We start from the raw sequence: 57,671 nt of genomic DNA on the forward strand, positions 1-57,671 counted from the left end.
CCGCTCCGGGTCTATGAACGGATTCTGCGGATCCGTGTAGACGTTCGGATACATGGACCGGTAATCCACCTCGGCGTCCACGTAGCGCAGGCCCTGGCGGAACGTCCACACATCGCTCAGCTCCTTGTCGAACAGGACCTCGATGCTGGCACTTTCAGTCTTGTACTGATCCCAGTCCGGGTCGCTGACAAAGGTGCTCCAGGGCAGATAGCCGTTGGGTCCAGGATAGACCGTTCCCTCCCAAGGGAGGAAGTTCGCGCTCGAGCCTGTATCGTCCTTCTGGAAGTTGGCGATCACTGTCAGCTCGGTCTTGTCGTCGGGGCGCCAGGTGATGGACGGGTTGAACACGTAGCGGTCGTATTCGACGTAATCGACCTGGGTATTGGAATTCCGCGCGACACCCACCAGGCGATAGAGCCACTTGCCGTCTTGGGTGATCTTGCCGGTCGAATCGCCCTGGACCTGGCCGAAGTCGTGGGTGCCGTACAGCACGCCGATCTCGGTGTGGCTCTCTTCCTGAGGCCGCTTGGAGATCAGGTTGATGATGCCGGCCGTCGAGCCCGCGCCGTAGAGCACCGACGCCGGTCCCTTCAGCACCTCGATCCTCTCCAGCGTATAGGGGTCGACCCGGGTGTTGTTGTAGTAGCCGTAGATGCGGCGCATGCCGTCCAGATACTGGACAGGATCCTGACCGCGGGTGCGGGCCCAGTCGCCACGGATATCGAAGCCGTAAGGACCGGCAACGACGCCCGGCACATAGTTCAGCGCCTGTTGAACGCTCGTTGCGCCCTGATCCTGGATCTGCTGCTCGGTCACGACCGTGATGGATTGCGGAATCTCGTTTAGCGGCGTGTCGGTCTTGATGCCGGTGCCGGTCCGCTCGGCGACATAGCCGTCGACGGGACCCCAGGCCGATTCCGCATCGACTGTGACACCATCCTCAATATCCGTTTCGACGGGAGCCGGGGCCGGCGTCCGGGCCGGAGCCGATGCAGTTTGCGTGGGCTGGGGCGGCGCAGGCGGGGCCTCATAAGGCGCCTGGACGGTGATCTCAGGCAACTCTGTCGAGGGGCCCTCGCCCGTCTCTGACGCCGGCGTGGCTTCCTCTTCCTGCACCTCCGGCGATGAGGCCTCCGTTGCGGAGGACTCGGTCGACGGCGCATCTCCGGCCGTGGTTTCGGCCGGCGCGGCCGTCTCTTCCGAAGCGTTCTCTTCCTGCGCCAACGTCCCTGTTGAGACGAGGCAGACAATCGCGACAGACGCGGCGAGCCGGCTGGCACGCCCAACAAAGTGAAGTCTCACAGACAAGTCCCCCAGTAACCGCGAACCTTGCGGTTCGCCCCTGCACAGCTGGTCTCCGTTCCGGATCCAATTCCGGCCGGAGGCTTCTCACTAGCTCTGGCAATCAATCGTTCAAATGGTTGGCCGCAGATGCGGCGGAGTATGAGTTCCGTTCGTTGTTTCAGATGGTTATGCGGCTGGCCTCCTCACCAACGCCGCTTGATGCTGCCGATGACCGTCCGGCCGGGGCCGTAGTAGCAGGTGTCGTCGCAGGACAGCGTGTCCTCATCCTCGATGTTCTGGACGTTCAGGGCGAAGCGCCATTTCTCAGTTTCGTAGTCCACCATGGCGTCGAACAGCGTGTAGGACGGCACGGTCATCAGCGCACTGTTGGCGATGTCGCCATAGGTCTCGCCGATATAGCGGACGCCGCCGCCGAAGCCGAAGCCTTCGAATTGGCCCTTCTGAATTTGATAATGGGCCCAGAGCGAGGCCGCGTGCTCAGGGATGAGCGGCCGGCGCTTGCCGATCTCGGCCGGGTTCGAACTCTCTTCGATGGTGAATTCGGGCAGCCATGTATAGGCCGCGATCACATCCAGCCCTTCGACCACCTCAGCTGTTGTCTCGAACTCCAGGCCACGGGACAGGATCTCGCCCACCTGGCTCTGGATGAAGTTGTTATCGGTGGTGATGTAGTTCTGACGGCGGATGTCGAAGGCAGAGAACGTCATCAGCAGATCGTCGTTGGGCTGGTATTTCAGACCGCCTTCGTATTGCTGACCGGTCTCCGGCTCGAAGAACTGTCCGGTCAGCGGGTCGAGGCCCGACACCGGCAGGAACGAGGTCGAGTAGCTAAAATACGGCGCCCAGCCGCCATCCATCTCGTAGATCGCGCCGACGCGCCAGCTCAGTTCGCCGTCATGCTGGGTGGAATCGGCGCCGAAGAGATCGTCCTCGATATCGATCTTGGCCCAGTCGTAGCGCAGACCACCCACCAAGATCAGCCGGTTGAATTTGGCCTGGTCCTGAATGTAGAGGCCGGTCTGCTCGATGGTGGTCTCGGAGACGTTGAAGGGTGCGGGATCGACGCCGTTGAAGCTGCCGTAATCCGGCCGGTACATGTCGATGGGCGTGGTCGCGGCGAAGCCGGAGCGCTGGTCGAATTTGTTGTTCTGGTAGTCCACGCCCATGAGCAGGGTGTGGTCGATCCGGCCTGTGGCGAAGTCGGCCTGCGCCTGATTGTCGATCACGAACTGGTTCACGTTCTCATAGGAGTAGAACGCGGCCCGGTTCATGGTCCGCATGGTGGGATCGGTCAGGTTCAGCCCCGTGCCGTAGACCTGGTTCAGGCCAGTATCGAGGGAGCCGTAACGGGCGTTCTGGCGCAGAGTCCAGGTCTCGTTGACGTCGTGCTCCAGGAAGTAGCTGACCGCCCACTGCTCCCGGTCGTAATTGTCGTAATTGGGCTCGCCGCCGAAGAAGCTGCGCCGAACCTTGCCATTCGGATTGGGCAGAAGCGTTCCTTGCGCCGGCAGGAACTGGGTTGTCAGCCCCGTGTCGTTCTTCAGGTAGTGGGCAAGCACCGTGATCTCGGTCGCATCGCTCGGCCGGTATGTCACGGCGGGCGCGATATAAAAGTCGTCACCATCGACGAAGTCGACCTGGCTGCCGTGGCTGCGCGCCAGACCGGTCAAGCGGTAGAGGACCTTACCGTCCTCGGAGACCCGACCGCCCATGTCGAAATTGCCTTGCAGCCACTGATTGTTACCGGCCTGGATCTCGGCCTCGCCGAACTCCTCGTCGATCGGCCGTTTGGTCACATAGTTGATCGTGCCGCCCGGGTTCATCTGGCCGTATAGGACCGAGGACGGCCCTTTCAGCACCTCGATACGCTCGGCACCGTAGGGCTCGGCCTTCCAGGCCGACCAGGTGTTGTTGTTCCGGGCGAACAGCCCGTCGAAATAGAAGCCGGGATAGAAGGCATCGAAGCCGCGGATGGCGAGCCAGTCATAGCGGGAATCGACGCCGAAGAGGTTGGATTGCACGCCGGCGGTATAGTTCACCGCTTCGTTCAGGGTGTTCGCGCCGAGCTGTTCGATCCGATCGGCGCTGATCACGGAGACCGATTGCGGGATCTCGATGATGGGCGCGTCGGTCTTCATGCCTGTGGCGCTGCGGGTTGCCACGATGCCGTCCACCGGTCCCCAGGCGGATTCGACGCCTGCCGGGGTCGAGGTCTCGATCTCGGCTTCGGGCTGGGCACGCGCCGGAGTCGCGGGCTGAGGTGCGGCTGTCGGTGTCGGGCTCGGGGCCGCGGCCGGCGTCTCATACGGGGCCTGAACGGTGATCTCCGGCAGCTCTCTGCCTTCGGTGCCGGACTCCTGTTCCTGCACAGTCGAGTCCTGAACTGCCGGCTCTTCGGGCTGCTCGTCCTGGGCATCAGGATTCTCAACGTCGCTGGCAGTGTCTTCCTGCTCGACGATGTTTTCGTCCTGAGACTCCGCGGCGTCCTGCGCAAATGCGGCGCCTGCGAATAGAAGCGTTCCGGCCATGATCAGCACGAGCGGGCCGCGCAGTCCAAAGCTGCTGCCTGTCACAGAAAGTCCCCCGATAGTCCCAGGACCGGTGGACCGGTCCCCACGTAAGTCCTTCAAAATCCCCCGATTTCGAAGGCCGCCCCGCGATGCAAAAAGCGGATGCGTTAACGAGTGTTAAGATTGTTGAGAAAGGGAGTCAACATTTTGAGCGCCGGTTGTCCCAAGCCCGATCCGTGCTTCCCGACTCAAGGTCTGCAACGCCGATCACGCCCTGCAGACCGCTCCGCTACCAGCGGTAGCGAAGGCTGGTCAGCACAGTGCGGCCCTCCCCGAAGGTGCAATAAGCCTCCGTGTAGCAATAGGTGAGGAAATACTCGTCGGCGATATTGGTGACGTTCAGCTGCAGCTGCATTCCATCGAAATGACGGCTGAGCTCCACCAGGTCGTAGGTCGCGGCCGCGTCGTACAGCGTACGGCTGGGCAACTCTTGCGGGTTGATTGTGATGGCGTCGACGTAATAGCTGCCCGTGTAGCGCACGCCGCCGCCGATCTTGAGCCCCGCAAAGAGTCCCTTATGGAAGGTGTAGTCGAGCCAGGCTGAGGCCTGATTGTCGGCGGCATAGTTAAGGGGTCGACCGATCTGGAGCGGATTGACGCTCTCGGTGTATTCCGAATTCAGATGCGCATAGCCGGCAATGACATCGATATTGTCGGTGAGGCTCATTCTGGCCTCCAGCTCGATGCCTTTCACCCGCGCCTCGCCGGATTGGTAGGCGATGAACGTCGCCGGCTCGTTGGTGATGACGTTCTCCTGGGTGATGTCGAACGCCGCGAAGGTGAAAAGCGCATCCATGCCCGGCGGCTGATATTTGATGCCCGCCTCGTACTGCTCGCCGGTGGTGGGATCGAAGGGGTCGCCGTACACATCGACGCCGACCTGGGGCTGGAACGAGGTGGAGTAGCTGGCGTAGGGGGCCAGCCCATTGTCGAACAGGTAGCTCAAGCCCGCCCGCCAGGAGAACGCCTCGTCGTCGAGCTTGGTCACGCTGTTCGTGACACGACTATCGAAACGCGTCTTGGCCCAGTCATGGCGCATGCCCAGAGTGAGACGCCAATTGTTGAGGGTGATCTGGTCCTGCGCGTAGGCGCCTGCCTGCTCCAGGTTGAGGTCGTTGTCGTAGAGCGAGAAGAAGGTGAAGTCGGGCACGCCGCCATACTTCGGCGCGTAAATGTCGATGGTCATCGCGCTGGGCTGCGCGCCGACATACTGGCTACCCGAGGTGTTGCTGTAGTCCACCCCCAACAACACGGTGTGCTCCAGGACGGAGGTGTTGAAGTCGAACTGCGCCTGATTGTCGATGGCGAAGTTCTGGGCGTCGGATTCAAGCTGGAAGGCTGTGCGATTGAGGGTACGAAGATCGGGCTGGAGTCCCTCAGCGCGTAAGGCTTTGAGGTTCATGTCGACTTCGGTGTAGCGAAGGTTCTGCCGTAGCTGGATGGACTCGTTCACCCGGTGCTCGGCGACATAGCCCACCCACCATTGCTCCCGCTCGAACCCATCGTATTCGGGATCGCCGAAATAGCGGCTGCGTGGGAGGCGGCCGCCGTTGGGGTTGGGGAGCAAGGTGCCTTGCCCCGGGACGAATTGATACGGAAAGCTCGCTTCGTCCTTGCCGTAGGAGGTGAGCAACGTGATGCTCGTGTCGTCGGACGGCCGCCATTCGAAGGACGGTGCGAGATAGACCTCGTTATCCTCGCTGAAGTCGACGACGGTATCGGCGTCCCGGCCAAGCGCGGTCATCCGATAGCGGAACTTGCCCTGCTTATCGACCGGTCCGCCGATATCGAATGCGCCTTGCAGGCGCTCATAGCTCCCGGTCTGCAGGACGACCTCGCCAAACGGCTCGGCCGTCGGGCGCTTGCTCACCATGTTGATGATGCCGCCCGGTGAGTTCTGGCCATAGAGGACCGATGACGGTCCCTTTAACACCTCTATGCGCTCCATGCCGTAAGGCTCAATGCGCGGTGTCGCCCAGCGCTGATTTAACGGCACAGCGAGCCCGTCGAGATAGTTGAGCGGCTCGAAGCCCCGGATGCGGGCCTCGTCATACACGAACCCCCCGCCCCAAAGCTCCGCCTCGACGCCCGGCGTATACCGCAGAGCCTGAGCAATGGTCTGCGACCCCTGCTCCTCGATCTGCTCGGCGGTGATGACGGAGATCGACTGCGGGATCTCAACGATCGGCGTGTCGGTCTTTATGCCGGTGGCGCTTCGAGTCGCCACCATGCCATCCACGGGACCCCAGGCGGATTCGGCGCCGTCCGACGCCGATGTCTGGAGATCAGCCTCACTCTCCGCAACGGCCGGCTCAGAGATCTGAGGCACGGCTGTCGGTTGCGGCCTCGTCGGAGCGGGCGGCGCCTCGTAAGGCGCCTGAACGGTGATCTCCGGAAGCTCGGTGCCGCCCGTCCCGAACGCTTCTTCCGACTCGACGGGCTCGGCAGAGAGATTTCCTTCGTCCTCGGAGGCCTCCGCGCCATCAGAGACAGCTTCTTCGGAGACAGCCGTACGATCGGGCGCTTCGGCAGCCTCTTGCGCAAAACCAAATGTATCGAAGAGGAGAAATGACGCCAGCAGAATGCCGACGAACCAAGCTAAAGGATGCCTGTCGATAATCTTCACTTATGCCCCCGAACGGACAGGTGCGCCCTGTCACTCTTTGCCCCCTCCGCAAATCCCCCGATTTGTCAGAGAGTTAGCCTCGCCTGCTGCGAGGTCGTTTGCGGGGGTGTTAGTTTTCCTGACAAAATGAGTCAACATTTGCGTCCGGGAATATCCCGATCCGGATGGGCGCGGCTGGAAGAAACGGCGGATTCCCGGTAAGACTCGCACCCAGGTACATTTTGTCGCGCGGAAACGAGGCGGCTTTCCAATGGCAGCAAAAATCATAGCCGTGGCGAATATGAAGGGCGGTGTTGGCAAGACCTCCACCGTGGCCATGCTGGCCGAAGCCCTGGCCGCCACGGAGAACGCCCGCGTGCTCGTGGTGGACGTGGACGCCCAGGCCAATGCCTCCCTGGTTTTGGCCGGCGACACGCTCCTCACGGAGCTGATCGAAAACAAGCAAACGATTGACGGCTTCCTCGACGATTACTATCTCGGGGACAAGAAGCTGCAGCTCGCCGACTGCATCCGGCGTAACGTCTCCGATGTGAGCCAGGGCTCCGAGCAGCTCAACGTCTCGCTGCTCGCCTCCAGCCCCGAACTGCGGCTCCTGGAGCGTGAGATCATGGTGGCGCTGACGGGCAAGGGGCTTGGGCTGAACGCCGTCATCTCACGGCTCGCACGGGTTCTGGAGAATCAGCTCGACAAGCTCAGCCGACGCTTCGACTACATCATCATCGATTGCGCGCCCGGCATCTCGGCCATCACCGAGGCGAGCCTGCGGGTCGCCGATCTGGTGATCGTACCGACGATCCCGGACTTTCTTTCGACCGCGGGGCTGCAAGCCTTCTGCAACAGCGTCTGGAAGGGGTCGCGCTTCGGCAAGGCAATCGCCAAGGAAGGCGTGATGCCCCACGTGCTGATCACCCGGAAGCGGGAGACCCGCGAGCATCACCGCTACACTAACGAGATGTATAACGAGCGGTACAAGTCAGAACCGTCGTTCAAGATGTTCAAGACCCAGATTCCGGAGCGGACCCGCATCACCGAGGCGCTGGGGCGGACGGGGACCGAGCCGACCTTCACCAACAAGTGGGGTCCGGAGGTGCTGCCCGTGCTCGAGGGCCTGGCAAAGGAAACCAAGGAGGCTGTCCATGGCGGTTAGCTTGAACGGGCTGAATGTGCTCGGAAAGATCTCGGGGAACGCAAAGGTCTTCTCCGACATCAAGCCGGATGCCGATAAGCAGGCACGGTCGCTGGTGGTGAAACAGATCAAGGCGAAGCCCGACGTGGACTCGGTGCGCGCGGTGAAGAAGGCGATCGGCCCCTCTCCCTTCGAATCCATCATCGACGGGATGAGCGATGCGGAGATCCGCACGCTGCTCAACAAGATGGATCCTCACAACAAGGAGCTGCGCCAGGCGCGGCCCGCAGCGCGGCGCGATCACCTGCGGGCGCTCACGGCGGGACGGGCGAAGGTCGTCGCCCCGCCCGATACGGGCACAACAAAACGTCCGGCGAAGCGGAAGCCGCGCCGGACGCTCGATCTCGAATCCATGAAGGCGAAAGCGAAGGGCAAGCGCTAAGCGGCTTCCCCTTCCCCTCGTCGATTACGCGCTTTCGGAGATCTCTTCCTCCGGCGGCATCGTCTTGCTCAGGGTCTTGGTGAAACGGTCCAGGATCTTGTTGATCTCGTAATGGCCGCCCGGCGCCCACTCACTGAACAGCTCTGCCAGAGACTCCGTGCGGGCCCGTTCGATCTTTACGAGAACCGCCCGGCCCTCTTCCGTCACCCGCAAGCTGTCGTCACCGTCGGAGACCAGGCCCTGGCGTTGCAGCGCGGCCAAGGGCGTCGCGATCCGCTCGGCCGGATGACGCAGCGCTTCGGGCAGATGCTCCGAACGGGCGCCGACGATCACGCTCAACCGATTCAGCAGCCAGAGCTCCTGGGGCCGCAGCTCGACGCCGGCACGCTGGATAAAGCGGCGGTATGTCTCGTTCTGATTGTAGGGCTTGGCCATCTGGCGGAACAGACGCTCCAGGTCGCCGATGGAATTGGCCTCCTGAAGGGTCGGCAGCTCTCGCCTGGGCTTCAGGTTCGGCATCTCCGGATCGGAGGAGAAATTGCTCTGTCCGACGCTGCCCGGCCCGGCCTTGTCCCGCACGAAGGCACGGGTCCAGCTACGGCCCGTCGCATGGGCCATGAGCAGCACGGCGAGACCGCCGCCGGCCACCATGGTCATGGTCGTGGCATCGAGAACGAAGAGCGACAAATCTGGAAGCGAGGCGAGTGAAAACATGGCAGCAACCCATTCATATTTTGCGCAGCGGGTGGACCCCTCCACCCAAACAAAAAGAGCCGCCCTGTTATGGGACGGCTCTCTTAACAAGAAGCTCAACGTCTGATGGCTTCGAAAGAAGCACTCAGCCGCTGATGCGAGCCGTCCCGGAGCGTCCGTCATTACGGACCCAGTTTACCGTCGAACCGGATTTGGAGAGGCGGTAGCAGTAGGACTGACCCTCCATCCAGCTATTCCATTTCTGGCAGAGCTGATCGCCCTTGACCCACCAGGTGCCGGCATCGGTCGGGCTCTCGCCGCCAGCGAAGCTGGCTGCGACGGAGCCCATGCGGCCGCGCATGGAACCATTGGCGGAATACTGGATCGGAAGCTCGAAGCCGGAGATGCGAAGATAAACGGTCTTGCCGCTGACGGCGGAGCGGAGCTCGTCGCCGGAGAGGCTGGCGCCGCCCGCGACGGCTGCAGCCGGGGCCAGCGCAACGCATCCGGCCAGAAGGAGTGACTTGAGTTTCATTCGTTGCGTCCTGAGTCTCGAAAATTTGTGGCGCTTTTTGCTAAGCGCTATAGGACCCAGGAAAATTGGTCGATTTGGGGCTCAGGGGTGGTAGTTGCGTGGCCAAGTTGGGGCACGGTTACCGGGAGGTAAAACCCTTAAGCCGTCTTGTCAGGACTCCGACTTATCGCGCGCCCGACGCCGGTTCGTGGCGATCACGTTGATGACCTCCACCATGGCGGCGAAGGCCATGGACGAATAGATGTAGCCGCGCGGAATGTGGAATTGGAAGCCGTCGGCGATCAGCGCCACGCCGATCAGCATCAGGAACGAAAGCGCGAGCATCTTTGTGGTCGGGTGACGCTCGATGAACTCGGCCACGGGCTCGGATGCGAAATACATCACCGCGATGGCCACCATGACGGCAGCGATCATGACCTCGACATGGTCGGCCATGCCGACGGCCGTGATGATGGAATCCACCGAGAAGACGATGTCGATCACGCCGATCTGGACAATCGCGGAGGTCAGGGAGTCCGTGACCGGCTTCGCCTCCGGCGTCTCTGCCGCATCCTCGATGTCGTGATGGATCTCCCGGGTCGCCTTCACCAGCAGGAACAGGCCGCCGGCGATGAGAATAAGGTCGCGCCAGGAGAAGGTGTAACCGAGAAGGCTGAAGGCCGGCTTGGTGAAGTGGATCAGCCAGGCGATGCCCGCCAGCATGATGACCCGGAAGACCAGAGCGAGCAGCAAGCCGACGCGGCGCGCCATGAGCCGCCTGCTCTCCTCCATCCGCGAAACCATGAGCGAGATGAAGACGACATTGTCGATGCCGAGAACGATCTCCATGGCGCTGAGCGCAATGAAGCTCGCCCAGATATGCGGGTCGGTCAGCCAGTCGAACATTCGCGGTGCGGGAGGTCAGTCCTTAGAGTGATTGCCGCACCGCTAATAATGCACCGGCACCGCGAGGTCTACGGCCAAGGTTGAAGCTGCGACACTCGCCTCCGCGCCATGACTTCTCGGCCACAGGCGTTTTTGCCCTAGTCGTTCGCCGCCCGGGCGGTGAAAAACCCGGCGATCGCGAAGTAGAGACCCGTGCCGAGAAGCAGGATCTTGATCCAGAGCGGCGACGGAAAGTCATGCAGCAGGCTTGCGGCTGCGGCCACAAGCCAGAGCAGCGTGACCGCGATGCTGATCAGGCGCAGCCGCTCGCTACGGACGGGATGGACGTAAGGGGTCGGCACGAAGGTGAGCACCGCCAGGATCAGCACGATGGTGAGATTGGCCCAAGGCGGCAGGCCGAAGGCGAAGAGGAACAGGGCGACCACGTTCCAGACGGCCGGGAAACCGACGAACTCATTGCTCTTCGTCTTGCTCTTGCTATCGGAGAAATGGAACAGGCTGCTGAGCAGGATGGCGAAGCCTGCAATGAGCGCGGTGCCGCCGGGCAGCAGGTCCGACATGGCCAGCGCAAAAGCCGGCACGAAGGCGTAGGTGAGATAGTCGACGATGTTGTCGAGGTCGTCACCACTCCAGCGGGCCAGATGTTCCTTGGTGCCGTAGCGGCGCGCGAGCGGACCGTCGATCCCGTCCACGAAGAGCGCCAGGCCGAGCCATGCGAACATGAGCTGCCAGTTGCCGTCAGCGGCGGCGAGTATGGCGAGCAAGGCCAGGCACGCGCCCGTGGCGGTCAGAACATGGACGGCGGCGGCCCGCAATATAGGAGGCTTCGTGACCCGCGGTTTCATGGGAAAGGTAACGGATGGGGCGCGGCTTCGTTGCCGAGTCCCTAGAATCGGCGCTTCACCGTACCGACGACGCCGATATCGTTCACCTCGTCATCGGGCTTGCCGGCAGGATCCAGGGCCGGATCGTCGGAATGGCCGTACATCACGTCGAGGCCGAAATCCAAGCTCGGCAGAACGCCGAAGCTGAAGATCTGAACGTCTGTGGAATGGGTGGCGTCTGCGGCCATGGGCGTGCCGAGCTCAGAGGCGTGCGGCGCAGGCGCAACGCTCAGGCCGGGCGCCTTTGAGGCTTCCTGGCGAAGATCGGTCGGCTGCTTCGGCGCAGGCGCGGTCTCGACCTCGTTGAAGGCGAAAGCCGGGGTGGCGCCCGCGATCAGGAGCGCCATAGATGCCGCAATTGTGTGAGAGCCCTTTCTCATGGTCCTTCCCCGTTCTTGCCTAATGATAGCACGGCTTGCGGCAAAAGCCTCGTTCAACCGCGTTGTGTAGGCCTTAATGGACGGGGATCGCTGCAATTTCCGGAATCTTCGTTGCAAATCCGCAACGTAGCCCTCAGAGGCCCGGAATTAGCGGACGTTCCCGCAGAACAACAAAAAAGCCGCCCTAGATGGGGCGGCTCTTTCGTCTTGTAGCTTCGCCTTGCAGCAGCTCCGAGAGCTTGCCGTCGCCTTCTCCCGATCCTTCGAAAAATAACCGCCGCCCCGTTTCAGGGCGGCGGAGGGTCAGGGACTGTCAGTCTTTTGGTTCTGCTGTCTTTCTACGATCGGTTGGCGGCCTCGAGGCTACCAGTCGACCTGGGCACGGAGGCCGACACCGGTGATGTCGGCGCCGTCATTGATGCCGCCATCGATCTCGGACTGGTTCACGTTCAGCATCAGACGGGTGTAGTCGTTGAGATGCCAGTTCACACCGATAAGCCAGGTGTTCTGCTCACCGCATTCCTCGCAGCCGCCCTCGGAGAGGTCGATCGTGTCGTAACGACCGGCGATCTGCCAGGCACCCCAACCGCCTTCGTTGACCGGATGGTTGACGTGGACGCGATCGAACTCGCCTTCGTCGTAGTTCCGCATCTCACCGGTGAGGAAGTAGCTCGCGCTGAGATACCAACCATCATAGGTCGGGCTGTGCGTGCTGAAGTCGATGTCGGCGGGAACCTCGGAGGTCAGCTGCATGTATTCACCCTGCAGCGAGAAGGACCCAAGCACCACGGCGCTTTCCAGGCCCCAGAGGTCGTCGCTCTCACCAATCTGGCCGGTATTGACGAAGCGATCGGTCAGGTGGAAGTCAGCGGCGCGCTGACGGTAGCGATACAGGCCCAGATCCTCGTAGTCGCCGTTGTCGCGGCTACGATAGCTGGCGCCCAAATGAACGACGCGGCGATCGGTCAGGATCGGGGCGGCGGTGACACGAGCGGCGAAGGTCGTGCCTTCCTCGTTAGCCTCATCCGCGATGTTCCGGCCGAAGATACCGGCAGCTGCCGTCCACTGCTCCTTCTTATAGGAGAGGCCGGCACCAAGCTGACGCTCCAAATCGAAGGCGTCGGTGATGGCGGCACGCTCCATGAAGGTGATGAAGCGGGAGCTGGTCTGCTCTTCAAGAGAGTTCGGGGTCTTGAACTGACCCAGGGTGATGTCAACCGGCAGACCCTTGTACTGCAGGTAGGCATCGGTCACCTCGCCGTCGCCGGCAAAGTCGTATTCGAACTTATATTTGACGTCGTGATAGACAACGCCCTCGACGCCGAGACGGCCGCGGCGAAGCTCAGTGGCATCGACATCCGGCTCGCCGGTGATGGCGAAATCCTGGTCGGCATTGGTGTAATCCACCATGATCCGGCCACGGACCTTGAATTTGAAGGCGCCGTCCTTGCTCGAAAACTCGGGCGCGCCCTTCCACTTGACCTTGAGGTCAAGATCCTCGTCGTCGCCGGCTTTGGCTGCGGTGACGCCGGTGGCGAGAAGCGCCACGGCGCACACGCCTGCAAGCAGCATGCGGTTCATCTTACCCAGTCCCCCAATCATAATTGACTCCTCTTCAATCGCGCTTCTTTTCCTATTGTCCTTCAAGGACTTAGAAGCTTCCCTGCCAGTTCGTGCGATGCGTGCCTGTTTTTTAGGCCGCGAGACGCACGCAGCGAATGGGTCGTTTCTATTTCCCGAGCCATGACAGGCTCGTGACACTCAGACGTCGGTTCCAGATTCAGCCCGGAACTGTTGCAGACGAGCCACGCGCGTGATGGCGCCCCAACGCGAGTCCTCCCGCGGGGATACACAAACAAACGAAACACACGTGTGAACGGACGCTTTTAACGCACTGACTGGGCGATACTTTTCTTCCGCATGCCTCAATCGGCCGCCAGGACACCAAATCCCTGGTCGCGGAAGATGGACGCGGCGGTTTTTCCGCGGAGAAAGTCGAGAAATTCCGTTGTGGTTGAGGCGGTTGCTCCCGAGAGTTGCGCTACGGGGTAAATGATCGGCGGATGGCTGTCTTCGGGGAAGGTTCCCACGATTCGGACGCGCGGCTCTGCGTACGCGTCTGTGCGGTAGACGATCCCCAGCGGCGCCTCTCCGCGGGCCACGAGAGCCAAAGCGGCGCGCACGTTCTGGGCTTGGGCGACGCTGCCTTCGACCGCGCTCCAGACGTCCAGAGATTGGAGCGCCGCCTTGCCGTATTTTCCGGCAGGCACCGCATCCACGTTCGCCATAGCGAGGCGCCCGCCTTCCAGCGCCTCCTTAAGCGGAAAGCCCGAAGCGATCTCCAGCGCGGTGTCGGTGTCCTTTGGCGCGATCAGCACGATGCGGTTGGCCAACAGGTCCTCGCGCGTTCCCGCTTTCACCTGTCCGGACGCTTCCACGAAGTCCATCCAGTCCCGATCGGCGGAGAAGAAGATATCCGCCGGCGCGCCTTCTGCGATCTGCTTGGCCAGAGCTGAGCTTGCTGCATAGGAGATCCGCGCAGCATGCCCCGTCACTTCCTCCCAGGCCGCGTTTACGCCGTCGAGGGCGTCCTTGAGGCTTGCGGCGGCGAACACGGTCGGGATCGTCTCTTGGTCCGTCTCTTGCGCCGCTGCCGGCCGCACCCCCTGTCCACTGGCGCCGAGCGCAAGCACGAACGCCAAAACAATCGCAAATCCAAGCCTCATCGTTATTCCCTCCCGTATATTACGGGTGAGTCATACGATTTTCCGCAAGGGTTCGAAACCGATCAATGGTGGAAAGCCGTTCGCCCAATAGTATCAACCGATTAATCCGCTAATTCGGCGGTTCGCGGCAAAACAGGCGCTTTCAAACCGTGAAACGGGGTGCGAAACTCCCCCCATGAACGATGCCTCTTCTGCCGATTTCGATTCCTTTTCCGGCGCGCCGTTCGATGCGGTCGTGGTCGGCGCCGGTCCGTCCGGTCTGGTGACGGCCCTGGCGCTCACCCATGTGGCGCGCGGGACGGAGGCAAGGATCTGCCTCGTCGGACCGGCGCCCGAGGCGCCGAGCGTCTCGCGCGATACCCGCACCGCCGCGCTGATGGACAGCTCCATCGCGCTCCTCAAGCAGCTCGGCGTCTGGGATGGGCTCGCGCCGGAGTCCGCGCCGCTCGAAGGGATCCGTATCGTGGATTCCGCAAGCCCCATCTTACCGGCGCCGGACGTGATCTTCCGGGCCTCGGAGCTTGGCTTGCCCGCCTTTGGCTACAACATCCCCAATCCGGTTCTCGTCCAGGCGCTTTACGACCGGGCTGTGCAGGAGATGCCGGTGGTGTCGAGCCCGGTTTCCGAGATCGCCATCGAAGACGAATGTGCCCGGCTGACCTGCGCCGATGGCCGCCAGATCGTGACGAAGCTCGTTGTGGGCGCCGACGGGCGGAATTCCGTCTGCCGGAAGGCGGCGCATATCGCGACCCAGGAGTGGCACTATCCCCAGAAGGCCATCGCGACCCGCTTCCGGCACACCCTGCCCCACGAGCAGATCTCTACGGAGTTTCATCGACCGTCGGGGCCGCTGACGACCGTGCCCCTGCCCGATCCGTACGCTTCGAGCCTGATCTGGGTGGTGGACGAGACGGAGGCCGACCGGCTGACCAGCCTCTCGCGCCTCGCCTTTGCCGGCGAGCTCGAATCCCATCTGGGCGCCCTCACCGGTCCGATCAGCGATGTGGGCGAGATCGTCGCTTTTCCCGTGGCGGGGATGAGCGCCAAGACTCTGATGGGACCGCGTACGGCGCTGGTCGGCGAAGCGGCCCATATCCTGCCGCCCATCGGCGCCCAGGGGCTCAATCTCGGTTTCCGGGATGCGGGTTGGCTCGCCGAGCGGCTGCGGCCCATCTTCGAAGGCGCGCACGATGCGGGCGCCAAGCCGGTGCTTCTGGCTTATGCGGACTCGCGCCAGATGGACATCATGAGCAGGACCATCGGCGTCGATCTTTTGAATCGCTCCCTCATTACCCGCTTCCCGCCGGCCCAGGCCGCCCGCGGCGCGATCCTGCGGGGTCTGAAGTCGCTGCCCATGCTGCGCCGCTTCGCCATGCGGGCCGGGATCGCCCCGCCGACACCGCTGCCGCCCCTGATGCAGGCCTCCGCCTGAGGCCTTTCCACGCCGGTTTCAGCGTTTTGCGCCCTTTGGCAGGCTTGACGCGCACGGCCCTACCTGCCACGGAAGCGCGCCAAATGCTTGCCGCATGGAAACCCTGCGCGCGGGCCTCTCTCTAAGCTGAGATCGATAGGAGTCCTTGTGGCCGAACCGTCGCAAATTCCGCTGCCGCGCAAGATCCGCTACCTCGCCGAATACGCTGTTCTGCGAGGGCTGATCGGGTTCGTGCGGCTGTTCCCCATCGATCTTGCGGGCACCCTGTCGGGCAAGGCCTGGCGTTGGCTCGGGCCCTACAACAAGCGCCACAAGCGCGCGATGATGAATCTGGAGATCGCCTTCCCGGAGAAGACCAAGGACGAGCGGGAGGCGATCGCGCGGGACATGTGGGAAAATCTCGGCAGGGTGATGGCCGAGACCATGAATATTGACCGCATCATCCAGCAACCCGACCGGCTGCACGTCACCAACGGCCATGTGATCGAGCGCTACCGGGAGAAGATGGGCCCGGTGCTGATCGTCACCATGCATATGGGCAACTGGGAGATCGGCATGTGGCCGGTGACGCTCGCCGGCGTCCGGCCTGCCGGTGTCTACCGGCTAGTGAAGAACCCTTATGTAGACCGCTACCTGCGGTCCCAACGCCAGGCGCTCTATCCGGGCGGGCTGTTCGGACGCGGCCGCGCCGACGGCACCCAGGAGGGCCAGAAGACGGCGCGGCTCATCATGGATTATGTGCGCCAGGGTGGCCGGCTGGGTTTCATCTCCGATCTCTACGACAGGCAAGGCGTCGAGGTACCGTTCTTCGGCTACCCCGCCAAGAGCATGCCGATCGCGGCCATGATCGCCCGCCGGGTGGGCGCGCGCATCTGGATCGGGCGCTGCGTCAGAATCGGGAATCGCGCGGTGTTTGACGTGAACGTGAATGAACTTCACGTTCCGCGCACGCGTAATCAAGCGGAGGATATCCGCAATATCACGGCAGCAATTCAGCGCTGCTTTGAAGGATGGATTCGGGAGCATCCCGAACAGTTTATGTGGTCCAACAGACGTTGGTTCTGAAGTGCTTCCGCGGCACTTCCCGCAATTGACAGTTTAAACGCGATGCGATCATCATCGACTTCAAACTCCGACCGGAGAGGACCTGCCATGGCGGTCGTCGGCAACGCCAAATACCAAATCGGACAAGTGGTGCGACACCGGATCTACCCGTTCCGCGGGGTGATCTTCGACGTCGATCCGGCGTTCAACAACACCGAGGAATGGTACCAGTCGATCCCGGAGGACGTGCGTCCGTCGAAGGATCAGCCCTTCTATCACCTGCTCGCGGAGAACGCCGAGACGGAATACATCGCCTATGTCTCGGAGCAGAATCTCGAGCCGGACGAGTCCGACGAGCCCCTGCGCCATTCCCAGGTGCCGGAGCTGTTCGAGGATCTTCAGGACGGCGTGTTTCGCTTCCGCTTCCTGCAGGAGCATTAGGACTCGGGGGCACGCCTACGAGGCGCTCCCTTTTTACGACACCGGATACAAAAAGGGCCGCTGGAGCAGATGCTCAGCGGCCCTTCGTTGTTTCTGAGGTCTCGGTCTTACTCGACCGGGACGGCGGTTTTCGGCGCCACGGAGCTTGCGCCACCGTTGCCACCGCCCTCTTTCTCGGCTTCAGCCTCGGCCGCCTTATTGGCGAGCTCGGTCTGACGCTTGCGGATCATCTCCATCAGGCGGCGACGAGCCTCCTGGTACTTCGCCTTGTCAACGGGCTCGCCGTCATAGGCCTTGGAGAAGCCCTCCAGCGGAACCGGGAAACCGATGGCCTTGCGCTGTAGATTGACCGCAGCGACCACAAGCTGCGTGCCTTTGCGGAGTTCGGCGAGAAGCTCGGGCTTCAGCTCGGTCTCGGCCTGGCAGCTCGTGGCATAGCAGAGCGTGTAAGGAAGCCGCATAGGCTCACCCTCATCGACGCGGATCTGCACGCCGGCGGGAATGGCAAGCGCGATGGCGGTGGGCAGACGGACGAGAAACGTCTCCTTGTCCTCGCCTTCTACCTTGCGGATCGCCGCCGCCACCAGCACCATGCCGGTATTGCCGTCGAGTCGTTCATGGTGGGTGAGGCAGATCTGCTTGTCCTGAGTCTGCGCGTTCTTCTCGCAGAGCTTCACCCAGGCGTCCTGTGCCGGAGCAACTCCAGCCGCCTGGCCCTGCTGGGGCTGAGCGTTAGGGGCCGGAGGGGCTTCCTGGGCGACCGCAGGCGGCACGGCCAATGCAACCATACCGGCGAGCGCGACGAGAAGCGGCAACCGCCGCGCGCCCATCTGGAGCCTGTTTTGATCTTGCGACCACAGCATAGCGAACCTTTCCTTCATCTCGCAGGCTGGAAACCGCAGCAACCTAATGCTGCACGGGGCCAACTTTCGCCTGCGTTGGATTTGCTTACGGTCAATACCCGAATTGAGGCGTAGACGTGACTACTGGCGTTATTCAAGAGACTTTGCGGCGTCTCCGCCCGCGCTCTGTGCCAATTTTGCCACAGCTGCCCGTTCAGACCATCTTCGGGCGGACACCTTACGACGCGCGATCAACCGGTTGCCGTGGCCTTCGTCGCATCTATAGCCACGCAAAGCTCTTTGTTAAAGCCCTAATTATGGGCGCCGGGGTTGCGGCTGCGGCAAGCGGTTCGGCGGCCTCGGCCGAGACGGAAAGCGGCCCCCAATACGGCATCGCCATGCACGGCGAACCGTTACGGCAAAAGGGGTTCGACCATTTTCCTTACGTGAACCCTGACGCCCCGAAAGGCGGGCGACTGGTGCTGGGCGAGCGTGGCAGCTTCGACAGCCTGAACCCGCTGATCGTGATGGGCCATTCGGCGGAAGGGATTCGCGACTATGTCTACGAGTCGCTGATGACCCGCGCCTATGACGAACCGTTCACGCTCTACGGCCGGATCGCTGAAACCATCGAGACGCCGCCGGACCGGAGCTCCGTCACCTTTCAGCTGAACCCGAAGGCGAAATTCTCCGACGGACAGCCGGTAACGCCCAAGGACGTGCTGTTTTCCTATCGTGTGCTGCGGGAGCGCGGGCGGCCGAACCACCGCACCTACTATTCCAAGGTCACGCAGGCGGAGCAGGTCGGCGAGCGCGGCGTGAAGTTCACCTTCGAGGACGGCTCGGACCGTGAGATGCCCCTCATCATGGGGCTGATGCCTGTGCTGCCGAGCCATCTCATCGAGCCCGAGACCTTCGAGAAGACGAGCCTGGATGCACCCATCGGCAGCGGGCCGTATCTGGTGAAGGCGGTCGATCCCGGCAAAAGCATCACCTATGAGAGGGACCCCGAGTATTGGGGCCGCGATCTCAACGTGAACAAGGGGCGGTTCAACTTCGACGAGATCCGGATTGAGTATTACCGGGACACCGGCGCTATGTTCGAAGCGTTCAAGTCCGGGCTCATCGATTTCCGGGAGGAGGACGATCCCACCTGGTGGACCGAGAGCTACAATTTTCCGGCCGTGAAAGAGGGCCGCGTCGTGAAGGAGGCGCTGCCTATCGAGGTGCCGGCAGGCATGTCGGCGCTGGTGTTCAATACGCGCAGGGCTCAATTCGCCGATCCCCGCGTCCGCCAGGCACTGATTGCCCTATTCGATTTCGATTGGATCAACCGCACGCTCTATCACGGCCAATACGACCGGACGCAAAGCTACTTCGCCCGGTCCGATCTCTCATCCCATGGGCGCCCGGCGGATGCGCACGAAGAGAAGCTACTCGCCCCCTACCCGGATGCGGTCCTGCCGGAGATCATGGACGGCAGTTATGAACTGCCCGAGAGCGACGGGCGGGGCCAGAACCGGGCCGGACGCCGGGAGGCGCTGAAGCTTTTCAAGGAGGCGGGCTACGTCCTGAAGGGCGGACGGTTGGTCGACGAAGAAACGGGCAAGCCGTTCGCAATCGAGATCCTGGCTGCGACCCGTCCTCAGGAACGGTTGCTGCTCACTTATGCACGGGCCTTGAAACAGTTAGGAATTACCGTGCGAATCCGGCAAGTTGACTCGGCGCAATACCAGCGGCGGAAGCAGACCTTCGATTTCGACATGATCCAGTATTACTGGCCGGTCTCTCTGTCGCCGGGCAACGAGCAATTGTTTCGCTGGGGGAGCGAGGCTGCCGTGACCGACGGGTCCTTCAACTATCCGGGCATCGAGAGCAAAGCAGTGGACGCCATGATCGGCGCGCTGCTGCGCGCCAAAAGCGATAAGGATTTCGTCTCGTCGGTCCGCGCGCTCGACCGTGTGCTGCTGTCTGGCCGCTACGTGCTTCCCCTGTTCCATCTGCCGAAGCAATGGGTCGCCTATTGGCGGACGCTCCACCGGCCCGAGCAGGTGCCGATCTTCGGCTATATCCTCGATACGTGGTGGGCGGAGCCGGAAGCGGGAGGTTCGCGGTGAGCCAGGCGCCGGCAGAGACGTCCGAGCGCGAGGCGCAAAGCGCGGGCGGAGAAAGCCCCGTTCTTGCCGGAAGCACCCTGTTCCGGCAGCGGGCGGCACGGCGGCCCCAGGCGCTGGCGATCGCCGACCGGATGGACCGTTCGTCCTTCGGCATGAGCCCGGGCCGCAACTTTTCTTACGGTGAGGCCGACAAGGCGATCGACGCGCTGTGCCGGTTCTTCGCCGATCACGGGCTGGAACCGGGCGATATCATCGGCATCCAAATGCCCAACGTGGCCGAGACGGCCCTGCTCTATCTCGCCGCCTGGCGGAGCGGGCTCACCGTCGCGGCCTTCCCTTACCTCTGGCACAAGACGGAGGTGGCGGAGGCCTGCGCCACCCTCAATCCGGCGGCGCTCATCGGCGGCGGCAATAAGGACGACGGCCCGGTGACGGAGATGCTGCGGGAGACAGCCGCCATGCATTTCTGCGTGCGTCTGGTGGCCGGGTTCGGGCCTAACGTGCCCGACGGGATTGCCGATCTGGATCAGGTGCTTTCCGAACAGCGGTCCGACGAAGCCGCGGTGCACGAGCATCACTCCTTCGCTCCGGCCCTCATCACCTTCACCGCGCGGCCCGGCCATTCGCTGCTGCCGATTCCCCATAGCTGCGAGACGCTGCTGGCCCAGGGGGCCATGACCGTGCTCGCGCTGGGGCTGAACGCCGACGACCGGATCCTCAATGCGTTCCCGTTGAGTGGCGCCACCGGGCTGACCCTCGGGCTGATGCCTTGGCTCGTTTGCGGCGGGGTGCTGATCCAGCATCACGCCTTCGATTCGGTCAGCTTCGCCCGTCAGGTGAGCGAAACGGAAGCCACGGTCACTGCCCTGCCCGCGCCTGTGCTCAGCGCCTTCTCCAAGAGCCTGACCGTGAAGCAGGCCATGTCCCTGAAGCGCATCGGCCGGGTGCTGCACGCCTGCCGGGCCTCGGCGCCCACTCCCAATTTCGGGGGCTACTCGCCAGTCCTTTTCGACGTGCATCCTCTCGGCGATCTCGCCTGCGTGCTGCTCACCTATATGGACGGGGCCGATGCTAGCCTCCTGCCGCGGGGCAAGCTCACGCTGGCGCCACCGGAGAAGGACGGCGTGGTCTTCGTGGAGACGGCGCTGAGCAAGAGCGCCAATGCAGAAGTCGCAGAGCTTCTGTTGCGTGGGCCGGCCGTCGCCAAGGGGCACGGCCATGGACCCATCACACCGGACAGCCGCGGCTTCGTCGGTGCGGGCATCCCCTGCCTACCGGAGCCGGCGCCCGAGCCGCTGCTTCGGCTGAAGGCCGATCCGGAGCTCATCCATCATGGTGGGTTCCTGGTGGCCGCAAGCGAGCTCGACCGGCTCTATGAGAGCTTTCCGGCCTGCGAGGATGCGGCCTGCTTCTCGGTGCCCGACCCGCTGCTGGGCGAGAAGGTCTGCGCCGCCCTCGTTGCGAAGCCCGGGCAGTCGGTGCGCCGGTCCTCGCTCCACTGGTATCTGAAGACCCGCCAGGTCGCGCATTACAAGCTTCCCTCGGAGGTGGTCGAGGTGCCGCGCATTCCGCGCCGGCCCGACGGGCGGGTGATCCGCGAACGGCTTGCCACCCATGTCACCGGCGAAGGTTCGGGCTGGATCGAGGCGGCGGAGGAAGCCTCCTAGACGGCTCTCCGGCGACTTACGCCGCCTTCTTGCCCTGACTGGCGATATCCGCCAGCTCCGCCAGAACTTTGCGCGCGCCTTCCAGACGGTCCTTCGGCTCCGGCCAGTCTTCGTAATAGACGAGCTTGTGGTCAGGCTGGAGCTTCACACCGACGCCCTCCTTGCCGATGAAGGCGATGAGACCTTCCGGATTGGCGAAACTCTGATTGCGGAAGGCCAGCACCGCGCCTTTCGGGCCGGCATCGATCTGCTCCACGCCCGCGGCGCGGCAGAGGCGCTTGATCTCCACCACATCCAGCAGATGCCGCACCTCGTCTGGCAGCGGACCGAACCGGTCGATCATCTCCGCGGCGAAGGCATCGATGCTCTGGGCGTCGTCCGCCGAGGACAGCCGGCGATAAAGGCCGAGCCGGACCTGAAGATCGGGCACGTAGGCTTCCGGAATGAGGACCGAGGTGCCGAGATTGATGCGCGGCGACCACTGATCCTCGACCAGGGCACCGTCGCCACCTTTGAGGGCCTCGATCGCCTCCTCCAGCATGTGCTGATAGAGCTCGTAGCCGACCTCGCGGATATGGCCGGACTGCTCCTCGCCGAGGAGATTGCCCGCGCCGCGGATATCGAGATCGTGGCTCGCCAGGGTGAAGCCGGCGCCGAGGCTATCCAGAGACTGGAGCACCTTCAGCCGTCGCTCGGCCGTGGGCGTCAGATGCTTGTTGGCCGGCGTGGTGAAATAGGCATAGGCGCGGATCTTGGAACGCCCGACGCGGCCGCGGAGCTGATAGAGCTGGGCCAGACCGAACATGTCGGCGCGGTGGACGATCAGGGTGTTTGCCGAGGGCACATCGAGACCCGACTCCACGATGGTGGTGGAGAGCAGCACGTCGTATTGCCGGTCGTAGAAGGCGTTCATGACCTGATCGAGCTCCTTGGAGCCCATTTGGCCGTGGGCCCGGCCCACCTTCAGCTCCGGCACGTGCTCAGTCAGGAACGCCGCCGCATCGTCGAGATCGGAAACTCGCGGCACGACATAGAAGGTCTGACCGCCACGGAAGCGCTCCCGCAGCAGTGCCTCGCGCAGGATCATTGGATCGAAGGGCGTCACGTAAGTTCGCACCGCCAGCCGGTCGACCGGCGGTGTGGCGATGAGCGACATTTCGCGGACGCCCGAAAGGGCCAGCTGCAGGGTGCGCGGGATCGGCGTGGCGGTGAGGGTCAGGACATGGACGTCCTCGCGCAGCGCCTTCAGCCGCTCCTTGTGGCCCACGCCGAAATGCTGCTCCTCGTCGACGATTAGCAGCCCTAGATCGGCGAACTCGACCGACTTGCCGAGCAGCGCATGGGTTCCGATGACGATATCGAGATCGCCGGTCTTCAGGAGCCGCTTGGTCTCGTTGATGTCCTTCTGCGAGACCAGCCGCGAGGCTTGCGCGATCTTCACCGGCAGCCCCCGGAAGCGCTCCACGAAGGTCGCGTAGTGCTGTCGCGCCAGGAGCGTTGTCGGCACGACGACGGCGACCTGCTTTCCGGCGAGGACCGCAATCAGAGCCGCGCGGAGGGCGACCTCGGTCTTGCCGAAGCCGACATCGCCGCAGATCAGCCGGTCCATGGGCTTGCCGCTGCGCAGATCCTCGATCACCGCATCGATGGCGTTGGCCTGGTCTTCGGTCTCCTCGTAGGGGAAGCGCGCGGCGAACTCATCGTAGAGGCCTTCCGGCGGATAGATGGCCGGCGCGGTGCGCAGCTCGCGCAGGGCCGCGATCTTGATGAGCTTCTCGGCGATGTCCCGGACGCGCTTCTTCAGCTTGGCCTTGCGGGATTGCCAGCCCACGCCGCCCAGCTTGTCGAGCTGGACCCCCGCCTCCTCCGAGCCGAAGCGGCTCAGAAGATCGATATTCTCCACCGGCAGGTAGAGCTTGTCGCCACCCTGATAAGTCAGCTCCAGGCAGTCATGGGGTTCGCCGATGGCCTCAATGGCGGTGAGGCCTGCGAACCGGCCGATGCCGTGATCGGCGTGCACGACGAGATCGCCGACGGTGAGGCTGGAAGCCTCGGTGAGGACGTCCGCCCCTTTCTTGGGCCGGGTGCGGCGGACGAGCCGGTCGCCTAGAATGTCCTGCTCGCCGATGACGGCGAGGTCGGGTGTCTCGAAGCCGGTCTCGAGCGGCAGCACGGCGAAGACCGCAATGTCTCGCGGGATCGTCAGGATCTCCGGGTAATGATCGATGCTGCGCGACTTGCCGGCGCCGTGCTCCTCCAGAAGCGTGGCGAGGCGCTCCCTTGCGCCCGGGGTCCAGCAGGCCACAAGCACGCGCTTCTTACCGGTCTTCAGCCCCTGAATGTGCTTGACGACGGCGTCGAAGACATTGGCGCTTTCGGCCTTGCGCTCGGCGGCGAAGGACCGGCCCTGACGGCCGCCGAAGGAGATCACCTCGCCTTGCGCGTCTTCCGGGCGTTCGAAGGGCGAAAGGGCGACGACGCTCCGGCCTTTCAGGACCGCGGACCAGTCAGCCTCGGTTAGGAACATGGTCTCTGGCGGCACCGGATTATAGGGCGACGCGCCGAAGGCTTTGCGTTCGAGGGCCTGCTCGCGGGCCTCGTAATGGTCTTGTATCTGCTCCAGACGCCTTTCCTTCGCGTCCTCCACCAGGGGGTCGAGGCTCACGGCTGCGTTCGGCGCGTAGTCGAACACAGTCTCCAGCGTTTCATGAAAGAGCGGCAGCCAGTGCTCCATACCCTGATGCTGATGGCCGGCGGAGATGGCCTCGTAGAGCGGGTCCTCGCTGGTGACGGGGCCGAACAGCTCGATATAGCGCTGGCGGAACGAACGTCGCGTCTCTTCCGTGAGAGCCAGCTCGCTCATGGGCCGCAAGGTCAGCTCGCTGAGCTGTTTGGTGGAGCGCTGGGTCTCCGGATCGAAGCATTTGATGGTCTCCAGCGTGTCGCCGAAGAAATCGAGACGCGCCGTCTGGCCGCCCGGCGGGAAGAGATCGAGGATGCCGCCGCGTACGGCATATTGGCCGGGGTCGGTCACGGTGCCGGAGCGGACATAGCCGGACATCTCCAGCCCCTCCACAAGGGAGGCCATGTTGACCGTTTGGCCGGGCTTCAGCTGCTGCACGGAGTTGGCGATGAAGCTCCGCGGCGGCAGGCGCTGGAGCAACGCGTTGATGGAGGTCAGGACGATCAGCGGCTGGGTGTCGTTCTCGTCCCGGTTGGCAAGCGCACCGAGGGTCAGAATACGCTGGGCGACGATGTCGCTATTGGGCGCGACGCGGTCGTAAGGAACGCTGTCCCAGGCCGGCAGGCTGAGCTGGGCGACGTCGGAGGCGAAGAACTGGATCGCATTCTCCAGGGTTGTCATGCGCTGAGCATCGCGGGCCACATGGAGGATGGGCTGCCCCTTCTTGGCCGCCTCGCGCGCAAGCTGGGCGAGCAGCATGGCGTCCACGCCTTCGGGCACGCCGCCGGCGACCACGTGCTTGCCGGAAAGCAACCCCTGGACCGGGGTCGAGAGAAGAGATGGGTCTTTCGCCACGATAAAGTCTGTTCGCCTCAGTTTGTCTTGCCGCCGTTTCCGTCCGTCTCCGTGGCGTCCTTGAAGCCGTGGAAACGCCGCATCCGGCCGATCAGTTCGTCGAGCCCCGGCTCGCCGAGGCGCGTTCCTTCATAGATGCATTCGGCGAGGAGCGGATCCGGGGCCTCGATCAGCTGCTCCATCACCGTCAGATCGCCGGAGCCCATCTCCGGGATCGTCTCCGCGGCGTAGCGGCCGAGAAGAAAATCCATCTCCTTGCTGCCGCGATGGGTCGCCCGGTAGAGCGCGCGGCGCCGGCGGAGGTCCATCTGGGCATCGGCCATCGAGGAGAAATCCCATTTCAGGTTTTCCGAACGCGCTGTCGATGCGGCATTCGGCAAGGCTTTCGCAGCGCCCCGAATCCCCGGCATATTGGGTGCATCTCAACCACTGCCCCCGCGTCTCGCGCGCTTTCTGAGTCTGACGGACGCGCGAGAGGCAACCGGGCGTTCTCTCGGGGGAGGTTTAAGTGCCGGGCCGACCCAGTTCTGTCAAGCTGCGCCCCTTGTCTTCGGGTTCCGAACCATGGCCGAGCGACGATTAGCCTCTACGCGGCCGAGCGCGCTGGCGCCCCTCTTCGCGCCGCTCACGAGCCTGAAGGGCGTTGGACCGCGCGTCGCCAAGCTTCTGAAGACGCTGCTCCGGTCCAAACGGCAGCCGGAGGCGCTCTATCTGCTCGACCTCCTGCTGCATCTGCCGGCGGGCGGCATAGACCGGCGCATGACCGGATCGATCGCCCAAGCCCGGATCGGCGAGCTTGCCACCCTGAAGGTGCGCATCGCCGAGCACCGGCCTGGGGCACCGGGTCGCTTCAAGCGCCGCAGCCCCTATCGCGTGCTGGTGGAGGATGAGACCGGCGCCCTGGATCTGGTCTATTTCAATGCCGACCGGTCCTATCTGCAGCGAACGCTGCCCGTGGGCGAGGACCGACTGATCTCCGGCAAGGTGGAGGCCTATGACGGCTACCTCCAGATGCCCCATCCGGATTATGTGGCGCGGGCCGACGGCAAGGATCTGCCGGAGGTGGAGCCGGTTTATCCGCTGACGACGGGGTTGGGGAATCCCTTGCTGCGGCGGCTCATCGGCCAAGCGTTGGCGCAGGTACCTGAACTCCCCGAGTGGATCGATGCCGCTTGGCTGAAGAAGAACGAGTGGCCTGGCTTCAAAAAGGCGCTCCTGGCGAGCCACCGGCCGCAGAGCTTCGCCGATCTGGAGCCGACGTCGCCGGCCCGCGCCCGTCTTGCCTATGACGAGCTGCTGGCAAACCAGCTGGCGCTCGCCGCGATCCGTCAGCGCATCCGCAAAGCGAAGGGGCGCTCAATCAAAGGCGACGGGCGTATCCGCAAGAAGATCCTCGATGCTCTACCCTTCGAGCTGACGGGCGCCCAGCGCTTCGCTCTATCTGAGATCGACGGCGATATGGCCGATGCTCACCGCATGCTGCGGCTTCTGCAGGGCGATGTGGGAAGCGGCAAGACGGTGGTCGCCCTGCTGGCTATGGCGGCAGCCATCGAGACGGGCGGCCAGGCGGCGTTCATGGCGCCGACGGAGATCCTGGCCCGGCAGCATGCCAAGACCCTGGAAGGCTTCGCCACGCCCGCGGGCCTTACGGTCGAAATCCTGACCGGCCGGGAAAAGGGCAAGACCCGGCAGGCGCTGCTGGAGCGGCTGCGAGATGGCCAGATCGACATCCTGATCGGCACTCATGCCCTGTTCCAGGAAGGCGTTGACTTCAAGGATCTGGCGCTGGCCGTGATCGACGAGCAGCACCGCTTCGGGGTGCATCAGCGGTTGGCGCTGCAAGGAAAGAACGCTGGCGCAGGCGCAGAGCTTCTCGTCATGACGGCAACGCCGATCCCCCGCACGCTGCTGCTGACCAATTTCGGCGACATGGACGTGTCCAAGCTCGACGAGAAGCCGCCTGGCCGCACCCCGATCCAGACCCGCACGGTGCCAGACGATCGGCTGGCCGAGGTGGTCGAAGGAGCCCAGCGGGCGGTGGCGAATGGCGCCCAGGTCTATTGGGTGTGCCCGCTTGTGGCGGAGTCCGAGACCCTCGATATCGCTGCCGCCGAAGAGCGCTTTGCGGTGCTTCAGAAGATCTTCGGCGATCAGGTCGGGCTGATCCACGGACAGCTCAAGGCCAAGGAGAAGGACGAGGTGATGGGCCGGTTCGCCGACGGCGAGCTTTCCATCCTGGTCTCCACCACGGTGATTGAGGTCGGCGTGGACGTGCCCAATGCCAGCATCATGATCATCGAGCACGCAGAGCGGTTCGGTCTTTCCCAGCTCCATCAGCTCCGGGGCCGGGTCGGCCGCGGCGCCAAGGAGTCCGCCTGCATCCTGCTCTATCGCCAGCCGCTGACCGAGATGGCAAAGGAGCGGCTCAACGTCATGCGGCGGACCGAGGACGGGTTCGTGATCGCGGAGGAAGATTTGCGCCTGCGCGGCGGCGGCGAGGTGCTGGGGACCCGTCAGAGCGGCATGCCGGCGTTCCGTTTGGCGCGGCTGCCGGAGCATGCCGAACTTCTGGAGGCCGCCCGGGACGAAGCGCGGCTTGCGCTGACGCGGGATCCACGGCTTTCGGAACCGCGATCGCAAGCACTGAAGACCCTGCTCTATCTCTTCGAGCGGGACGATGCGATCCGTCTGCTGCGCGCCGGCTAGGCGCTGGCGAAGCGATCAGGATGCGGTCTCTTCTTCCTTTGCCGGGGAGGCCGATTCGATCTCAGCCGGGCTCTCGGCCTTCTTCCGGCGTCGGCTACGCTTCGGCTTTGTGATTTCTTTTTGGAGCTCGGCGATGGACTGCTCCTTGTCCGGCGAGACGAGGCCGGCGGAGAGCACCAGCTTCACCCCCTCCTCCACGGTCATGTCGAGGATTTGGACGTCCTTGGACGGCATGAACATGACGAAGCCCGTGGTCGGGTTCGGGGCGTTGGGCATGAAGACGGTGATGATCTCATCGCCATTGCCCGCCTTCTGCTTCACCTCGTTCGGCGTCTCGCCGGAGATGAAGGCGACGGCATAGACGCCCTGCCGCGGGAACTCGATGAGCCCGACTTTTTTGAAGGAGTGGCCGGTGTCGGCGAAGATCGACTGGAAGATCTGCTTCAGCAGGCGGTAGACGCCACGGACCACGGGCATCCGGTCGAGCAGGATCTCGCCATAGGCGAACAGCGTGCGGCCGAACAGATTGGCCATCAGCGCGCCAATGAACATCAGGCCGAGGATGCCGACGATGAGGCCAACGCCCGGGATGTTCACGGGCAGATAGGTCTCTGGCAGGTAATCCTGCGGGATGAGCGGCTTCACCCAATTGTCGACGAGGTTGATGAACCACCAGACGACGTAGATCGTGATGGCGATCGGGCCGACGACGATCAGGCCCGTAAGAAAATAGCCGCGCAGCCGGGCGAGAAAATGCGAGGAATGGCCTGCTCCCGCAGCCGCGAGCTGCCGAAGCTGATCCTCATGCTCTTGTTGGTTCATTTCAGCGTTCTGTCCTCGAGCCCGGTTTGGGCCACCTCACCCCAAAATTGCACTGCCGTCTGTCCTGCGCCCTCATTGTCGCCGGCATGCCTCTCGGCATGCGCGTGCCCTTGCGGCCGCCGGAGGAAGCGTATCTAGCGCTTGCGGCAGTCACACGACAATAGGTCATCTGGGCGGATGATGCAGGAGGCTGCGTAAGGTTTTTGGCGAGCGCTACACCCTAACGCGCAACCACCAAAAAGCATTCAACGCCACTGCGCTTCAGATCGTTGCAGAGCTTCTCGCTCTCAGCCTTGTCGCTGAAAGGGCCGATCTGGAGCCGATAGAACGTGCCCAGATCGCCGACATCGGCCTCTTCGATCTGGGGCGTCTTGCTGGCTAGAGCGGGATTGGACGACGATACTTTCTGCCAAAGCTGGCGAGCTTCGGCCTCGGACCGGCTCGCGGCGAGCTGAAGGCGATAGCCGCCTCCGCCCGCTGCTGTCGACGCGGTCTGGGCGGGCGGCTCGGCATAGGAATTACCCCAGGAGCCGAACCAACGGGTGATCGCATTGCCGCTCGGCTCAGGCTGCGGGGCCGGTGCGGGTGCTGCCTGAGGCGGTTGGCTGGGAGCGGCCGCGGGCGCCGGTGCCTGCGGCGGGGGGCTCGCCGGAATCGTCTGATCACCTGTGGCGACCTGTGTCGACCAGCCTTCCGTTGCGGCCGGACCTGAGGTCGTGGTCTGGGCCGGCGGAGGCGCCTTGGCAGGTGTGCCGGTGGTGCCGCTGAAGGGCGACAGACGATCCCAGAAGCCGCCGACGGCGACCTGCTGGGTGCCGGTGGCGACCTCGCGGACATTCACGCCACCCTGCTGAGTCAGACGCGCGGTCTGGCTGGGGGCCGCTTTCTGGGCATAGGCCAGTTCGCGCTTGGATTCCTCGGCCAGGCCGAGATCGCGATAGGCAAAGCCACGCTCCACCTGGGCCGCCACGCGGTCCGTCGACGGAAGGCCGAGGAAGATGCCGTTGCCGAGATCGGCGATCGCCTGGGTGTGGCGTCCGAGCTTCCGGTTCGCCAGCCCGCGATAATAGAGAGCGAGCGCTGCATCGCGGGAGCTCATGCTTTCGTCGCCGAGCGCCGCGGTGAGCTGCTGGACGGCGCTCTGATAGCGGCCAGCGCGGAGCTCCGCCGCCCCGGTGTTCACCTGGGCGCTGACGGCAGAGGCGGCCGCCGGAGCCAGGCAAAGCACAAAAAGCGCCATCGCAAGGAAGAGGCCGGTCGTCTTGGAACGGCCCGCTGCCTCGTGAGCGATAGCGGCGAAAGGTTTGGGCGCGCCGGAGCGCTGCCGAGCTTCGATCATACCCGTGCTCAAGCAGATAATTCAGGCGAATCCGAGGCTTTCAATCTATTCGACGGTAACAGATTTTGCCAGATTTCGCGGTTGATCCACGTCCGTGCCCATCAACGTTGCCGTGTGATAGGCGATCAGCTGGATGGGTATGGCATAGACCAGCGGTGCCACGAAAGGATCGACGGGCGGAACGTGCAGAAGTCCGTCCAGCGCGCAGCCCGCCTCGCCGGATTCCGCATCGCTGATCAGGATGATCTGACCGCCGCGGGCGGCGACCTCCTGCATGTTGGAGACGGTCTTGTCGAACAGCCCGTCCCGGGGCGCGATCACGATGACGGGCATCTTCTCGTCGATCAGGGCGATGGGCCCGTGCTTCAGCTCGCCGGCGGCATAGCCCTCCGCGTGGATGTAGGAGATCTCCTTCAGCTTCAGCGCGCCTTCCATGGCCAGCGGGAAGTTCTGTCCCCGGCCGAGATAAAGCACGTCGTCCGCCTTGGAGAGCGCGTGGCCGATCTCTTCGTAAGGGACCTCATCGCGCAGCAGCGTCGCCATGTGGCGCGGCACCTCGTTCAGCGCGCCGACCAGCTCCTTCTCCCGGGCCTCGTCGATGACGCCCCGGGCCTTGCCGGCAGCGATGGCAAGACAGGCCAGCACGGTGAGCTGGGCGGTGAAGGCTTTCGTCGACGCGACGCCGATCTCCGGCCCGGCAAGGGTCGGCAGGACGAGGTCGGATTCCCGGGCGATGGAGGACTCGGTCACGTTGACCACGGAAATGATCTTCTGGCCGTGCTCGCGGCAATGGCGGAGTGTGGCCAGGGTGTCGGCCGTCTCGCCCGATTGGGAGATGAACAGGGACACGCCGCCCTCATCCAGCACCGCATCCCGGTAGCGGAGCTCGGAGGCGATATCGACCTCGACGGGCAGCCGCGCCCAACGCTCGAACCAGTATTTGGCGACGAGCCCTGCGTAATATGCCGTGCCGCAGGCGGAGATAGTGAGCCGCGGGATCTCGGCGAAGTCGAAGGGAAGCTCGGGCAGTTCGATCTCGTCGGTGTCGAAGCGGACGAGGCTCGCCAGCGTGTGGCCGACGACCTCCGGCTGCTCGTGAATCTCCTTCGCCATGAAGTGGCGGTGGTTGCCCTTGTCGACCAGGAGCGCCTGGGCGTGGGACTGGGAGACGGGCCGCTGCACGGCCTTGCCCTCCCGGTCGCGAATGGCGAGGCCTTCGCGGGTCAGCACGGCCCAGTCGCCGTCTTCCAGATAGACCACCCGGTCGGTGAAGGGGGCGAGCGCGATGGCGTCGGAGCCGACATACATCTCGCCGGTTCCGAGCCCGATGGCGAGCGGGCTGCCCTGGCGGGCGACGATCATCAGATCCTCGAAGCCGCGGAAGATGATGGCCAGCGCAAAGGCGCCTTCCAGCTTCTGCAGCGTATGAAAGACCGAGCGGACCGGATCGTTGCCGGCCTTCAGCTCGCGGGCGATGAGATGAGCGATGACTTCCGTGTCCGTGTCGCTATCGAAAATAGCGCCGTCGGCCTGAAGCTCGGATTTCAGCTCACGGAAATTCTCGATGATGCCGTTATGGACCACCGCCACGTCGTCGGTCATGTGGGGGTGGGCATTACCCTCGGTCGGCTTGCCGTGGGTCGCCCAGCGGGTATGGCCGATCCCCGTATGGCCATGGAGCGGGTGCTCCTCCACGACGCGCTCCAGATTGCGTAGCTTGCCTTGGGCGCGGCGGCGCGCGAGCACGCCATCCTCGAGCGTCGCGATGCCGGCGGAATCGTAACCGCGATATTCTAGGCGCTTCAGGGCGTCGAGGAGCTGCTCGGCGACCGGTTCTTTGCTGAGGATTCCGACAATTCCGCACATATTCGATTCAATTCCTTCAACTACCCGCACCGATAGGTAGGGCAGCCAGCCAACGGGCTGCAATTCAAACGCTATTTCCCATTATTTCCCCGAATCGGGGAGCAGAGATCTGCCAGGTGGTTAGCCGCGTTGTTTGGCTTTCATGCGGCGGGCCTTGTACCGGGTCGCCCAGTCCGCCTTCTCTTCCTGGGGCGAGCGGCTCAAGGACAGGGCGCCAGGTGAGACGTCGTGGACGATGACGCTGCCCGAACCGATATAGGCGCCGTCGCCAATCTTCACAGGGGCGACGAGGGAGGTATTGGAGCCGATGAAGGCGCCCTCGCCCACCTCGGTGCGATGCTTGTCGAAGCCATCGTAATTGCAGGTGATGGTGCCGGCGCCGATATTGGCGCCCGCGCCGATGCCAGCATCGCCGATATAGGTCAGGTGATTGACCTTGGCGCCCTCGCCCACGGTCGCCTTCTTGATCTCGACGAAATTGCCGATATGGGCGCCTTCGGCGAGCTCGGCGCCGGGTCGCAGCCTGGCGAACGGTCCGATGGTGGCGTTCTTGCCGATGATCGCCTGCTCGAAATGACAGAAGCTCTTGATATGCGCGCCCTCGCCCACGGTGACGCCAGGGCCGAAGAAGACGTTAGGCTCGATAATGACGTCGGAGGCGATCTCCGTATCGGCACTGAGGAACACGGTCTCGGGCGCCGTCATGGTCACACCATTGGCCAGCGCGCGGGCCCGCAGGCGCTGCTGCATGACGCTCTCGGCAATGGCGAGCTCGGCCCGGGAGTTCACGCCCAGAAGGGTTTCGGGATCGGCGGTCACGATCTCGAGGCTCAGCCCGTCGGCGGCGGCCAGGCCCACCGCGTCTGTGAGATAGTATTCGCCCTTGGCGTTGTCGTTGCCGATCCGGTCGAGCAGGCTCGAAAGCAGCGCGCCGGATGCGAAGCCCACGATCCCTGAATTGCAAAGGGTGATCCGCTTCTCGTCTTCGCTCGCATCCTTCTCCTCGCGAATTCCGGTAAGCGTGCCCGCATCGTCAACGAGAAGCCGCCCATATCCCGTCGGGTCCGGGGCTTCAAAGCCGACCACGACGAGATCGGCGCCGCCGCGCAACCCGTCTTGCACTTTCGTCAGGGTCTCCGGCTCCAGGAGCGGCGTGTCGCCATAGAGAACGAGGACAGGGCCGTCGGCCTTCTGAAGCGCGTCCTTCGCAGCCAACACAGCATCGGCCGTGCCGCGCTGTTCCTGCTGCACGAAGACATCGAGCCCGTCGGCAAAGCTCTTGCCGGCCTCTTCCACCTGCTCCATGTCGGGGCCGACCACGAGGGCCTGGCGTCCGATGCCGGCCACCTTCACCACGGCGAAGACATGGGCGAGCATGGGCGCGTTCGCGATCCCATGCAGCACCTTGGGATGAGCGGACTTCATCCTAGTGCCCTTGCCGGCGGCGAGGATGACAGCGGTGGTTTCGGGTTTGGACATCGTTTCCCCGGATTTGAGGCGTGTTCTAAAAGCGTGATTTTGCGCAGACCGGCCAGCCGTTCACACGCTCGCCTGTCTAATACAAAGCTCTTGTTAGAACCATACGCGTAGGATTTTTGCTTTAAGGTGTACTTCGTCCACGAATTGACCTTACACGGGAAGCGGATAAGCTCCGGCGGCGGCTTGCCGGACCGGCGTTTTGGCCTATCTTGGCCAGTGCGGCGCGTGGCGAAGAGGAGGGGTAATAGCGTATGTATGTGAAGGATCGCCCTAGCGGATTCCGGGATTTTCTCCCGAAGGTCTTCGCGATCTTCTGGGTGGTGCTGGGCGGATTCTCCGGCGCCTATCTCTTTAGCGTCATGCAAGAGCCGCAGATCTTGCAGATCACCCAGACGGCGCCCGCCCCCGCCGCGCCTGAGAAAGATACTGCCTCCGAAGAGGCGCTTCAGCGCAACATGGCCGCCGACGAGGCTCAGCAACAAGAGATTGCCGAGCTGAAAGCCACCATCGATCAATTGCAGCAGCGGCTCTCGGGCGTCGACACAAGGCTCAGCCCGATCGAGAAGCTGCTTGGCCCCGTGGCCGCCATGCCGCAGCACGAATCGGCCGTGACGACAGCACCGCCCTCGCCGCAGCCGAAGCCAATGGAGGAAGCGACGGAGCCGGAGCCCGTGGATGAGCCTGCCGAGACCGAAGAGGCAGCGGCGCCACCTGTCCCGCCTACCCCTGAACCCGCCCCCGATCCGGAACCGGCACCGGCCGAAGAGACGGCCGAGGCACCCGCGCCCGCACCTGAGGAGACGGCCGAGGCTTCTGAGCCCGAGGTGCCATCCGGCGAGGTCCCTTCCGGTGAAGTTCCGTCCGGCGAGGTGACGCCGGCTGAAGAGCCCCTGCCGCCGGCCGGGGTGGATGCCGACGAAACGCCGCGGGAGACCGCCAGCCTCGGCGAAAGTCCGGCCGCGCTCGCAGCCCCCGACCTGCCGCCGGGCACGAACCGGTTCGGCATCGAGATCGGCACGGTGGAAAGCCGCGACAAGCTGCGGCCGCTGTGGCGCAACATGCTCACAAATCACGCGGCACTGGTTGCGGGTCTTGAAGCACGCCGGGTCATGGCGCCGGACAATCAGTGGCGCCTCGTTGCCGGCCCCTTCTCAGATGCGACAGAGGCCGCGCGGGCTTGTGCTGCGTTCAAGAAGTCGGACCTGCCGTGCGAGCCGACGGTGTTTGCCGGGGATTCCCTCTAACCACATGGTTTGCGGGCTCGCCTGAGCTCAGCCTGGATCAGCGCGCGGGGCGGAGCTGGATTACCGGCTCGGCCCGGCCGAACTTGTTCGGGGCCAGCATCACGTATTCGCCGTTGATCACCTGCATCAGCAGCATAGGCTTGGCGATGTTGCGGCCGCCGTCATCGAAATCGATAGGCCCGTAGAACGTCTCGGTCTCCAGAGCTGCAAGCGTCTCGCGGACCTTGTCGGGATCGAGACTGTCGCACTTCTCGATGGCTCTGAGATACACCAGGATCGCAGCGGAAGCCTGGGCAGCCTGATTGGGCGGCGGGTAGCCGTAGCGCCTGCTGAACTTCTCCGCGTAGTCATGCGCCGACCCGAAGACATCGTCCCGATAGGGCACGGACGGGTGCCATTGCATGGGGCAGAACACACCTTCGCTGAAGCCGGGCTTGGCCTTGATGATGTTGGCCGGATGGCAATGGGTCACCGCAAGCATCGGAACCGCGATACGCTGACGATGCAGATGGTCGAGCGCTGCCAGGGCTGCCTCCTCGTGACCGGAGATCACCATGATGTCGGGCTCCAGCCGCTTCACCCTATCGAGGGTCATGCTCATATCGGTCGGGTCTTGCGGCAGCCGGTCGTCGATCACGAGGCGCATGTCGTGCTTGCGGATTTCGCTGAGCACCTCGTCGCGAAGATCGCGGCTGAACCGGTCGTCGCGGACGGCCAGGCCCACGCGGATCTCCGAAGCGGGCTTGCCCAGCTTCGGCGCCGCCTTTTCCGCGGCCACGACGAAGACGTCGTCCATGTAGTGCTCGGTGGTTGTCAGGACCCCGAAGAGATAGCGGTAGCCGCGCTCGAAAAGGCTGCTGCCGGCGGCGCCCGCCTCGAGCATGGGAAGCTTGTAGCGCTCTGCGATGGGCTCGACGGCCTGGGCGAGCTGGGTCGAGTACGGGCCGAGCAGGAACCGAACGCCCTCCTGTCGGACCATATTCTCGACGATGGTGGTCGCCTCCCCCGCCTCCGACCTGTCGTCCCGATAGGTGAGCACAATTTCACGGTGTTCGCCGTTCACGAGGATGCCGCCCCGGGCGTTGATGGTCTCGACGGCGAATTCATAGCCATCGCGCACATAGCGTCCGCTCGTGGCGAAGGTGCCACTCAGAGAGATGGCGGCGCCGATATGGATGACCTGCTGATTGTCGTGGGAGGCGTCGGCGGCCAAGCTCGGGCCACCGTGGAAAAGCACGGGCAACGCGCAGAATAGTATAATTCCGAGTGTGCCCGCTGCCCAAGAGCGGCTCAACCGCATCGCCACCTCCAAGACAGCCTTGGAGGGACATTCATGCCCCTCGAATGACCCTGCCCTCACGAAACAGAATCATACGCTTTCTCAAAGGCCCCGTCTATTTGTGCGTGTACGGAGCATTACGCAGCCGTTAAAAAACGGCGCATTTTTCAACTAAAGGCTGTCGGCGCTGAAGGTGTCGCAATCGGAAACGCTGCCGCTTTCGAAGCCGCGCTTGAACCAGCGGGAACGCATCTCCGACGATCCGTGGGTGAACGAATCGGGCACGACATATCCTTGGGTCTGCTTCTGGATGTTGTCGTCGCCGATGGCGCTCGCCGCACGCAGCGCTTCGTCGACGTCTCCGGGCTGCAGGATGTCCTTGGAGCGGTCGGCATGGTTGGCGAAAACGCCCGCCAGACAATCGGCCTGGAGCTCCATGCGGACCTGGAGCGCATTGGATTGCCGCTCGCTCGCGCCCTGCTGGGCCGCCCTGACCTGATCGGCCACGCCGAGCTGCTTTTGCACGTGATGGCCGATCTCATGAGCGATGACATAGGCCTGAGCGAAGTCGCCCGGCGCATCGAAGCGGGATTTGAGCTCCCGGAAGAAGGAGAAGTCGAGATAGACCTTCTGATCCTGGGGACAATAGAACGGGCCCATGGCGGCCATGCCGAGACCGCAGGCCGACGAGACGCGGCCGCTGTAGAGCACCAGCTCGGGCTCCCTGTAGGTGCGTCCGCCTTCGGAAAAGATCTCGTTCCAGACATCCTCCGTATCGGCGAGCACGACGGAGACGAATTTCTTCATCTCGTCGTTCGCGTCCGTGCCCGTCTGATCGTCTGTGCGCTGCTCGGTCTGCTGAGACGGTGGCGGCGCGCCGCCCTCCTGGAGGAGCACCCGCGGGTCGATACCGAAGAACAACATCAGGCCGACAATAATCAGAAGCCCGACGATGCCGATGCCGCCCTTGCCGCCGACGGGGATGCGCATGCCGCCCCCGCCCGGGAAGCCTGCGGAGTAGCCTCCGCGACCGCGGCGATCTTCGACATTGCTGCTCTCTCTGCGACCGCGCCAGCGCATATCTCAGTCCTTCTCAGCGGTTACGCGCCAAGCGCTACGCGGCTTGGTCACGCCCATTTTGCATGGGCTAGTTGAAGGCACAAGAGAGCGAAGAGTTCCGCGGCCGCACCATTCAGAGAAGCTTCAAAGAAGTGTCGCAGCACTGCCATGCAGGCTTGCCATGGTGGCAACCATCCGAGGCGCCAAGCGCCCGGAAGTAACCCGCGTTCGGAGTAAGCTTTGAGCCTCGGCACTCCCCGCGCCGGGGCTCATCTTTTTTCCGCCCCGGTCTTGTTTCCAGACCCGGTCTTGGAAGCGCATGAGGCGGCCCACCGATCCGGCAGGCCGCCCCAAGGATTGATCTTCCGATAACGCAGACGGTTACGGGCTCAGGCTGTCGCCTGCCCCCTCGTCACCGCTGTCATCCATCATCGGCTCATCGGACATGGAGCCATCGTCCATCTCCTCGCCCATGGAGGCGTTGGGTTCCGGCTCGTCCGGAGCCATGGCGTCGGACTCGTCCGGCGCGGTGGTCTCGTCTTCCGGTGCGGCTGCGTTGGGCTCAGGCGCCATAGGGTCGGATGCGTCGGGTTCCTCGGTCATGGTGCCCTGCTCTTCCGGCACTTCCGCGTTCGGCTCCTCAGCCGGGGCGGCTTCCTCGGTGACGCTTTCTTCCGTGGTGGTTTCATCGACCACGGCTTCGCCCGCTTGGTCGCCGTACATGAAATACGCAGCGATGATCAGGGCGAGAACTATGCCGCCCAGAACGATCGCCAAAAAGGCCTTACCCCCACTCTCGTGCTCGTTCGCCATTGTTTGCCTCCCTAAAGGCTTCAGCTTGGTTATGCGCGAAGAAGCCTAGACACCATTTGCGACCGGGTCGAGCGAGTTGTGAACAGGCCCGCCGTCAACCGGCGATCACGTTGAGACCGTCTTCGCCGCCGGTTTGGCTGGTGAAACGAGGGTCCAGAGCCCTGCGACGGCGAAATTGAGGATCACCGAATAGAGCGCCGCGTAAGCCGGGATCTCGAAGCCGAACACGGTCAGCGGATAGATGGACGACCCAAATCCCTGGCTCGCGGCCATGAGGGTGCCGGCGGTCATGCCGACGGCCCAACCGGCCATGATGGCCCGGGCGCCGAAGACGCTCGTATAGAGGCCGAGCAGGATGGCGGGCAGCAGCTGGATGATCCAGATGCCGCCGAGCAGCTGGAGCTGGATGGCGTATTCTTGGGGCAGCAGCAGAATGAAGAGGACGGCGCCAACCTTCACCACCAGGGAGACGATCTTTGCCACGCGGGCCTCTTCCGCATCCGAGCAGTTCGGCCGGAGATAGGCCTTGTGAAGGTTGCGGGTATAGAGGTTGGCGCAAGCAATGGACATGATGGCCGCCGGCACCAGGGCACCAATGGCGATAGCTGCGAAGGCGACGCCGACGAACCAGGACGAGAAGCTGTCCAGGAAGAGGGCCGGCACGGCGAAGTTGGGCCCATAGGTCTCAAAGCCGAAGGCGTAGTCCGGGTTGTCGCCGACGCCCGCCGCGATGGCCATGTAGCCGAGCAGCGCGATCAGCCCGAGCACGAAGGAATATGCGGAGAGCAGCCCGGCATTGCGACGGATCACGCCGCCGCTCGACGAGCTGAGGATACCGGTCATGCAATGGGGATAGAGGAAGAGCGCGAGCGCGGACCCAAGCGCTAGGGTCGCATAAGCGGAATACTGGCCGAGGCTGCCAGGCTCCGGCTTGGGCAGGATCAGCTTCTCCGGGGGCACGGCTGCGAAGATCGCGCCATAACCGCCGAGCTTGGCGGGGATAATCACAATGGCCGCGATCACCGTCACGAAGATCAGCATATCCTTCACAATGGCGATCAACGCTGGTGCCCGCAGGCCACTCGTGTAGGTGAAGGCGGCAAGGATCAGGAAGGCGATGATCAGCGGCATATGGCCGAGCCAGCCCTCGGTCTGGAAACCCAGGGCGCCGATCACGACCTCCATGCCGACGAGCTGGAGCGCGATATAGGGCATGGTGGCGAACAGCCCCGTGCAGGCGATCGCCAAGGCCAGATGCTTGTTTTCGAACCGGTCTTCGACGAAATCCGCCGCCGTCACGTGCCCCTTCGCGTGAGCGATGCGCCAGAGCTTCGGAAACACCAGATAGAGGATCGGGTAGATCAGGATCGTATACGGCACGGCGAAGAAGCCGAGCGCGCCGACGCCGTAGACGAGCGCGGGCACCGCGATAAAGGTGTAGGCCGTATAGAGATCGCCGCCGAGCAGGAACCAGGTCACCACGGTGCCGAAGCGGCGGCCGCCCAGGCCCCACTCATGCAGGACGTTCAGGTCGGCCTTGCGCCAGCGGGCGGCGACGAAGCCGACCCAGGTGACGAAAAGAAACAGCCCGACGAAAACGGACGTAGCGACGAGATCCAAGGCGAAGCGCCCCCCAACGGTTCGCGGTTACAGGTCCTACGGCTCCTGTCCGCCGTTCTTATCCAACGCGTAGACGACGGCCACGATCAGCGCGCCGACCAGCACGAAGCCGAGCTGAAACCAGTAGAAAAATGGGATGCCGAGAAGCTCCGGCGCAAGACGGTCGTAGAGCGGCACGGACAGGACGACGATGAACGGAATCGCGAAGAGGAAGCGCGGCCAGTACCGCCGCCAGCCTGTCTTCGGCGTCGTATCGCTCATGGGCGTCCCCCCTTCGAATGCCTCGCGCGGCTCTATCGCCGCCCGCTCCGCCCTTCACTATTTCTTCGCAAGGGGCGCGTCAAAATTTGAATTCCCTGTTCCCTGGGAAATTTCAGGGAACCCGCTGCCTGCGACTTGTTTCCGCCGCCAGAGTCCCAGTAATTTCAGCTGCCTATCACCTATCCCCGTAGAAATAACAGGGAACTTGCAGGGATTTAGTCATCCCGTCGAACGACGGTCCCGTTGAGCTTTCTTTTCCAAGGCGACTGGCGACCGCAAGGCATGGGCGATTTCGGCCTATGGGCTCCGATCATGCGGTTGTATACCCGATGGGACTTGGCGATCGCGCTCATATCCGAGCTAGTCTTGCTCCTATGACATTTCCTGTGCGCCAAGCGCCAGTTGCTTTCCTCGTCCAATCCGCCGAGGGCAAGGGGGATTTCGTGTTCGACATCCCATGCTTCCCTATACTCGTTCACACGTCCTCCGCAGATATGGCATATCCCTTTTGCGTTATTGAAAACAGCAATCCGCTGCTTCGCCGATAGACGTTTTCGCCTGACCATAATTCTTTTCCCCCGTGTCGTCGCCACAGGTCCGCTTCGCTAGGACACCGCCTCAATGGCCTCCAATATGGCGGCGGTGGGCCCGTGGTCTCGGCGGTACTTTTCGACCTTCTCAACCACCTCCAGCAATTCCTCATTGAACCGCCCCACCGCAGAGGCGAGCTCCTCGATATAAGGTTCGTCCCGCCAAGCTCGCTTTACGATCAATGGTAAATTTGGCCAGTAGATTACTAAATCGATCCAGTCGCGTTCGGTGATCCAGAGGATCCCCTGGCACTGGGCTTTGTGCTCTTCGGGAAATTCATCCCGTAGCAAGCAGTCAAGATGGAGGTGCGCCATCTTCGTCTTGATTTCGATCGCACCTTTCGTTCCGAGCAGCCCATCCGGACTACAGCCCGTATCGCCTCGCCGTATGAAGCCAACCTGGTCCGGGTCTGTATCAGTCAGAAAAGCGTAAAGGTCGCGGGCCTCCGCTTCCATGACGCGGCCGCGTTCCATATGAGCATTCGTATAGTTTTCCATGGGAACGCCCGTGAGACGCTCTCCAGCCAACTTCAGAAGATACGTGCGACGTGCTTTGCTCTCCTTGCCACCTCGACCTTTAGCAAGAAGGCAGGAGAATTCTGACGCTGTCGGGATCCCAGCTCTCGCCAAAGCCCACTTCTCGGAACCCTGCTCACAATTCAGTACAAGCATCAGGATGCCCTCTCTTTAGCGTCCAGAACTTGAAGCGCGCGGTCAAAATCCCGCAACGCGATATCGTCCAACCGGGTCACCTTTAGGAAGCGGCAGAGCCGTGACTCGTCAGCCTGCATTTCATCCAACCTCGCTTGGAGCTGATGTTTCTGCTCCTCGCTTATGCAAGGCGTCTTGGTAGCGTCATCACCATCGTCGTCGTCTCCGCGAGAGGTGAGATTGAGAAGCGCTGCCGCTGAGTAACGCTTCCCATAACTTGTGGAGGAGCCGACAGCCTGAACCGGGTTCTTGCTGCCGGAAGTGTCGACCGGAAGCCTCATCACGGATTCCTCGCTGTGACCGAGCTTGTGGCTGAGGATTCCCGTTACGATGATTTGGCTTTTCTCTTGGTGAGTCCGGAACGTCAGGGTGAAGCCATATTTTGAAAGAATAGGTTTGATGGCTTCGTTGATATCTTCCCACAGCGCATAACTGGTGGATTTGCCGCCCTTCGGATGTGTGATCGATCCGCGTTCGGGTATCACCGGCAGCTTCGCCTGCATTGAGGAAAGCGCCTTCAGGAATGCTTTCTTGGCATCCTGGGTAGCCGTGCGCTCTTGAAGCTGTATCAGGCGATCGAGCTTCGCGGCACTCACCGCTGGCTCCGTTAGCGCAGTCTGTAGCATGTCAAGCAGCACACTGGAGTCAGCCGTAGCACTTGGTTTCGGCGACGCTGAACCTGATGGGCAGCACCTATTGTTCATCATTGGATCCCCTACGAGTTTGTGCCGTTTGTTCTTCTGGTTACGCCGTTCGCTTGAGCAACGGTCGCCGGCATGCACGCTCCTCTGGGCATAGAAGTCCAGCTTGAATGGCACCAATTCTCAGCTGCCCTGAACTCGACCCTCTGGCTGCCGACAATCCTCTTATTTGCTTTTGAAGAATGTCTTGACACTTCTTTTCCCCAACCTTATGTGAAGTGCCGATGTATTCTTCATTGAAAGCCATGTCGTTCTCGCGCGGACAGATCGAATGGGCGCTTGCACAAGTTGTTGCCCCCTCGCATCGCTGCGTCGAGGAGGATGAGGGCTTTCTGAAAATGAAGATAAAGCGTCTGGTCGATCTCGATCGGAAGCACGGGATCGATCCATTCCAGGACCACCCGGGCTTGGGGAGATTTGCTTTCTTCGAGGGCAAATCCCCGGGCAAGGGGCATGCGATTTCCTACACCTCGTATGATGCCTTCGCATTACTCATCGGGGTTCAGCTGTTGGATGCGAACGTGCCGCAGTCCGCGGTTATCCGGCTCCTGAGACATGTTCGCCCCCTGCTCAAGCATGCCTACGGCGAGATCTTGAGCCGGGACCCGATGGAAATCGCAGGTTCGAAGCAAGATCTGGAAAATAGGATCAAGCGCGGCCAGCTCGCTACTGATCCAAGTAAAATGCAATTTCTGGTTCTTGCTTCAGGAGCCGCAGCCGAATTCTTAACGGCAAGAGCGAATGACGGCGAGGTGGCAAACTTCGCACAGTCGCCCGATGAGCTGGTGAGTGTCGTTGCGCACCTCACCCTCGTCTCCCCACCGGTCTTGGTCTTCGAGATCGCAAACCGCGCCCATCAACTCGTTTGGTGGTTAAGGGCGGCTCCTAGCATCCAGCGCGGTCGTCACTAACGATCCAAGAGGACAGAAATGTCCAACACGCAAAGTAAGACTCGTGAGGTATCTCTTGATCCCTCACCCCACTCTCTTCCACGCCTCAAAGTCCAGTCGCGGAAGATCAAATCTCTCAAGCCCTACAGCAACAATGCTCGGAAGCATTCCAAGAAGCAGATTCACCAGATCGCGGAGAGCATTAAAGCTTTCGGCTTCAGTGTCCCGATCCTCATTGACGAGGATGATGTGCTCATTGCCGGTCACGGGCGTCTTGAAGCCGCAAAACGGTTGAATTTTGATGCGGTCCCAACCATCCGGCTCGACCACTTGGACGACGCGCAGAAGCGGGCCTTCATCCTTGCGGACAACCGTCTGGCGGAGAACGCGAGTTGGGATGAGCAGGCTCTCTCAGTCGAGTTCCAGAGCCTCGTAGAATTCAATGCGGACGTCCCGCTAACGATTACAGGCTTCGACGTCCCTGAAATCGATAGCTTGCTTGAGTTCTCCCCTGTCGACGAGACGGGAGATGCCGAGACGGAGACGGCGGAGATTGACACAGAGGCACCAGCTGTCTCGCGTCCAGGAGACCTTTGGGAACTCGGTCCGCATAGGCTTCTATGCGGTGACGCTCGTGACCCCCGTGCCTACCTTCGATTGCTCGGGGGGCAGAAGGCTCGAATGGTGATTACCGACCCGCCGTTTAATGTTCGGATCAACGGGCATGTAGGAGGTTTAGGTCGTGTGAAACATCGCGAGTTTCCGATGGCCTCAGGTGAGATGTCAGAGGAGCAGTTCACCAACTTCCTCACCGAGGTCTTCTCCAATCTGACAGCGCACAGCGTGGATGGGTCCATCCACTACGTATTCGCCGATTGGCGTCACTTGTATGAGTATCTCAGCGCGGGTCGATCTGCGTATACGGAGCAGAAAAATCTCGCGGTCTGGGCTAAACACAATGCCGGAATGGGATCATTTTATCGTGCTCAGCACGAACTCGTTATGATCTTCAAGAGCGGCTCGAGCTCTCACATAAACAACTTCGACCTCGGACAACACGGTCGGCATCGGACGAATGTGTGGAACTACGCAGGCGTCAATGGCTTTCGCAAGGGCCGCGACGACGACCTCTCGCTTCACCCCACAGTAAGACCAGTCCCTCTCATCGCGGATGCAATCTTAGATTGCTCTGAGCCCGGCGACATGATCCTCGACTGCTTTTGTGGGAGCGGAACTGTTTTCCTGGCCGCTCATCGGACCGGCCGAAAAGCTTTCGCTATCGAGCTGGACCCGCGCTACGTCGACGTCGCGGTGAGACGGTGGCAGAAGCAGACTGGCGAACAAGCCATGCATTCTGAAAAACAGGTCGCCTTCGACGTGGTCTCTAACCACGTGGGCGAGGAGGTATCCCATGTCGAATGATCAGCCAACCGGCGATTACGAAGTGGGCTACTGCAAGCCGCCGGCTCACACCCAATTCAAGCCAGGCCAATCCGGAAATCCGAAGGGTCGACCGAAGAGAGAAGTATCGCTTCTGGACGCTCTCTCAAATGCCTGCGGTCGACCGGTGAAAATGCGCGAAGGCGGTCAAGAGATCATAGTGAGCAGTTTGGAGGCGATGATCACGCGACAAGTCACAGAGGCAATCCAAGGGGATGCCGCCGCGCTCAGACTGCTGCTACCGGTTATCGAGCGATGGCTTCAACCAACCCAAAGTGGCGCTGAAACTTTGCACAAGGAGGTTCATGTCGATCGGCTTCGAGAGAAGATCAACAAGATTACTGAACGACAAATGCCAAGCGATAGCATATCAAAGCGGGGGGGTGATCCCAATTAATTGACGACGGTCATCCTCGCCTTGTGACCCCTGCCAAACACCTTCAGTTCCAGAACGTCTGACTATGGGTCTTACCCGAACTCGCGACGGAGCGGTGCCCTCCTAATAAGATCGCCGAGGTGCCGGGCGGTGGCACCTCGGCGAAAGGCTGGTTCAGCAGAGCACGTCCTCACAATACCGTTTGTCGGGCATATGTTCGGCCAATGCCTCATAGGGTGTCCTGGATCGGAACCTTGCCGACTTCGGGGCTCAGGAACGTAGATGTGGCTGTAAAGCAGGATCAACATATCCGAGAGCGTGCGGGGGTCCTCGCCGAACCCCCTCGGTCAACTCGGCTACGCGTAATCGCACTGGCGCAGCTCCCTCGAGCGAAATGCGTCTTCCCCGTGAGCGATGGCTGCAAGCGCTCTATCCGTGTCCATGATGCCGTAGACTTCTGGAGACACCGATGCTAGCAAGCCGTCAATGGGAGCCGGTAGCTCAGCTGGTAGAGCAACTGACTTTTAATCAGTAGGTCCAGGGTTCGAATCCCTGCCGGCTCACCATTTACCCCATGAGTTGACCAAACTCCGGCTGCTCGCGACGCGAGATAATTAATAGTAGCCGAGCAAACGCATGGCTTCTCCGTGGAATTCGTCGAACATTTCGAGATGGGGAGTTATCTCGGCAATGTTCTTGGAGTCTTCCGCAGCACGGAAGAGCGTCGGGGCCATCTGGTTGAGCTCCTCAAAAGGTTGAGAGAACTCGTTCTTCGGTTCGACGTTCAGAAACTCCGCAATACGTTCGCATTGCGAGTCGGTATCGGCGACCAGCTCCTCGTAGCGCAAGGTGAGCGTGTGCGGGCGGTCATGCCAGGCGGCGACGTGTTCCGACCACGATCCACCGAGCGCCTTACCGTCGATAAGCTCTTCCATGGTGAAGGATTTGCTGCCCCAGGCCTGCTGAAAGTGCCAATAGGAGACCAGGGTCGAACGCCCGTCTCTGACGATATAGAGCGCCGGAGAGTCGTCCGATGGCGTTGCATCGTGGGTCTTGACCCCGATCCAATAAGGCCCGTCGAAATCGCACTCATTCAGTTGGCCTGCAAAGCGGACCCTGTGCGCCATTGTTGACGCTGGGTGCGCCATGAGCTGGTTTTCGCTTTCGTAGATCGACGTTGTCTGAAGATCGAAGACCTCGGCCAGGATCAATCGGGCCAAGGAATTCCCCGAACGGGGATAGGATGCAATCCAGAACTTCATGCGGTAATCTTCGCGGAGCGCTTCAAGCATTTCAAGAAAAAGGGGGTGATCTTCACCTGTCCTGGGGATTACTCCTTACGGACTTCGGGAGCGCACGGTCCCTGGCGGCTTGGTCCTGCCCCGGACCCTTCGGGAAAGTCTGTGTTCCGCCCTCTACGGCTCCGACGGTGACGAGACCGATAATACATCGTCCATGTTCCCGCTCGTGCTGCACGCGACCCCCGGGCCGTCGAGCGGCCGGCCCTCGAACTTGGCTTCGATCAACGCGAACACGCTGGCGGCCCAGGCCTCGTGGCCCCGCGCACCGATATGCCCATCGTAGTGTTGATACAGCCTCTCATTCGCGATCGGCTTGAAGATGTCGTAGAGATCCAGGACACAAACGTCGGAGTCCGGCGACTTCACCCCGTCGAGCCATAGGTCGCGGAATTTGCGGTCGGTGGCCGAAACCTTTCTTTCCTCATCCTGCTTGGCGATCATGTCAGGGGGAATTTCGACCCCCAGCTCCCGGAATTCGTCGCAGTGGTCGCAGTTGAGTGCGAAAGAGCCAACGAGAGTCGTCGCAATCGTCAGAGGTACGGCGTCCTCCTTCACCTCGCTCATGAACTGCGCCAATATCTGTTCGTAGGCTGCGGTGTCCGGAACCTTCCTGTCTTCTTCCCGGAATTTTACGAACTGGTCCGGCTTGTCGAGCCTGCGCATCAGAAAGTAGGTGTGGATTTCGCCGGCGCGCGCCATCTCCTTGATCTTCAGGCTCAAGGTCTCGAACCTCGGATATTCCTCCAAACGGTCCCGCGCGTCCGTTTCCGTGAAGAGGTACGCCCCTTCCTTTTCGAGTGTCTCGTTCTGCCCGAAACGCTGCCAGAACGAGGTGGCCGTCGATGTCACGATCCCGATCCAGCCGAGCTTGTTCGCCCTGTCGGCGTTTCGTTGGGAGATCGCCTCGGTGTACGGAAAATAGAGATTGCCCCCCAGCGGGGTCCACTTGGATTCCTCTTTGAGGTCTCGTTGGGCGTCGAGGAACTCGTTGTTCGCCGAGCCGCTGTAGAGAACGACATCCGGGGGCGATATCTTCCGCCCCTGCTCGTAGATGTCCAATCCCAGCATCAGCCCGGTGCCGCCCTTGCCGAAGCTCACGACACGCCATGCGCCTTTGCCGTATCGCTCATCCAGAAGCTTCTGCAACCGCGAAGAATAAAGCTCGTCATAGGCCAGTCCGTGGCCTTCGGTGAAACTGTCGCCAAAAACCCAGACCGTTCGGGCGTCGCTCCAGAACTTCCATTCCGGACCGCGAAATCCCATCCCGTTGATGTTCCAGATCTCGCGGTATCTCGGTCCTGTCCCCTGCATGTACGGGGTGCTGCGGAGCCGATTGGTCAGGGTATCACCTCCCAGGACCGGTGCTCCATAGAGCGAGCTCAGCATGCCGGCGATCGCGAGGGATGTGAGTTCCAATGCCACCAGCGTCAGGGCCACCGCCACGACGGCCTGGGACAGAAAGCCAAGGATTGTTTTCATGGTGCGCCTCTCTGCCCTAGAAACCGAAATAGATGAATTCGGTCGACAGCGAGCCGCGCCACACGGAAAGGCTTACCGCGGCGAACAGCACAGTGACCACCCCGGCAGTAATCGCAGGCCAGCGGAAAAAGCTCCGTGGCTCGTCTTGAGGCCTTCCGAACGCGCCGCGCGCTCCATCCACCAGGGTCTGGCTGTTGGGAAGAAAGAAGCAGATGCCCAGCAGCACAAAGAGGGTCAGGCCGTTTTCGAGCAGCGCGAAGCTGCTGGGCGAAAGCCGCAGGCTGTCGCTTCCGAACAGAGCGATGAAGCCGTAGACCGTCTAGCCCTCGTAGAGGGAGCCGGGCTTCGACGTCATTCCGAACATGGGGCGCAGCACCTCGAAGGCGCGATCGAATGTCGGCGCACGGAAAAAGACCCAAGCCACCGCAACCATGAGGAATGTGATCGCAACGCCGCCGACATGCTTGAGAGGTGCGGGTATCGCGATGCGGCTTTCGACCCATTCGATCCAGCCATGGTTCAGCATCAGATACAGACCATGCAGCCCTCCCCAGACGACAAAGGTCCAGGCGGCCCCATGCCAGAGGCCGCCCAGCAGCATAACGATCATCAGGTTCAGATACCGGCGGACGACCCCTTTCCGGTTGCCGCCCAGGGGAAAGTACAGGTAGTCGCGCAGGAAGCGCGACAGGGTCATGTGCCAGCGGCGCCAGAAATCGATGATCGAAGCGGATTTGTAAGGTGAGTTGAAATTGTAAGGGAGGTTGATTCCGAAGAGACGCCCCAGGCCGACGGCCATATCCGAATAGCCCGAAAAATCGAAATAGATCTGGAGGGTGTACGCGATGGCGCCGAACCACGCCTCGGGCATGGAGAGCGGAAAACCAGCCTCCCTGGCGAAAACCTCGTTGGCCACGCCGGCCAATGGATCTGCCAGCATGGTCTTCTTCAGAAAGCCGATCGCAAAGAACGCCAGTCCCGCCGCCAGGTTGCGGCGGTTCACCTTCAGAAAGTTGCCGCTGGTGAACTGCGGCATCATCTCGCTGTGATGAACGATCGGGCCGGCGATGAACTGGGGGAAGAAACAGACGAAAAGCAGGTAATCGAAGAAGGTGATCCGCTCGATCTTCCCTTCCCAGGTGTCCACCAGATAAGCGATCTGCTGAAAGGTATAAAAGGAGATCGCCAAAGGAAGCGCGATATTCACGAACGGGATGTCGGCGCCAAACAGGGTATCCAGCGTGCCGATCGTGAAGTCTGCGTATTTGTAAACGCCAAGAAGCGAGAGATTGGCGACGATGCCGAGCCAAAGCATCCACTTCTCGCCTCTCGCCATCATCATCCTGGCGAGGAAATAATTGAAGACCACGCTTCCGAGCAGGATCGGAAGATAGGAAGCGTTCCAGGAGACGTAGAAAAGGACCGAGGCCAGCACCAACTGAACCTTGGTTGCAGTGGCAGCTTTCAATTGCGCCAGCAACAGGTAGATCAGCCAGACAACAGGCAGAAAAACGAAGAGAAAATCTGTCGATGTGAAGATCAACGCGCGTACACCGCCCCAGACACCTGGAGCGAGTAATGCGTGCACGCCACTTGGCAGACAACCCCAAAAGCGCAGAAGCCGCCCATTGACGGGCATCACTGTGTGCGATGGGTCACAATTCCGACGCCACCGTCATTGCTGATTGACACCCGCTATGCCTGCGATTTTATTCGCTGGCCATGGTACAACCAACAGAGCACGTCGGCCCAAAACCGGTTGTCGGGCAGATGCTCGTAAAGCGCGTCGTACGACGTCACCCGGATCGGCGCTTTGTCGACGTCCGGATCGAGCACGTAGATGTGACTGTAGAGCAGGATCAGAAGATCCCAGAGCGACCGGGGATCAACACCGTTTTTTTGCTGCAGTGCCCGGCGGTTAAACTCGATCACCATATTGGGCTTTTGTTCGGAGAACATCTTCCATCCGCCTTGGATGGCATCACGCTCGGACCCTTCGACATCCATCTTGATGAAATCGACCCTGTCTTCTCCGTGTGTTGGGAGCCAGTCGTCGAGGCACTCGACCTGGACCACATTCTCCGTTCGCTCCAGATCCCGATTCCAAAACTTTTGTACTATTTCAGGATCATCGCCCGCATTCACAAATGAACACCCGGGCAGCTCCTTCAAATGTACGAACGTCTTGGTTTCCCGCACCGCGCCGAGGGCACATCGAACCACCTTTGCTGTCTCGAGCCCATTTTCAGAGACGTTAGCCGCCAACAAATTTGCGTTGAAATCGGACGGCTCGAAGGAAACAACATGCGATGAAAGCTGGCACATCAGGATCGTGAAAATGCCTATGTTCGCCCCGATGTCGAGACACACATCCGTCGGCTGGATGATATCGGCCAGCACGTTCATAACGTGCGGCTCCCAGACTCCCTGGTCCCTAATCACAGAGTTGAAAACGCTTCTGTCGTTCGGCGATCCGACAAGGGTGAAGAGACGATCCGAATTGGGAATTCGGAGATCAGTACGGGCAACTTCTATATTCGTCATGGCGCGCGAATTTAGCAGTGACATTCCGCACTGGCGAGGCTTTTTGTGGCGTATTGCTGCACACAACTCCCCCCGTCCAATGGCAAGCCTGCCCTTAAATGCCCGCTCGATCAGCTCGAAGATGCGGCTGCCGAGGCTTCATCAATCCGGGAGCTGTCGAACGCTTGAACCGCGTTTTCACCGACTCTCTCGGGCATCTCTGATAGTCGCGATCCGTCGCGAAGGCTGGACCGCTTAAGTCAGCGATCTCGCCTAAAAGATGCGATCGATTAGAGCAGGAAGTCGGAGTCGCTCAGTCCACTCTTGTTCATGACGACGATCTGGAGATCTGCCTTCCCGTCGCCGTCTATGTCTCCCTCGACAAGTGCGTGCTCACCTACAAGCTTGTAGTGAATCTCGCCCTTCACGCCGTGAAAGTTCTGACCGCCAATCCAGTTGAACGCGTGGTTTCCGGCACCGGTCTTGGCGTCGATCGAACTCAAATCGATCAGATCGATGCCAGTCTCAAAATCCGTAATGACGTCGCGCTGACTTCCAGCCCGGCTGTGGCCGATGGCGTTGAAATCGAAGACGTCCGCTCCAGCACCCCCCACCAGTATGTCGCGCTGAGGGCCGCCGACAAGGATGTCGTCGCCAATGCCGCCGAACAGCCGGTCATTGCCGGTCCCGCCATATAGCATATCATCGCCGGTCCCGCCCTGGAGAACGTCGGAGCCATACCCCCCGATCAGGACGTCGTTGTCGGCGCCACCGAAAAGCCAATCGAAGCCTCCGCTGCCCACGAGACGGTCCTCACCAAGGCCACCGTAAAGCCTGTCGTGACCAGAATGGCCTTGGATGAAATCGTCTCCGTCGTGTCCGACAAGAATGTCATTTCCCGCCAATCCGAACAGTTTGTTGTCCGCGTCATTGCCGGTCACCCAGTCATCGCCCCGGCCTGCGACCGCATTCTCAATCGTAACACCGGGTGCGATCGAGACATTGTCCGTCAGGTTGCCGACGTTGGAGAAAGACTCCTCGCGCAGATCTATGCGCTGGTTGGACGCGTAGCCGGAGAAATTGAAGGCATCGATGCCGCCGCCGTCCCAGACACTGAAGATTATCTGGTCCTGGGCGGTCGCCACCCTGTAGGCCGATCCGGCATTCGAGTTGAACCCGTAAACGTTGCCCTCAGAGCGGGTGTCGTAATTCGCGCCGTATAGCATCTGGAGCGCCACGATGTCGTGCATCAGAGGTGTGCTGGCGTAGATCCCTCCATGATCCGCCCCTGTGTTGCCGGCGCTGAAATAGCTCATCACCGTATACTGGCGGGTGTCCTGGAGATATTCGGCACTGTTCGAATACGTGATGCTGACGCCTGCCATGGCATCGTAGTCACCGGGATGGCCCAGCCCGATGGCATGACCGATCTCGTGAATCATGGCCAGATTGGCGTAGTTCCCATCGTAAGGCGTGAACCCGCCGTAGTAGCGGTTTACCCAAACATCGCCTTCGGGATCGTCACCGGCGGTTTTGCTCGGCGAAGGGAGATAGGCGAAGGCCGCAGCCCCGTCGTTCGCCGAGTAGTTGCCGAAGAGAATTGCGGCTGAATCACCATAAGGGGCGCTGCCAGTTCCCTCGGGCACGAAGGTGATGTTCGCCGCATCCGACCAGAGCTCCAGCGCCGTCGTCGCCGCGGCGATCTGCACGGAATTGAACGGGCTGAAGGTGCCGTAGACATTGCTGCTGTTGTTGTAGGCCGGCTGATCAACGCGGAAAGCGTATGACACCGCTACAGGGTCGCCTTGCGTATAGCCCCAGCTGTAACCATCCCGAATGATCTGAGCACCCGCTTCTTCGGCGGTGTATGAAGGCTTCGCCATTCATTTCTCCCTGATTGCACAGGGGAGGATTTCTAAAGGTGGCGGGTTATTGGAGGTTTTCGGAAATTAGAACGGTTTTAAAGATTTCGCCTCGGTCCGCCCATGGCATGACCAAGACCATTGGCGGATCAGCATCACGGCACAGTTTTCAGGCGCTCCGCTAGAAGCTCTGCATAAACATGCACAGCGCCTAATCAACTGATTCTCCGTAGTTTTGCGAAACGGCTCGGGCAAGTGCGCCTGGAAACTTCACTCAGTTGCAGCGCGCATAAACCGGCACCGAGAGGAACGCTCCAAAATGTCGCAGTGAACCCAAGCAAACTCACAAGAGGTGGTCACCCGACTCTGACGGCGGGGCCGCAGCGCGGCCTATTCTTCCTCGGCAGTAACTGCCGTTTCCGGAAGCTTCTGAAAGAATCGTATCGTCACGTTCAGCGTAATGGAGAAAGCGCGCAAAGACTGGCGGAGGACGATGAAGGTCACCAACGCCAGCAGCATGTTTCCGCCGCCGTTCATGGCGAATGGAAGCAGGATGATGAAGAAGGCTACGAAGAAGGCCAGAGACGACAAGATCTGCACCACGGCTTGCCCATTGTTCGACAGATAGTCCGCAGCGCGACTCAGTTTCGCCGATCCCGAATTGTCGAAGATGACGGCAATAACGAGCATCGAGATCAGGCCAAGAGCGGCGACCCCCGCCACAATCAGCGGATCCAGCAACAGAATGACCAGGAAGCCGAGAATGCCGATGGCAAGGTTCGCGGCGACCTTGGTGAGTTGCTGGAGATGACGGATAGCCTCGTCGCTGAGGCTGGGGGCGGCCTTGTTCGCCTTGGCCTGCTGCTTGTTCAAGCGTTTGAGGTTGCGCGCTCTGGCGGACAGACGCTTGGTCGTGACCTCGAGCATCAGGTTGAGCGAGTAGAATGCGACCGCGAGGCCCGCGAGGCTGACGAGCCAGATGCCCTTGTGGTCCGGATTGATGAACGGAAAGTAGCGCGGCACGCCATCTGACGCTGCAAGAAGGATGACCTTCAATGGCAACAGGAATGCCAAGACATGTGCGATCTGGGACACGAACTGGCTGACAATCAAGAACATGGTGAGACGCGGCCTGGCCCGATAGGCCGCAGCCAGGGCGGCTGCCACCGATTTGACAGCCCGAAGGCAGGTCCAGCCAAAGCTCTCCTCCGGTGCTTCGAGCACCGTTGCGGCATCTCGGTCTATGTTCTCAGTGTTGCTCATCCCGTCGGATCCTGCGGAAGATCAAGCGATGCCACGCTGGCTCTGCACTGGTATCGCCCCACAATGCAATGGCCAATCGGTCATTTTTTAGACCGTGGCTCTCAACCATTCGCGGGGGGCGTGGTCAGATCTTTCTGCCAGTCTTCGCTGTATAAGGGAAACAGCTCGCCCAGGGAAAGCTCCGTCTTCCGGTCGATGTCGTAGACCGGCATCTCGGCCACCAGGTCCGCTTTCGCCGTGCCGCGGGTGAAGACCAGCTCCCCTGCCTCGTTTCTGGCGTCGCGATGGCGCGCCGGCCAGGCCTTTACGGTGCGGATGGACGGCATAACCTGGTCCTCCAAATCGTCCCGCACGAAGAAGGCGTTTACCCCGTTGGAATTGGTGCCCAGGAAGGTAAAGCCCTTCTCCTTGGCCAACGCGATCATGGCCTGCAAGGAGGCCCCGAAATACTGGCCGGAATGGTGGGCTTTCAGCCGTTCGAAGCTCGGGTCATAAGGAATAGTGATGGCATGGCGGTCGCCAAACACTCCGTTGATCTCGGCGATTAGCAAGGCGGGCTGCACACAGTCGATGGCCTTTAGGACCCAGTAGTCATTGCCATCGATGTCGACGCTCAAAATGCCGAGGTCGCCGTCGAAGCCATGCTTCTTCAGCAGCGCGTTGATGTTCTCCGCCGTGACGAAAGCGCATTCGGCAACCAGATCGTAGCGCCAGTAAAGAGTTTCGGAGCGCAGGTGGTTCATATGCGCTTCGCTGCCATCCATCGCCAAGCCACGCCAGCCGCGATTTTGAAGCAGAAAGCGCGCATTGGCCTCGCCGAAATTCTCCACTCCGAACTCAACGAAAGAACGGTCAATTCCGGGGAGCTTCTGGACCAGCCATTCGATGATCCCGTCTTCTCCCCACTGAGAGGTCACGCTGAATTCGACGTCTGCGAGGGTATCGATCTCGGTCAGCCGGCGAACCTCGAAGGATGCGAGTTGGCCGGAGAGCAAGAGCTGACGTTCAGCAAGCCGCCGGCTCGCTGCAAAGCTATGTCCTTGAGAGGCGAGGATCTTGTCGAGCTTGGTTCGAAGCGGACCGGCGATCTCATCGACCTTCGCCCGGAGCGGAGACATCAAGCGCCGAAGTAACCGCATACCCGTGAGCCCCCTGCCCGAATGAGGACCGTGCGCCCGGCACGATCTATCCTGACCAACCTAGCCAATCCAATGCCACCAATACCGTTCCTTCACAACCTGCCGGCGCCCAAGTGCGAACGCTTTGGTGGGGAAAGAACCATCGCGAGTTGACAGCGGCTGGTTGCTTCCGCAAGTATCTGCACAGCGCTCTGCCGCTGTCCGTACAAGTCATTTGCGAGGGGGGCGCATGATTTGGGTCGCTTCCTATTCGCGATGGGGAAACACATATCTGAGGACAGTCATCCACGATTGCTTCGGAGTTTTCGTAGGCTCGCAGTACGACGACTTCCGTTGGTCCGATAAGTTGCGCTCAATTGTCGGCTACGACAACGCCACCGAGGCGCAAACAGACTTAATCAAGACCCATGAATACGCCACCGGCGATCGTAAGGCGATCTATGTCGTGAGGGACGGACGGGCGTCTATCGTGACTTTCTACCATTTCTTGCAGATTTTTTCTCCTAACAAGCCGGAACTCGACGAACTCCTTCGCGGAGAGGGAACGCAACACGCTTCCTGGTCGGCGTATGTGAAGTCTTGGCGCCACAGCTCGAACTCTTTTACGAAGTGCATGGCGACGTGATGGACGAACTCGGTTACGAAAACCGATCTAGCACGGCTGCCGCTGCAGACGATCACTCGGTATAGCGCACTGATGTTCCAAGCCATTCGATCCTTTAAACACGCCGTTTGCCGTTCCCTCGATCGGCCGGGTCTTCTGCCGGGCCAACCCTCGCGCGCCAAGGTTCGGAGGAGCCAAGAGTCAAAGGCAGCGGATCAGGGAGTACCAGTAATCATCAGCACCCATCACAAGACCGGCACGGTCTGGATGCTGAAAATCTTCCAGCTTCTGACGCAGCCGGAACTGAACTATGAGTTCATCAACCTGACGAAGTCCGGGCCGGAACGAAAATTACCCGATCTTGTGCCTGTCTATTTCGATCCTCGTGGCGAATACACAAAGACCACAGGTCTCGAGAAGGATTTCGTGGGATTGCACGTCATCCGAGATCCCCGCGATGTGGTCATATCGGGTGCCTACTACCATCAGAAATCCCCCGAGGCTTGGCTACATGTCCAGCAAGAAAAGTTTGGTGGGCGCACCTATCAGGAGGCGATCAAGGCCTCGCCGGAAGAAGACCGTTTTATGTTCGAGATGGAGAACATGGGGGGTGCGACAATTCGGGATATGCTTGATTGGGACTATGGAGATCCGCGCTTTGTCAACCTGAAGTACGAAGACCTGATGTCCGACGTGGACCTAACTGGCTTCGCAGAAATTTTTTCGTTCCTGGGGTTCGGCAAAAAGACTACCCGTTCTCTAATAGAACGAACGAAGGTCGTGAGCCTTCATACTCAAGGGAAGATGGCCCGGACGGAGCATGTTCGCTCCGGCGCCGCCGCGCAGTGGAAATCCGAATTTCGACGGCGAGACGGCGAGCGGTTCCTAGAGCTGTTCGGCCCCGCACTCATCACACTCGGATATGAGAAAGACGACTCCTGGCTAGACCTTCTCGCGCCATAAGAGTGTAATATAACCTCTCGCGCCATAGACGTGTAATATAAAGACGATTCTTAGTGGTTAGCGACCGCGTTCGTCCGCTGGAGATTTAGTATGGAACAGTTCTGGAGCTACGCATCGAATTTCGAAGATGTGCTCTTGAAACGCTGCTTCCCGGAAACGACAGACGGCTTCTACATCGATATCGGGGCTCATCACCCTGTCAATTCCTCCGTGACGAAGGCGTTTTACGATCTGGGCTGGTCGGGCATTAACGTGGAGCCCGGCGAGATCTTCAGCATGCTCGATGCCGAGCGGCCCCGGGACATCAATCTGAATTGCGCCGTGACCGACTTCGAAGGCGAAGCACCTTTCTTCGTCCATACAAGAACCGCCCTATCGAGCCTCAACTCGGAAGGAGCGGAAGGCAACGCTTCCATTATTCCCGTAACGACCCTGCCCGCTCTGATCGATCGTTACGCCCCGGCCAAGCACATAAACTTTTTGAAAATTGATGCTGAGGGGAGCGAGGAAGCAATCATCCGGGCAGCCGACTGGACCCGGCACCGCCCGGAGGTCCTCATTATCGAGAGCACGGAACCCTTCAAGAATATCCGGCGCGCGGAGCAGTGGCAGGGTGTGCTGGAATCGAATGGATATATCTTTGCCTATTTCGATGGGGTGAATGACTTCTTCGTACGCGAGGAAAGCAAAGAACTGCTCGACTGTTTCAAGCTGCCTGTGAACCAGCTCGACGATTTTTTCTTTCATAGTCCGCAATTCGGAAGGGTCCGAAAGAAGGCTATGGAATTGGAGAAGGAGGTCGAGCGGTGCCGTAGCGTTATCGCCGACCTTGAGAAGCGGCTCAATCTGTCTGAATCTCGGTCTCTGATCCCGAAAAAGAAGCCGCGAGTAGTTTATTTCACGGCGGTTCCCTTGGGGGACGAAACGAGTGGCGGAATGCTCGTGTGCCGCGAACACGTCAAGCTCTTGGCCTCACTTGAGGATATCGATCTCTGTGTCTTCTCGATCCGCTCTGGTGATGAGGACTTCCTGGCCTCGCTGGGCGTAAAGCATTTCAGCACAGAGTTCGTGAAGGCGCGGGCGCCCAAGATCAAACCCTACTCCTTCCGGCCAAGGCATCGGTGGCCGTTTATGTGGGAGCTGCGCGCCGAGGAACAAAAGCATCTGGACCGGAATTTCTGTCAGTTCCTCGATGACTTCCATCCCGATGTTGTGGTTGTGGACTATCTACCGAGTGCGATTTGGGTGCCGACCCTCTATCGCCTTCCCGTTCCCAAGATTACCATCACACTCAACCGAGAAGGTGACTTCCATCGCGAGAGTCGCCTCATGGGGCGACTCCAGGAAGCCATTTCGAGTTCACCAATCGCAGAATGGCGTATGAGGCGCTTTGAGAATTCGATCTATCGAAAGAGTGCGGCTGTCGTCACCCTGACCAAAAATGACATTCCTGACGGCAGTTTCCCTTCAACAGAGATGGTGGTTATCCCGCCGATCCTGGAGAAGCGCCAACCGCCTTGGCAGTACGCCGCCAACAAGGAAATCTTCTTCGTCGGCAACATTGCTCACTATCCGAACTACCAAGCCATCGATTGGCTTGCGAACCGGTTTTCGCCGGAGCTCGAAAAGCGCGATCCGGATGCGCGAATCATCGTGATCGGCGCCTCGGAAGAGGATCTGCCAGCCGATTGGAGCAAGCCGAATATCGAATTCCGGGGGACAGGGGCCAAAGAGGATGTGGTGGAGCGTTTTACCAGCTCAGACCTCTTCATGGTTCCAATTTCAAATACGTTCGGGTCGAAAACCAAAATTCTCGAATGCCTGGCGCACGGCGCGCCATTGCTCTCAACGAAGGAAGCCCTCACCGGCCTACCCTTTGCAGAGCTCGTCCCGCAATTCGAACTCGACAGTCCAGATAGAGCGGCGGAAGCGGCGGTCGAATTACTGAACGACGGTGAGCGGCTGCAGGCTCTGGGCCACGAACTGGCCAGCCAAGTCGAACCGGCACGCGCAGCGAGCAGGCGAATCTGGGACGGCCTCGTCCATCGCGTAGCAAACACTATCCCGCATCGCTGGTTCAGGCAGCCT

The 57,671-nt window shown here is 61.5% G+C and carries 48 protein-coding genes and 1 tRNA gene (1 of these 49 cut by a window edge); 16 read left to right on the top strand and 33 right to left on the bottom strand.

Annotated elements, in window-relative coordinates; genetic code table 11:
- The 3 genes from ACFQ2F_RS09780 to ACFQ2F_RS09790 all read right to left on the bottom strand — a co-directional run.
- A partial coding sequence (locus ACFQ2F_RS09780) for a TonB-dependent siderophore receptor (protein WP_379089249.1) occupies nucleotides 1–1,302 on the bottom strand: 1,302 nt, incomplete at its 3' end.
- A gap of 185 nt (nucleotides 1,303–1,487) precedes the next feature.
- Nucleotides 1,488–3,878, bottom strand: coding sequence for a TonB-dependent siderophore receptor (locus ACFQ2F_RS09785; protein ID WP_379089252.1), 2,391 nt, complete (start codon nucleotides 3,876–3,878; stop codon nucleotides 1,488–1,490).
- Between the two features lie 226 nt (nucleotides 3,879–4,104).
- On the bottom strand, nucleotides 4,105–6,501 hold the full coding sequence (locus ACFQ2F_RS09790) for a TonB-dependent siderophore receptor (protein WP_379089255.1): 2,397 nt from the start codon (nucleotides 6,499–6,501) through the stop codon (nucleotides 4,105–4,107).
- 250 nt (nucleotides 6,502–6,751) lie between these two features.
- Here ACFQ2F_RS09790 and ACFQ2F_RS09795 point away from each other — a divergent pair, with 250 nt between their 5' ends.
- Together ACFQ2F_RS09795 and ACFQ2F_RS09800 are read left to right on the top strand one after the other, a co-directional pair.
- Nucleotides 6,752–7,648, top strand: a complete 897-nt coding sequence (locus ACFQ2F_RS09795) for a ParA family protein (protein ID WP_379089258.1) — start codon at nucleotides 6,752–6,754, stop codon at nucleotides 7,646–7,648.
- Complete coding sequence (locus ACFQ2F_RS09800) at nucleotides 7,638–8,069, top strand: hypothetical protein (protein WP_379089261.1); 432 nt, start codon at nucleotides 7,638–7,640, stop codon at nucleotides 8,067–8,069. Before ACFQ2F_RS09795 ends, ACFQ2F_RS09800 begins: the two co-directional genes overlap by 11 nt.
- 24 nt (nucleotides 8,070–8,093) lie before the next feature.
- On the opposite strand, the gene ACFQ2F_RS09805 is transcribed toward ACFQ2F_RS09800, so the two are convergent.
- From ACFQ2F_RS09805 to modA, 7 genes are all read right to left on the bottom strand, one after another.
- Nucleotides 8,094–8,783, bottom strand: coding sequence for a hypothetical protein (locus ACFQ2F_RS09805; RefSeq protein WP_379089264.1), 690 nt, complete (start codon nucleotides 8,781–8,783; stop codon nucleotides 8,094–8,096).
- 124 nt (nucleotides 8,784–8,907) lie between these two features.
- Complete coding sequence (locus tag ACFQ2F_RS09810) at nucleotides 8,908–9,297, bottom strand: hypothetical protein (protein WP_379089267.1); 390 nt, start codon at nucleotides 9,295–9,297, stop codon at nucleotides 8,908–8,910.
- A gap of 150 nt (nucleotides 9,298–9,447) precedes the next feature.
- The gene (locus ACFQ2F_RS09815) at nucleotides 9,448–10,182 is read right to left on the bottom strand and encodes a TerC family protein (protein WP_379089269.1); all 735 of its coding nucleotides are present in this window, start codon (nucleotides 10,180–10,182) and stop codon (nucleotides 9,448–9,450) included.
- Between the two features lie 137 nt (nucleotides 10,183–10,319).
- Entirely contained in the window at nucleotides 10,320–10,997 is a 678-nt protein-coding gene (locus ACFQ2F_RS09820) for a CDP-alcohol phosphatidyltransferase family protein (RefSeq protein ID WP_379089272.1), read from the bottom strand.
- 71 nt (nucleotides 10,998–11,068) lie between these two features.
- On the bottom strand, nucleotides 11,069–11,413 hold the full coding sequence (locus ACFQ2F_RS09825; protein WP_379089275.1) for a hypothetical protein: 345 nt from the start codon (nucleotides 11,411–11,413) through the stop codon (nucleotides 11,069–11,071).
- Nucleotides 11,414–11,809: 396 nt separating this feature from the next.
- Nucleotides 11,810–13,048: an OprO/OprP family phosphate-selective porin gene (locus ACFQ2F_RS09830; RefSeq protein WP_379089278.1), complete on the bottom strand. Its 1,239-nt coding sequence runs from the start codon at nucleotides 13,046–13,048 to the stop codon at nucleotides 11,810–11,812.
- Between the two features lie 323 nt (nucleotides 13,049–13,371).
- A complete protein-coding gene (gene modA / locus ACFQ2F_RS09835; protein ID WP_379089280.1) occupies nucleotides 13,372–14,172 on the bottom strand; it encodes a molybdate ABC transporter substrate-binding protein in 801 nt (266 codons plus the stop codon).
- Nucleotides 14,173–14,347: 175 nt separating this feature from the next.
- Between modA and ACFQ2F_RS09840 the strand changes: the two genes are divergently transcribed.
- The 3 genes from ACFQ2F_RS09840 (at nucleotide 14,348) to hspQ (ending at nucleotide 17,089) form a co-directional block, all read left to right on the top strand.
- Nucleotides 14,348–15,604: an FAD-dependent monooxygenase gene (locus ACFQ2F_RS09840; RefSeq protein ID WP_379089283.1), complete on the top strand. Its 1,257-nt coding sequence runs from the start codon at nucleotides 14,348–14,350 to the stop codon at nucleotides 15,602–15,604.
- 147 nt (nucleotides 15,605–15,751) lie between these two features.
- Nucleotides 15,752–16,669 carry a lysophospholipid acyltransferase family protein gene (locus tag ACFQ2F_RS09845; protein WP_379089286.1) on the top strand — a complete coding sequence of 306 codons (918 nt, stop codon included), beginning with the start codon at nucleotides 15,752–15,754 and terminating at the stop codon, nucleotides 16,667–16,669.
- A gap of 87 nt (nucleotides 16,670–16,756) precedes the next feature.
- The gene (hspQ, locus tag ACFQ2F_RS09850) at nucleotides 16,757–17,089 is read left to right on the top strand and encodes a heat shock protein HspQ (protein ID WP_379089289.1); all 333 of its coding nucleotides are present in this window, start codon (nucleotides 16,757–16,759) and stop codon (nucleotides 17,087–17,089) included.
- Nucleotides 17,090–17,196: 107 nt separating this feature from the next.
- Here the strand turns inward: hspQ and ACFQ2F_RS09855 are convergent, their stop codons facing one another.
- Nucleotides 17,197–17,952: an invasion associated locus B family protein gene (locus ACFQ2F_RS09855; RefSeq protein ID WP_379089292.1), complete on the bottom strand. Its 756-nt coding sequence runs from the start codon at nucleotides 17,950–17,952 to the stop codon at nucleotides 17,197–17,199.
- Nucleotides 17,953–18,248: 296 nt separating this feature from the next.
- Here ACFQ2F_RS09855 and ACFQ2F_RS09860 point away from each other — a divergent pair, with 296 nt between their 5' ends.
- Both ACFQ2F_RS09860 and ACFQ2F_RS09865 read left to right on the top strand, forming a co-directional pair.
- Complete coding sequence (locus ACFQ2F_RS09860; protein WP_379089295.1) at nucleotides 18,249–20,048, top strand: extracellular solute-binding protein; 1,800 nt, start codon at nucleotides 18,249–18,251, stop codon at nucleotides 20,046–20,048.
- Nucleotides 20,045–21,715, top strand: a complete 1,671-nt coding sequence (locus ACFQ2F_RS09865) for an AMP-binding protein (protein ID WP_379089298.1) — start codon at nucleotides 20,045–20,047, stop codon at nucleotides 21,713–21,715. Before ACFQ2F_RS09860 ends, ACFQ2F_RS09865 begins: the two co-directional genes overlap by 4 nt.
- Nucleotides 21,716–21,731: 16 nt before the next feature.
- Here the strand turns inward: ACFQ2F_RS09865 and mfd are convergent, their stop codons facing one another.
- Nucleotides 21,732–25,157 carry a transcription-repair coupling factor gene (gene mfd / locus ACFQ2F_RS09870; protein ID WP_379090669.1) on the bottom strand — a complete coding sequence of 1,142 codons (3,426 nt, stop codon included), beginning with the start codon at nucleotides 25,155–25,157 and terminating at the stop codon, nucleotides 21,732–21,734.
- Between the two features lie 113 nt (nucleotides 25,158–25,270).
- Nucleotides 25,271–25,576 carry an FAD assembly factor SdhE gene (locus ACFQ2F_RS09875; protein ID WP_379089300.1) on the bottom strand — a complete coding sequence of 102 codons (306 nt, stop codon included), beginning with the start codon at nucleotides 25,574–25,576 and terminating at the stop codon, nucleotides 25,271–25,273.
- A 241-nt stretch (nucleotides 25,577–25,817) separates the two neighbouring features.
- On the opposite strand from ACFQ2F_RS09875, the gene recG reads away from it, so the two are divergent.
- Entirely contained in the window at nucleotides 25,818–27,959 is a 2,142-nt protein-coding gene (gene recG, locus ACFQ2F_RS09880; RefSeq protein ID WP_379089303.1) for an ATP-dependent DNA helicase RecG, read from the top strand.
- A 15-nt stretch (nucleotides 27,960–27,974) separates the two neighbouring features.
- Here recG and ACFQ2F_RS09885 read toward each other — a convergent pair whose 3' ends face one another.
- The 4 genes from ACFQ2F_RS09885 to glmU form a co-directional block, all read right to left on the bottom strand.
- On the bottom strand, nucleotides 27,975–28,781 hold the full coding sequence (locus tag ACFQ2F_RS09885) for a DUF502 domain-containing protein (protein ID WP_379089306.1): 807 nt from the start codon (nucleotides 28,779–28,781) through the stop codon (nucleotides 27,975–27,977).
- Between the two features lie 220 nt (nucleotides 28,782–29,001).
- Nucleotides 29,002–30,120: an SPOR domain-containing protein gene (locus ACFQ2F_RS09890; RefSeq protein WP_379089309.1), complete on the bottom strand. Its 1,119-nt coding sequence runs from the start codon at nucleotides 30,118–30,120 to the stop codon at nucleotides 29,002–29,004.
- 45 nt (nucleotides 30,121–30,165) lie between these two features.
- The gene (glmS, locus tag ACFQ2F_RS09895; protein WP_379089312.1) at nucleotides 30,166–31,986 is read right to left on the bottom strand and encodes a glutamine--fructose-6-phosphate transaminase (isomerizing); all 1,821 of its coding nucleotides are present in this window, start codon (nucleotides 31,984–31,986) and stop codon (nucleotides 30,166–30,168) included.
- A 120-nt stretch (nucleotides 31,987–32,106) separates the two neighbouring features.
- Complete coding sequence (gene glmU / locus ACFQ2F_RS09900) at nucleotides 32,107–33,465, bottom strand: bifunctional UDP-N-acetylglucosamine diphosphorylase/glucosamine-1-phosphate N-acetyltransferase GlmU (protein WP_379089315.1); 1,359 nt, start codon at nucleotides 33,463–33,465, stop codon at nucleotides 32,107–32,109.
- A 251-nt stretch (nucleotides 33,466–33,716) separates the two neighbouring features.
- On the opposite strand from glmU, the gene ACFQ2F_RS09905 reads away from it, so the two are divergent.
- A complete protein-coding gene (locus ACFQ2F_RS09905; RefSeq protein ID WP_379089321.1) occupies nucleotides 33,717–34,709 on the top strand; it encodes an SPOR domain-containing protein in 993 nt (330 codons plus the stop codon).
- A gap of 37 nt (nucleotides 34,710–34,746) precedes the next feature.
- Here the strand turns inward: ACFQ2F_RS09905 and ACFQ2F_RS09910 are convergent, their stop codons facing one another.
- The 8 genes from ACFQ2F_RS09910 to ACFQ2F_RS09945 all read right to left on the bottom strand — a co-directional run bounded on the left by ACFQ2F_RS09910 (nucleotide 34,747) and on the right by ACFQ2F_RS09945 (nucleotide 41,638).
- Nucleotides 34,747–35,922 carry an amino acid ABC transporter substrate-binding protein gene (locus ACFQ2F_RS09910; RefSeq protein ID WP_379089326.1) on the bottom strand — a complete coding sequence of 392 codons (1,176 nt, stop codon included), beginning with the start codon at nucleotides 35,920–35,922 and terminating at the stop codon, nucleotides 34,747–34,749.
- A 237-nt stretch (nucleotides 35,923–36,159) separates the two neighbouring features.
- Nucleotides 36,160–37,068: a KPN_02809 family neutral zinc metallopeptidase gene (gene ypfJ / locus ACFQ2F_RS09915; RefSeq protein WP_379089332.1), complete on the bottom strand. Its 909-nt coding sequence runs from the start codon at nucleotides 37,066–37,068 to the stop codon at nucleotides 36,160–36,162.
- Between the two features lie 360 nt (nucleotides 37,069–37,428).
- A complete protein-coding gene (locus ACFQ2F_RS09920; protein ID WP_379089335.1) occupies nucleotides 37,429–37,860 on the bottom strand; it encodes a hypothetical protein in 432 nt (143 codons plus the stop codon).
- Nucleotides 37,861–37,965: 105 nt separating this feature from the next.
- Nucleotides 37,966–39,480, bottom strand: coding sequence for a monocarboxylate uptake permease MctP (mctP, locus tag ACFQ2F_RS09925; protein ID WP_379089338.1), 1,515 nt, complete (start codon nucleotides 39,478–39,480; stop codon nucleotides 37,966–37,968).
- 36 nt (nucleotides 39,481–39,516) lie between these two features.
- Nucleotides 39,517–39,741: a DUF3311 domain-containing protein gene (locus ACFQ2F_RS09930; RefSeq protein ID WP_379089342.1), complete on the bottom strand. Its 225-nt coding sequence runs from the start codon at nucleotides 39,739–39,741 to the stop codon at nucleotides 39,517–39,519.
- A 215-nt stretch (nucleotides 39,742–39,956) separates the two neighbouring features.
- Nucleotides 39,957–40,307 carry an HNH endonuclease gene (locus ACFQ2F_RS09935; RefSeq protein ID WP_379089345.1) on the bottom strand — a complete coding sequence of 117 codons (351 nt, stop codon included), beginning with the start codon at nucleotides 40,305–40,307 and terminating at the stop codon, nucleotides 39,957–39,959.
- Nucleotides 40,308–40,346: 39 nt separating this feature from the next.
- The gene (locus ACFQ2F_RS09940) at nucleotides 40,347–41,003 is read right to left on the bottom strand and encodes a lambda exonuclease family protein (protein WP_379089351.1); all 657 of its coding nucleotides are present in this window, start codon (nucleotides 41,001–41,003) and stop codon (nucleotides 40,347–40,349) included.
- The gene (locus ACFQ2F_RS09945; protein WP_379089354.1) at nucleotides 41,003–41,638 is read right to left on the bottom strand and encodes an ERF family protein; all 636 of its coding nucleotides are present in this window, start codon (nucleotides 41,636–41,638) and stop codon (nucleotides 41,003–41,005) included. Before ACFQ2F_RS09945 ends, ACFQ2F_RS09940 begins: the two co-directional genes overlap by 1 nt.
- A 329-nt stretch (nucleotides 41,639–41,967) precedes the next feature.
- Between ACFQ2F_RS09945 and ACFQ2F_RS09950 the strand changes: the two genes are divergently transcribed.
- From ACFQ2F_RS09950 to ACFQ2F_RS09965, 4 genes are all read left to right on the top strand, one after another.
- The gene (locus ACFQ2F_RS09950) at nucleotides 41,968–42,654 is read left to right on the top strand and encodes a hypothetical protein (RefSeq protein WP_379089357.1); all 687 of its coding nucleotides are present in this window, start codon (nucleotides 41,968–41,970) and stop codon (nucleotides 42,652–42,654) included.
- 18 nt (nucleotides 42,655–42,672) lie between these two features.
- Entirely contained in the window at nucleotides 42,673–44,055 is a 1,383-nt protein-coding gene (locus ACFQ2F_RS09955; protein WP_379089360.1) for a site-specific DNA-methyltransferase, read from the top strand.
- Entirely contained in the window at nucleotides 44,045–44,470 is a 426-nt protein-coding gene (locus ACFQ2F_RS09960; protein ID WP_379089363.1) for a DUF5681 domain-containing protein, read from the top strand. Before ACFQ2F_RS09955 ends, ACFQ2F_RS09960 begins: the two co-directional genes overlap by 11 nt.
- A 469-nt stretch (nucleotides 44,471–44,939) precedes the next feature.
- Nucleotides 44,940–45,015, top strand: a tRNA-Lys gene (locus tag ACFQ2F_RS09965).
- A 48-nt stretch (nucleotides 45,016–45,063) separates the two neighbouring features.
- Here ACFQ2F_RS09965 and ACFQ2F_RS09970 read toward each other — a convergent pair.
- The 8 genes from ACFQ2F_RS09970 to ACFQ2F_RS10005 form a co-directional block, all read right to left on the bottom strand.
- Nucleotides 45,064–45,660: a sulfotransferase domain-containing protein gene (locus ACFQ2F_RS09970; protein WP_379089366.1), complete on the bottom strand. Its 597-nt coding sequence runs from the start codon at nucleotides 45,658–45,660 to the stop codon at nucleotides 45,064–45,066.
- A gap of 204 nt (nucleotides 45,661–45,864) precedes the next feature.
- Nucleotides 45,865–47,229 carry an SGNH/GDSL hydrolase family protein gene (locus ACFQ2F_RS09975; protein WP_379089369.1) on the bottom strand — a complete coding sequence of 455 codons (1,365 nt, stop codon included), beginning with the start codon at nucleotides 47,227–47,229 and terminating at the stop codon, nucleotides 45,865–45,867.
- 16 nt (nucleotides 47,230–47,245) lie between these two features.
- Nucleotides 47,246–47,455 (bottom strand): hypothetical protein, encoded by a 210-nt coding sequence (locus ACFQ2F_RS09980; protein ID WP_379089372.1) that lies wholly within the window; start codon nucleotides 47,453–47,455, stop codon nucleotides 47,246–47,248.
- Between the two features lie 93 nt (nucleotides 47,456–47,548).
- Complete coding sequence (locus ACFQ2F_RS09985; protein ID WP_379089375.1) at nucleotides 47,549–48,868, bottom strand: MBOAT family O-acyltransferase; 1,320 nt, start codon at nucleotides 48,866–48,868, stop codon at nucleotides 47,549–47,551.
- A 56-nt stretch (nucleotides 48,869–48,924) separates the two neighbouring features.
- Nucleotides 48,925–49,635 (bottom strand): FkbM family methyltransferase, encoded by a 711-nt coding sequence (locus ACFQ2F_RS09990; protein ID WP_379089378.1) that lies wholly within the window; start codon nucleotides 49,633–49,635, stop codon nucleotides 48,925–48,927.
- A gap of 407 nt (nucleotides 49,636–50,042) precedes the next feature.
- Nucleotides 50,043–51,635 carry a M10 family metallopeptidase C-terminal domain-containing protein gene (locus ACFQ2F_RS09995; RefSeq protein WP_379089381.1) on the bottom strand — a complete coding sequence of 531 codons (1,593 nt, stop codon included), beginning with the start codon at nucleotides 51,633–51,635 and terminating at the stop codon, nucleotides 50,043–50,045.
- A gap of 369 nt (nucleotides 51,636–52,004) precedes the next feature.
- On the bottom strand, nucleotides 52,005–52,877 hold the full coding sequence (locus tag ACFQ2F_RS10000) for a hypothetical protein (RefSeq protein WP_379089384.1): 873 nt from the start codon (nucleotides 52,875–52,877) through the stop codon (nucleotides 52,005–52,007).
- 101 nt (nucleotides 52,878–52,978) lie between these two features.
- Nucleotides 52,979–54,016, bottom strand: coding sequence for a hypothetical protein (locus ACFQ2F_RS10005; RefSeq protein WP_379089387.1), 1,038 nt, complete (start codon nucleotides 54,014–54,016; stop codon nucleotides 52,979–52,981).
- A 229-nt stretch (nucleotides 54,017–54,245) separates the two neighbouring features.
- Here ACFQ2F_RS10005 and ACFQ2F_RS10010 point away from each other — a divergent pair, with 229 nt between their 5' ends.
- From ACFQ2F_RS10010 to ACFQ2F_RS10020, 3 genes are all read left to right on the top strand, one after another.
- Nucleotides 54,246–54,641, top strand: coding sequence for a hypothetical protein (locus tag ACFQ2F_RS10010; RefSeq protein ID WP_379089390.1), 396 nt, complete (start codon nucleotides 54,246–54,248; stop codon nucleotides 54,639–54,641).
- 72 nt (nucleotides 54,642–54,713) lie between these two features.
- Complete coding sequence (locus tag ACFQ2F_RS10015; RefSeq protein ID WP_379089393.1) at nucleotides 54,714–55,583, top strand: sulfotransferase domain-containing protein; 870 nt, start codon at nucleotides 54,714–54,716, stop codon at nucleotides 55,581–55,583.
- Between the two features lie 90 nt (nucleotides 55,584–55,673).
- Nucleotides 55,674–57,671 carry the 5' portion of an FkbM family methyltransferase gene (locus tag ACFQ2F_RS10020; RefSeq protein ID WP_379089396.1) on the top strand. Its footprint extends 456 nt past the window's final position, so 1,998 of the gene's 2,454 nt are visible here — the first part of the coding sequence; its start codon is at nucleotides 55,674–55,676; the stop codon falls past the right edge of the window.

The sequence above is a fragment of the Methyloligella solikamskensis genome (assembly GCF_042676065.1).
Lineage (GTDB): Bacteria > Pseudomonadota > Alphaproteobacteria > Rhizobiales > Methyloligellaceae > Methyloligella > Methyloligella solikamskensis.

Bases quoted from the DNA above. Each gene is read 5' to 3' on its own strand.
- ACFQ2F_RS10015 (WP_379089393.1), top strand. From the start codon at position 54,714: ATGTTCCAAGCCATTCGATCCTTTAAACACGCCGTTTGCCGTTCCCTC.
- ACFQ2F_RS09960 (WP_379089363.1), top strand. From the start codon at position 44,045: ATGTCGAATGATCAGCCAACCGGCGATTACGAAGTGGGCTACTGCAAG.
- recG (WP_379089303.1), top strand. From the start codon at position 25,818: ATGGCCGAGCGACGATTAGCCTCTACGCGGCCGAGCGCGCTGGCGCCC.
- ACFQ2F_RS09860 (WP_379089295.1), top strand. From the start codon at position 18,249: ATGGGCGCCGGGGTTGCGGCTGCGGCAAGCGGTTCGGCGGCCTCGGCC.
- ACFQ2F_RS09885 (WP_379089306.1), bottom strand. From the start codon at position 28,781: ATGAACCAACAAGAGCATGAGGATCAGCTTCGGCAGCTCGCGGCTGCG.
- ACFQ2F_RS09975 (WP_379089369.1), bottom strand. From the start codon at position 47,229: ATGAAAACAATCCTTGGCTTTCTGTCCCAGGCCGTCGTGGCGGTGGCC.
- ACFQ2F_RS09950 (WP_379089357.1), top strand. From the start codon at position 41,968: ATGTATTCTTCATTGAAAGCCATGTCGTTCTCGCGCGGACAGATCGAA.
- ACFQ2F_RS09855 (WP_379089292.1), bottom strand. From the start codon at position 17,952: ATGCTGTGGTCGCAAGATCAAAACAGGCTCCAGATGGGCGCGCGGCGG.
- glmU (WP_379089315.1), bottom strand. From the start codon at position 33,465: ATGTCCAAACCCGAAACCACCGCTGTCATCCTCGCCGCCGGCAAGGGC.
- ACFQ2F_RS09930 (WP_379089342.1), bottom strand. From the start codon at position 39,741: ATGAGCGATACGACGCCGAAGACAGGCTGGCGGCGGTACTGGCCGCGC.
- ACFQ2F_RS09890 (WP_379089309.1), bottom strand. From the start codon at position 30,120: ATGATCGAAGCTCGGCAGCGCTCCGGCGCGCCCAAACCTTTCGCCGCT.
- ACFQ2F_RS10010 (WP_379089390.1), top strand. From the start codon at position 54,246: ATGATTTGGGTCGCTTCCTATTCGCGATGGGGAAACACATATCTGAGG.
- ACFQ2F_RS09940 (WP_379089351.1), bottom strand. From the start codon at position 41,003: ATGCTTGTACTGAATTGTGAGCAGGGTTCCGAGAAGTGGGCTTTGGCG.
- ACFQ2F_RS09825 (WP_379089275.1), bottom strand. From the start codon at position 11,413: ATGGCGCTCCTGATCGCGGGCGCCACCCCGGCTTTCGCCTTCAACGAG.
- mfd (WP_379090669.1), bottom strand. From the start codon at position 25,157: ATGCTGCTCGCCCAGCTTGCGCGCGAGGCGGCCAAGAAGGGGCAGCCC.
- ACFQ2F_RS09920 (WP_379089335.1), bottom strand. From the start codon at position 37,860: ATGGCGAACGAGCACGAGAGTGGGGGTAAGGCCTTTTTGGCGATCGTT.
- ACFQ2F_RS09815 (WP_379089269.1), bottom strand. From the start codon at position 10,182: ATGTTCGACTGGCTGACCGACCCGCATATCTGGGCGAGCTTCATTGCG.
- ACFQ2F_RS09995 (WP_379089381.1), bottom strand. From the start codon at position 51,635: ATGGCGAAGCCTTCATACACCGCCGAAGAAGCGGGTGCTCAGATCATT.
- ACFQ2F_RS09810 (WP_379089267.1), bottom strand. From the start codon at position 9,297: ATGAAACTCAAGTCACTCCTTCTGGCCGGATGCGTTGCGCTGGCCCCG.
- ypfJ (WP_379089332.1), bottom strand. From the start codon at position 37,068: ATGCGCTGGCGCGGTCGCAGAGAGAGCAGCAATGTCGAAGATCGCCGC.
- ACFQ2F_RS09985 (WP_379089375.1), bottom strand. From the start codon at position 48,868: ATGCCCGTCAATGGGCGGCTTCTGCGCTTTTGGGGTTGTCTGCCAAGT.
- modA (WP_379089280.1), bottom strand. From the start codon at position 14,172: ATGAGGCTTGGATTTGCGATTGTTTTGGCGTTCGTGCTTGCGCTCGGC.
- ACFQ2F_RS10000 (WP_379089384.1), bottom strand. From the start codon at position 52,877: ATGAGCAACACTGAGAACATAGACCGAGATGCCGCAACGGTGCTCGAA.
- ACFQ2F_RS09990 (WP_379089378.1), bottom strand. From the start codon at position 49,635: ATGAACGTGCTGGCCGATATCATCCAGCCGACGGATGTGTGTCTCGAC.
- glmS (WP_379089312.1), bottom strand. From the start codon at position 31,986: ATGTGCGGAATTGTCGGAATCCTCAGCAAAGAACCGGTCGCCGAGCAG.
- hspQ (WP_379089289.1), top strand. From the start codon at position 16,757: ATGGCGGTCGTCGGCAACGCCAAATACCAAATCGGACAAGTGGTGCGA.
- ACFQ2F_RS09905 (WP_379089321.1), top strand. From the start codon at position 33,717: ATGTATGTGAAGGATCGCCCTAGCGGATTCCGGGATTTTCTCCCGAAG.
- ACFQ2F_RS09830 (WP_379089278.1), bottom strand. From the start codon at position 13,048: ATGATTGGGGGACTGGGTAAGATGAACCGCATGCTGCTTGCAGGCGTG.
- ACFQ2F_RS09875 (WP_379089300.1), bottom strand. From the start codon at position 25,576: ATGGCCGATGCCCAGATGGACCTCCGCCGGCGCCGCGCGCTCTACCGG.
- ACFQ2F_RS09935 (WP_379089345.1), bottom strand. From the start codon at position 40,307: ATGGTCAGGCGAAAACGTCTATCGGCGAAGCAGCGGATTGCTGTTTTC.
- ACFQ2F_RS09805 (WP_379089264.1), bottom strand. From the start codon at position 8,783: ATGTTTTCACTCGCCTCGCTTCCAGATTTGTCGCTCTTCGTTCTCGAT.
- ACFQ2F_RS09795 (WP_379089258.1), top strand. From the start codon at position 6,752: ATGGCAGCAAAAATCATAGCCGTGGCGAATATGAAGGGCGGTGTTGGC.
- ACFQ2F_RS09840 (WP_379089283.1), top strand. From the start codon at position 14,348: ATGAACGATGCCTCTTCTGCCGATTTCGATTCCTTTTCCGGCGCGCCG.
- ACFQ2F_RS09800 (WP_379089261.1), top strand. From the start codon at position 7,638: ATGGCGGTTAGCTTGAACGGGCTGAATGTGCTCGGAAAGATCTCGGGG.
- ACFQ2F_RS10005 (WP_379089387.1), bottom strand. From the start codon at position 54,016: ATGCGGTTACTTCGGCGCTTGATGTCTCCGCTCCGGGCGAAGGTCGAT.
- ACFQ2F_RS09955 (WP_379089360.1), top strand. From the start codon at position 42,673: ATGTCCAACACGCAAAGTAAGACTCGTGAGGTATCTCTTGATCCCTCA.